Source organism: Kribbella sp. NPDC054772, from assembly GCF_053611945.1.
In genome coordinates this window covers 56449-104794 of sequence record NZ_JBSHBJ010000002.1, presented here as the reverse complement: position 1 = coordinate 104794, position 48346 = coordinate 56449, and the positions used below count along the sequence as shown (strand labels likewise).

Below are 48346 nucleotides of genomic sequence, written 5' to 3'. Positions count from 1 at the left end.
GGAGTCCCACCTCCCGCCCACCCGGCCGGCCAAATAGAACCCCCGGGCCCCCCCCCCCCCGCCCAACGACTCCAAGGGCGCGAACGACGTCGGCGTCGAGGTCGGCTGGGGCGTCTGGTTCACGCCCGCGAAGGGCTGGCTGCCGGACTGGGACAAGTCCAAGGGCGGGAAGAACTACATCCTGCAGCAGTTCAACGCGCGCGGGCTGATCGACGGGTACTACTGGGTCCGCCAGACCGAGCTGTACGACGCGAAGGGTTTCGCGGAGCACCTCGTCGACGTCGAGTCCAACGGCATGCAGGGTGTCCGGATCGGTAAGGGCGTCCAGTGCAAGGCGGCCAGCCCGAACATCAAGGCCTGCTACGCGCTCTCGTACACCGGCGTCTGGGTCGCGAAGAACGGCAAGAAGGTCGCGATGCAGGGCTTCGTGACGGCGTACCAGGACCAGTTCGACCGGACGACGGCGAGCGACGCGGGGCTCGAGACCCGGGTCTACAAACGCCGGGTGAACGAGCTCATCTACATGAACAACACCCTGGTCAAGAGCTTCTGAGCTGGGGTTCTTAGAAACTGTCGGCGCGGCGCCGTACGGTGGTGGGCATGAGACAGGTGTCGGATCTCCAGCGGATGGTCGCCCCGTTGAAGGTGGTGTCGGACTTCGATCCGGCCGGTGACCAGCCGGCCGCGATCGCGGACCTCGAGCGGCGGATCAACGCGGGCGAGCAGGACGTGGTCCTGCTCGGCGCGACGGGTACGGGTAAGACCGCGACGGTCGCGTGGCTGGCCGAGCGGGTGCAGCGCCCGATGCTGATCCTGCAGCCGAACAAGACGCTGGCCGCCCAGTTCGCCAACGAGCTGCGCCAGTTCTTCCCCGAGAACGCCGTCGAGTACTTCGTCTCGTACTACGACTACTACCAGCCCGAGGCGTATGTCCCGCAGACGGACACCTACATCGAGAAGGACTCCTCGATCAACGAGGAGGTCGAGCGGCTCCGGCACTCGGCCACCTGGTCCCTGCTGACCCGGCGCGACGTGGTCGTGGTCGCGACCGTCTCCTGCATCTACGGCCTGGGCTCCGCGGACGAGTACCTGAACCGCATGATCCACGTGAAGGTCGGCACGGAGATGGACCGCGACGGCCTGCTCCGCCAGCTCGTCGGGGTGCAGTACGCGCGCAACGACCTGGCCGGCACTCGCGGCACCTTCCGGGTCCGCGGCGACACGCTCGAGGTCTTCCCGGTGTACCAGGAGCTCGCCGTCCGGGTGGAGTTCTTCGGTGACGAGATCGAGCGGCTGATGACGCTGCACCCGCTGACCGGCGAGGTGCTGAGCGAGGAGGACGAGCTCTACATCGGCGCGGCGACGCACTACGTGACGGCGCCGGAGCGGATGGAGAAGGCGATCACCTCGATCGAGGCCGAGCTGGAGGAGCGGCTGGCCGAGCTCGAGCGCAACGGGCAGTTGCTGGAGGCGCAGCGGCTCCGGATGCGGACGACGTACGACATCGAGATGATGCGCCAGATCGGGACCTGTTCGGGGATCGAGAACTACTCGCGGCACACCGACGGGCGCGAGCCTGGGACGGCGCCGCACTGCCTGCTGGACTACTTCCCCGAGGACTTCGTGCTCGTCATCGACGAGTCGCACGTGACCGTCCCGCAGATCGGCGGGATGTACGAGGGCGACATGTCCCGGAAGCGGACCCTGGTGGAGCACGGGTTCCGGCTGCCGTCCGCGATGGACAACCGGCCGCTGCGCTGGGAGGAGTTCCTGGAGCGGATCGGTCAGACCGTCTACCTCTCCGCGACCCCGGGGCAGTACGAGCAGGACAAGTCCGACGGGTACGTCGAGCAGATCATCCGGCCGACCGGTCTGGTCGACCCCGAGGTGATCGTGAAGCCGACCAAGGGGCAGATCGACGACCTGATCCACGAGATCCGGCTCCGGGTCGAGCGTGACGAGCGGGTGCTGGTCACGACGCTGACCAAGAAGATGTCCGAGGACCTCACCGACTACCTGCTGGAGATGGGGATCCGGACCAGGTATCTGCACAGCGAGGTCGACACGCTGCGTCGGGTCGAGCTGCTGCGTGAGCTGCGGATGGGTGAGTACGACGTCCTGGTCGGTATCAACCTGCTCCGCGAGGGTCTGGACCTGCCCGAGGTGTCGCTGGTCGCGATCCTGGACGCTGACAAGGAAGGCTTCCTGCGCTCCGGCCGCTCGCTGATCCAGACCATCGGCCGTGCGGCACGAAACGTCTCCGGCCAGGTGTTCATGTACGCCGACAAGATCACCCCGTCGATGGAGCTGGCGATCGACGAGACGAACCGGCGGCGCGCGAAGCAGATCGCGTACAACGAGGAGCAGGGTGTCGATCCGCAGCCGCTGCGGAAGAAGATCGCCGACATCACCGACATGCTGGCTCGCGAGGACGCGGACACCGCGGAGCTGCTCGGCTCCGGCCGCACGCAGTCCCGCGGCAAGGCCCCGGTACCGGGTGGCGGCAAGGCGAAGGCGGGCGAGAAGGCGAAGGAGCTGGCCGGTGGCCTGCCGTCGTCCGATCTGGCCGATCTGATCCAGCAGCTGACGGACCAGATGCACAACGCCGCCGCCGAGCTCCAGTTCGAGGTCGCCGCCCGCTACCGCGACGAGATCTCCGAACTGAAGAAGGAGCTCCGCCAGATGACCAACGCCGGCGCGAAGTAGCTCGAGTAGTCCAGTAGCCGAGTACGCCGGGGGTGACCGTCAGTTCCGGCGTACGACGGTCTGGTGGGGTGACTCGTCCACGGACAGCGTGAAGATGTCCGGGCGGGCGTAGTGGCCGACCGAGTCGAAGTCGAAGTACCCGCGGTCGAGCTCGGCCAGGTCGAGTTCCGCGACGAGGATGCCTTCGCCGGCGCGCAGCGGGCCGGCGAGGATCTCGCCGAGCGGGGAGATGATCGTGCTGCCGCCGTTGATCAGGACGGCGCCGTCGTCGCCGGTCAGGTACTGGTTGGCGCTGATCACGAAGCAGCGGCCTTCGAGCGCGATGTGGCGCATCGTCGCCTGCCACTGGTCGCGGTCGTCGACCGTCGGCGCACACCAGAGCTGCACGCCCTTGGCATACATCGACTGCCGGAACAGCGGCATGTAGTTCTCCCAGCAGATCGCCGCGCCGAGCACTCCGAGGTCGGTCCGTACGGCGGGCATCGTCGAGCCGTCGCCTTGGCCCCAGAGATAACGCTCGGCCGCCGTCGGCATCAGCTTGCGGTGGTGCGCGACCAGTCCGGCGTCGGGCGAGATGAAGACGGCCGTGCAGTACAGCGTCCCGCCGTCGCGCTCGATCACGCCGACGACGAGGTGTACCGCGAGTTCGCTGGCGAGCTCGGCCAGCCGCGTGACTTCCGGTCCGTCCAACTCGACCGCGGCCTGCCGGTAGCGCCGGTACAGCTCGCGGCCCTCCGGCGACCGCGACCCGACCACGATGCCGAAGTCCTCGCCCTTGGGATAACCGCCCAGGAACGCCTCCGGCAGCACGATCAGGCGAGCGCCGGCCGCGTCCGCCTCACGGACGTACTGCTCCGCCTTCGCCAGCGTCGCGGGCGTGTCGAACAGGATCGATCCGGCTTGGACGGCGGCAACGACGACAGGTGATGTCATGGCGAGCAGCGTAGTTCTGTCGCCGCGGCGGTCTAGTGTGCGGTTCAGAGACTTCACGTGGGATTTCAGGGGAGGAAGCATGTTCGATCACGTGTCGCTGCAGTGCGACGATGTAGCCGCGAGCCGGCGCTTCTACGAGACCGTGCTGGCCCCGCTGGGGATCTCGGTGTCGCTGGATTTCGGCGACGTTCTCGGGCTCGCCGGGACGGACGGCGTACCGAAGTTCTGGCTCGGTGGGCACAACACCGGCGGGGCGCAGCGGGAGATCCACGTGGCGTTCACCGCGCCGAACCGGGGGACCGTCGACACCGTCCATCGGGCGGTCACGGAGCTCGGGGCCGAAGTACTGCACGAGCCGAAGGAGTGGCCGGAGTACCACCCGGGGTACTACGCGGTGTTCATGCGCGACCCGGACGGGAACAACGTCGAGGTCGTCTCGCACAGCTGACGGAGGACCGTGATGACGCGACTGGCCGGTGACAACATCCTCGACTACTGCCTGGGCAAGCCGGGCGCCTGGCAGGACGAGCCGTGGGAGGGGGACGTGGTCGCGAAGGTCGGGGACAAGATCTTCGCGTTCCTCGGTGACGGCGGCGTCGGGCTCAAGTGCGGGGCGAACCGGGAGGAGGCCGACGAGTTGGTGGAGACCTATCCCGACGACGTCAGCAAGATGGCCTACATCGGGCGGGCCGGCTGGAACACGGTGCGGTTCGGGGGAGCGGTGCCGGATGACGAGGTGCTGGAGTTGATCGACGCCTCGTACGACACCGTGGTCGCGAAGCTGCCGAAGCGGCAACGACCGGCCGTCCAGGATTGATCATTCGCCAATAGATCACGCGCTGCAACTATTCCCTGACCCAGTTGTGACGATGTCGACAGGCGGACACGGGCCTCAGGATTTGGAGTCTTGGACATTCAGCCGTCAGAATGGGTGCAGAGAAGGGGAGTATTCCTTTCGCGGCGGCATCGTCATCACGGTCCAGGTCATCCCGGACCCGGTGCCTCCGGCGTCACTCACGGTGACGCGGAAGAGACCTTCGGAGTAGATGGTTTTCGTCTGAGCTCCGGAGGATTTCTGTGCACGTTGCTGACTACGTTTGGTACATCACCGTCGGGGTGCTGCTCGCGCTGCTGGCGTTCGACGTCTTCGTCATCGGCCGCCGCCCGCACGAGCCGAGCACCAGGGAGTCCGCGACCGCGATCGCGTTCTACGTCGGTCTCGCGGTGGTCTTCGGCCTCGGTGTCTGGTGGTTCTCCGGTGGGCAGTACGCCGGGGAGTTCTTCGCCGGCTGGCTCACCGAGTACAGCCTGAGCGTCGACAACCTGTTCATCTTCCTGATCATCATGGCCAGGTTCGGGGTGCCGAGGAAGTATCAGCAGACCGCGCTGCTGGTCGGCATCATCCTGGCGCTGGTGTTCCGCGGCATCTTCATCGCCGTCGGCGCGGCCGCGATCAACCAGTTCTCCTGGGTCTTCTACATCTTCGGCGCGTTCTTGGTGTACACCGCGATCCACCTCGCCAAGCAGGGCGAGAACGATGACGACGACTTCAAGGAGAACGCCGTCATCCGGTTCGCGAAGAAGCGGCTGAACGCCACCGACGAGTACAACGGCGTCAAGCTCACGCTGAAGAAGAACGGCAAGCGCCTCGTCACCCCGATGGCGCTCGTGATCATCGCGCTCGGTACCACCGACCTGTTGTTCGCGCTCGACTCGATTCCGGCGATCTACGGCCTGACCCAGGAGCCGTTCCTGGTCTTCACCGCGAACGTGTTCGCGCTGATGGGTCTGCGGCAGCTGTACTTCCTGCTCGGCGACCTGCTGAAGCGCCTGGTGTACCTGTCGCTGGGGCTGTCGGTGGTGCTCGCGTTCATCGGCGTGAAGCTGGTCCTGCACGCGATGCACGTGAACGAGCTGCCGTTCATCAACGGCGGTCACCACATCGACTGGGCGCCGGAGATCCCGATCTGGTTCTCCCTCGGCTTCATCATCGTGACGCTCGGCATCACGACGGTGCTGAGCCTGCACAAGTCCCGCAAGCTCGCCGTCGAAGCCCCGGCTCAGCAGCCCGCGCCGGAGCAGGACACCCAGCAGGCGCAAGAGCTGCACCACAAGGAGTCCTGAGACAGGACGTCGTGGCCGGAGACCTGACACAGCAGGTCTCAGGCCACCGTTTCGTGTCTCAGGACACGACTTCGGGGTCAGAAGCGAGCGGCCCGGATCAGGGTGGCGCGGCGGTCGTCCGTCAGCGGGCCGTCCTCCAGGCGCTTGCCGGTTTCCGAGGCGTGCAGCATGCCGGCCGCGGAGACGAAGCCGACGTGGTGGATCGTCTTCTGCGGGCGTGCGAAGAAGTAGAGGTCACCGGGCTGGGCCTCGTCGATCGGGATGTTCGGGAGCGCGTCGGCCTGGTCGTGCGCATCGCGCGGCGTCCGCAGACCGAGCACCCGGCTGACCGCGTGGATCAACCCGGAGCAGTCCAGCCCGTACGCCGACGTACCGCCCCACAGGTATTCGAGGCCGAGGAACTGCTGGCCGAGGCGGAGGCGGTCTTCGGCGTCGGACGGCTCCGATCCGGAGCGCAGTACGGCGTTCGCGAGCCAGCCGGAGCCACCGTCGGGCGTTGCCACGCGGGTGTGTCCGTCAGCGTGCTCGTCGGAGGCCAGCACGGTCGCGAAGGACAGCTCGGCCAGCGGCTGGCCACCGGGCTCGGCGAGCAGCATCGCGGTCGGTACGGCGATCGCGACCGGGTCGGCCGCACTGGTCGGCAGCTCACCCAGGTGACTCGACGGGACCCAGCCCGGGTACCCGAGCTCGTCCTGGGACGACGGCTGCCAGGGCGCGACGATCTCGGACCAGCCGTCCCGTTCGGAACGCACCAGGACGGGCTCGGCGAACAGCAGCTGCGTGAGGGTCCGGCCATGCAGGCCGAGGCGGGTCTCGGTGTCCATCGACTTGGCCCAGGCGGCCACATCGGGCTGGTCGGCGGTGGCCGGGGCGTCGATGTCGCGCGGCGCGTCCGGCGAGGTCCAGACCGTGCTGACCGGGACGTTGGTGGCGGCTAACTTCATGCGGTCAAGCCTGTCACGCCCAGTCCCGGAGCAGAAGGCAGGTGGATCAGGGAGCCGTCGTACCGGATCCCGCCGGTCACCGGCGCCTCGCGGAGCCACCAGGCGGCGTCCAGGTCGTTGACCGCGGTCGTCGGGTACGCCGAGACGAGGGCCGCCGCCGCGCCGACGCCGACGTGGCTCTCCATCATGCAGCCGACGATCGCGCCCAGCCCGTGCTCACGGGCGAGCTCGAGCAGCGTGCGGGCCGGCGCCAGGCCGCCGCACTTCGCGAGCTTCACGTTCACCAGGTCGGCCGCGCCCTGCCGGATCACCGCCACCAGGTCGCGGACGCCGTACACGGACTCGTCGGCGAGGATCGGCGTCCAGACCCGGTCGGTGACCCACGCCATCCCCTCCAGATCGGCCGCCGCGACCGGCTGCTCGACCAGTTCGATCGCGCACCCGGCGTCCTCGAGCTCCCGGATGACCCGAACCGCGTCGCGGCGGGACCAGCCCTGGTTCGCATCGAGTCGCAGTCGCGGCTCCGGACCGATCGCCTCGCGCACCCGGCGTACCCGCTCGATGTCTCCACGAGCGTCGGTCCCGACCTTGATCTTCAGTACGTCGAACCCGTCCGCGACCCGCGCCCGACCGGCCTCGGCCAGCGCGGCGGCATCGCCGACCGACAACGTCACGTCCGTTTGCACCACGTCGACCGTCGACCCGAGGAACTCGTGCAAGGTCTGACCGCGGCGCCGGGCGGCGAGGTCGTGCAGCGCGACGTCGACCGCGTCCTTCGCGCCGAAGTTGCCGACCGCCGCGCCCTGCACCCGGCGCAGCGCCTCGGTCAGGTCGTCGGGACCGAGCCCATTCAGCGCGGTCGTGATCGGGCCCTCGATGCAGGCCTGCGAACCGGCCAGCGAGTCGCCGGTCACCTTCCAGACCTGCGGCGCCTCGCCCCAGCCGCTCAGCTCGCCGTCGCTCACCTCGACGAGGAGCGACTCGACGTGAGTGGCGGTCCGGAGCGCGGTGACGAAGGGGGTGTGCAGCGGTGCGGACACCAAATGGGTGGTGATCTTCACCGGACCGTCTCCAAGTCTTTGCGGTGGTTCCACGCCTCGAGAGCGATCGCCGCGATCAGCTTCTGCGCGGCGGCGTCCGGCAGGTCGGACGTCGTACAGACCACCAGCACGAACGGGTCGGCGTCGGTGGGGCGGACGATCCCGCCGTCATGCCGGATCCGGGTGTCCCAGCCGTTCTTGTGCTCGACGCGGGTGCCCGCGGGCAGCTGCGCCGGGATCTCGCCGTTCCACTGGTTGCCGGCCAGCAGGTCACGCAGGTAGTCGTCCTCCTGCTTGCCAACAGCAACGAGTACGCCGGCCAGGCCGGCCGGGCTCATCAGATTGCTGATCCCGGCGCGCTGCGCGGCCGAGTCGTCGATCCCGCGCTGGATCTTGGACTCCGGCGCCGTCGAGCCTGGGAGCGTCGAGGCGGCCAGCGCCGCGTGGGCCGCCGCGATGCCGACCTGCTCGAGGACGAGGTCGGTCGCGAGGTTGCTGGAGCGGGTGATCATCTCCGTGGCCAGCCATCCGAGCGGCGCCGACGAACCCATCCGCTCCCAGGTCGCCGGCGCCTCGTCCTCGTCCGGATCCACCCCGAACCGGCCGCCGGCCGCGGACTCGAAGTCGTTGTGCACGGTCACCGGCTGGTCGAGCGCCAGCTCACCGGCCTCGACCTTGCGCAGCATCGCCATCGCCACCGGCAGCTTCATCGTGCTCGCGGAGTAGTGCCCGCGTTCCGCCTCGTGCTCGAACACCGGTACGCCGTCCAAGCGGCCCAGCCAGACGCCGAATGTGCCGCTCCCGTCGACCTCCTGGAGCAGCTTCGCGATTCCCATGGCGCTCACCCAATCACAGGGCCGGACCTGGCAGACTTCCAAGGGTGTCCCGGGCCATCGGTGTTCTCCTCGGCTTCGCCGCCGACCGCCTTCTCGGCGATCCCCGGCGCTTCCACCCGGTGGCCGGCTTCGGCCGGACCGCCGCGCGCCTGGAGCAGCAGGTGTACGCCGATTCGCGCCCGGCCGGTGCCGCGTACACCGCGATCCTCGTCGGCACCACGACCGCGGCCGGGATCGCCGTCGAACGAGCCACCCGCAACCACCCGGTGCTGCACACGATCGCGACCGCCGCCGCGACCTGGACGGTGCTGGGCGCCCGCAGCCTGGAGCGCGAGGCCGAGACGATGGCCGGCTTGCTGGAGGAGAAGGACATCCCGGCCGCCCGCGACCGCCTCGGTCACCTGTGCGCGCGCGACGCGACCGATCTCGAAGCCGACGATCTGGCTCGTGCGACCGTCGAGTCCGTCGCGGAGAACACGTCGGACGCCTGCGTCGCGCCGCTGCTGTGGGGCGGCGTCTTCGGTATCCCGGGGCTGCTCGGGTACCGCGCGGCCAACACGCTCGATGCGATGGTCGGTTACCGGTCTCCGAAGTACGAGAACTTCGGGTGGGCGGCGGCGCGACTGGACGACGTACTCAATCTGTTGCCGGCTCGGGTCTGCGCGGTGCTCACCGGTCTGGTGGCGGGTCGGCCGAAGGAGGCCATCGGCGTCTGGCAGCGGGATGCCGGCCGGCATCCGAGTCCGAACGCGGGGCCGGTCGAGGCGGCGTTCGCCGGCGCACTCGGGCTGAAGCTCGGCGGGACGAACAGTTACGGGACCTATCAGGAGGACCGCGGCACGCTCGGTGACGGACCGGCGCCGACGGTGACCGACGTCCGGCGTACGGCGGCACTCGCGACCAAGGTCGGCGCGGCAGCGGCCGGAATGGCTGCGGTCGTAGCGGTCCTGGGAAAGGGGAAGCGATGGGGCTGAGTCACCGGCCGTTGCGGATCGCGCTGATCCGGCACGGCGAGTCCGAGGCGAACCTGGACAAACGGATCTACGAACGCGTTCCGGACCACGCGGTCCGGCTGACGCCGCGCGGGCACGAGCAGGCGGCCAAGGCGGGTAAGCACCTGCGGGAGGTGTTCGAGAACGAGCCGGTCCGGGTGTACGTCTCGCCGTACCTGCGGGCCCGGCAGACGCTGGACTCGCTCGGGCTGGACGACCTGATCCGGATGCCGTGCGAGGAGCCGCGGCTGCGCGAGCAGGACTGGGCGAACCTGCAGGACACCGAGGACATCAAGCAGCAGGAGCAGCTCCGGAACTCGTTCGGGCACTTCTTCTACCGGTTCACCCACGGCGAGTCGGGCGCGGACGTGTACGACCGGGTGTCGACGTTCCTGGAGACGATGCACCGCGACTTCGACTCCCCGAACGCGCCGCAGAACGTGCTGCTGGTGTCGCACGGGCTGACCATGCGGCTGTTCTGCATGCGGTGGTTCCACTGGTCGGTCGGGTTCGTCGAGTCGCTGCGCAACCCGGACAACGCGGAAACACGCGTCCTGCTGCGGCAACCCGATTTCCGGTACAAGCTGGACCGGCCGTTCGAACAGTGGACACCTTACGAACCGACGGAACGGGAGCGATCGGCATGGTTGTAGCGCAGACGCGGGACGCCGTACTGGATCTGCTGGCGAGCCTCACGCCGGCGCAGCTGGACAAGATCCGGGCGCCGTTCGACACCCCGGACCACAAGGAGTGGACCTACCTGCCGGGGGACCGGGCCGGCCTGCCGCTGTCCGAGCTGACGCCCGCGCAGCAGTTGCTGGCGAAGCGCCTGGTCGAGCTCGGATGCAGTGAGCGTGGCGCGGCGGACTCGTGGGCGGTGCTGGACGCGGAGGTGATCCTGCGCGGGATCCCGGCGCTGCCGGCGTCGGGGGACTGGGAGGGCTCGGTCCTCGGCGGCCGGTACTTCCTCCGGGTGCTCGGCGACCCGTCCGGCACCGAGCCGTGGGCCTGGCGGCTGAACGGGCACCACCTCGCGCTGCACGTGACGTTCGTCGACGGCGCGGTCGCGTTCACACCGCAGTTCATCGGGTCGAACCCGGCCGAGGCGCGGACCGGACCCGAGGCGGGCCGACGGTTCCTCGCGGCCGAGCAAGACCTGGGCTTCCAGCTCCTGCACGCCCTCGAACCGGGCCAGCTGGAGATCGCGCACGTCTCACCGGACGCCCCCGACGACATGCTGACTCGCCACGACCCGGTCGCCGACGCTTCGCTACTGCACCGCGGCCTCGGGTACGGCGACATGACCGAGGACCAGCGTCAGCTCCTCAGCCTGCTCATCGGCCAGTACGTCGGCCGCGCCGCCGGCCCGATCGGTCTGCAGACCTGGCAGGACATCACCGAACACGGCATCGAGCGCCTTACCTTCGCCTGGGCCGGTGAGACCCAGCCCGGCGTCGGCCACCGCCACTACTACTCGATCGCCGGCCCCAGTTTCCTCGCCGAGTACGACAACACCCAGGACAACGCCAACCACATCCACTCGGTCTGGCGCGACCTCCGCAACGACTGGGGCACCGACCTGCTCGCCGCCCACTACGCGCTTCATAAGGCTTGACTTATGTAAACAATCATTGACACACTGAAGAGGTGGAGATCTTCAGTGCGCTCGCGGACGGCACCCGGCGGCGGATCGTCGAGTTGCTGGCCCGGGGTGAGCGGACGGCCGGTGAGCTGGCGAACGAGTTCAGCAGCACCCGGCCGGCGGTCGCGCACCATCTGAAGGTGCTGCGGGAGGCAGGTCTGGTCCGGCGGCGCGTCGACGCGCAGCGCCGGGTCTACAGCCTCGACGCGCGCGGCTTCGGTGAGCTCGAGCAGTGGGTCGCCACGCAACGGCAGTTCTGGGACCGGCACCTCGACCGTCTGGACGCGCGGATCCGCGCCGACCTCGCGGCGGGCGACACACCTGATAGGAGACAGTCATGACAGATCTGGGCACCCTCACCGAGGGCGTCGTACGGCTGGAGCGCAGCTTTCCGGTGGATATCGAGACGCTGTGGTCGTACCTCACCTCGAAGGACGGCCTCCGCCGCTGGATCGCCGACGGGGAGTTGGGCCGGACGGCGCCCTGCTCGTCATGCACGACAACCAGGGCGACCCGATCAGCGGCAAGACGCTGGCCTGGGAACCGCCCCGGCTGGCCGAGTTCGAGTGGAACGGCGGGCCGACGCAGCCTGCGGACAGCATCGTCCGATTCGAGCTGACCCCGGAGCCGGACGGCACCCGGCTTGTTCTCACCCACGGCAGGCTGACGGATCAGGGGCACGGCCTGGACTTCGTCTCCGGCTGGCACTACCACCTCGACACACTGGCCGCCGTCGTTGTCGACGCCGAACCTGGCTCAGACCGCGCGACCTGGGAGGAACTCAAGAGCCGGTACGCCGCGTCGGTCGGCTAGAGTCGGCGACGTCATTCGACGGCATCAGCAGGAACCCGGTGTGAGTCCGGGGCGGTCCCGCCACTGTGACCCGTAAGGGGAGTCAGGAACTGCCGCCGTCGTACCTGGAGTCGGGGCGTGGATACCCCGGGAAGGAACGGTCGCGCATGCCTGCGAACCTGCTGTTGCTGTCCACCGCCGACACCGATCTGCTGGCGGCCGCGGAGGCCGGCGCGGGGTGGAAGGTGGCGAACCCGGCCCGCCTCGAGCTCGCCGAGCTCGGTGGGTTGCTGGCGACCTCCGATGTCGTGGTCGTGCGGCTGCTCGGTGGTCGGCGCGCCTGGGAAGAAGGGCTCGACGCGGTGCTCGCGGCGGGCAAGCCGACGGTCGTGGTCAGTGGTGAGGCCGCGCCGGACGCAGAGCTGATGTCGCTGTCGACGGTGCCGGCCGGTGCCGTCACCGAGGCGCTGGCGTATCTGCGCGAGGGCGGCGCGGACAACCTCCGGAACCTGGCCGGCTTCCTGCGCGACACGTTGCTGCTCACCGGCGACGAGTTCGAGCCGCCGCGCGCGCTCCCGGCGTACGGCGTGCGCGGGACGTACGTCGAGGACGACCGGCCGGTGGTCGGGATCGTGTACTACCGCGCTCACGAGATCTCCGGGAACACGGCCTTCGTCGACGCGCTGGCGTCCGCCGTGACGGAGGCAGGCGCGCAGCCGCTGCCGGTGTACTGCGGGACGTTGCGCGGCCTTGATCCGACGAGCGACGAGAACGCAGGCTTGTTCGACCTGCTGCGCAAGTGCGACGTGCTCGTCACGACGCTGCTCGCCGCCGGCGGTTCGGTCGCGGCGAACGCCAGCGCGGGTGGAGCCGAAGACGCCTGGGACGCCGGTGCGCTCGCCTCGCTCGACATCCCGTTGATCCAGGGCCTCGCGCTGACCTCGACGCGCGAGCAGTGGGTGGAGAGCGACGCGGCGATCAGCCCGCTGGACGCCGCGACGCAGGTCGCGATCCCGGAGTTCGACGGGCGGCTGATCACGATCCCGTTCTCGTTCAAGTCGTACGACGCCGACGGGCTGGCCCGGTACGCGCCGGACGCCGAGCGGTGCGCGCGGCTGGCCGGGATCGCGGTCGCGCACGCCCGGTTGCGGCACGTGCCGCCGGCCGAGAAGCGGATCGCGCTGGTGTTGTCGTCGTACCCGACGAAGCATGCGCGGATCGGGAACGCGGTCGGTCTGGACACCCCGGCGTCGGCGGTCGTGCTGCTCGGCCGGCTGCAGGAGGCCGGGTACGACGTCGGCGACCTCGACGTGAGCGCGCTGGAAGGTGATGGGCTGATCCATCAGCTGATCGCGGCCGGTGGTCACGACGTCGACTGGCTGACCGACGAGCAGTTGGCGTCCGCGGTCGCGAAGGTCCCGCTGTCGACGTACGCGCAGTGGTTCGGCCGGGTGCCGGAATCGTTGCAGACGGCAATGACCGAGGCGTGGGGCGAGGCGCCCGGCGAGTTGTACGTCGACAGCTCGGGTGACGAGCCCGCGATCGCGCTGGCGGCGCTGCGGTTCGGGAACGTGGTGCTGATGATCCAGCCGCCGCGCGGATTCGGTGAGAACCCGGTGGCGATCTACCACGATCCGGACATGGCGCCGTCGCACCACTACCTGGCGGCGTACCGCTGGCTGGAAGCACCCGTCGAAGAGGGCGGGTTCGGTGCGCAGGCCGTCGTACACCTGGGCAAGCACGGGACGCTGGAGTGGCTGCCGGGCAAGGGGATCGGGATGGCGGCCGACTGCGCGCCGGACGCCGTACTCGGGAACCTGCCGATGGTGTACCCGTTCATCGTCAACGACCCCGGCGAGGGGACGCAGGCGAAGCGGCGCGCGCATGCGACGGTCGTCGACCACCTGGTGCCGCCGATGGCACGGGCCGAGACGTACGGCGACATGGCGAAGCTCGAGTACCTGCTCGACGAGTACGCGACCGTGCAGGCGCTCGACCCGGACAAGGTGCCGACGCTGCGGGCCCAGATCTGGACGTTGATCCAGGCGGCCCAGTTGCACCACGACCTGCACACGGACGAGAAGCCCGAGGACGACGACTTCGACGAGTTCGTGCTGCACCTGGACGGGTACCTGTGCGAGATCAAGGACGTGCAGATCCGCGACGGGCTGCATGTGCTGGGCGGTGCGCCGGACGGTGAAGCGCGGGTGAACCTGGTGCTCGCCGTACTTCGCGCTCGGCAGCTGTGGGGCGGTTCGTACTCGATCCCGGGTCTGCGGGCCGCGCTCGGGGAGACCTTCGGGGTGGACGAGGCCGAGTTGCTCGCCAATCCCGGCGTGTCCGTTGACCTCACCGATCTGGCGACGCTGGCCGACCTGCCCGCGGTCACTGGCGCAGACGGTGTGGACATCTTGGAAGCCGTCGCGCGGAAGCTGGTCCTCGGCATGGAGACGCTGAGCTGGGACGCGTCCAAGGTCCCGGTCGTCGTCGCCGAGGTGCTCGGCCGGGAGTCCGCTCAGGTGACGGCGTCGCTGACGTTCGCGGCCGAGGAGGTCGTACCGCGGCTGGCGCGCACCGACGACGAACTGGCTAACGTACTGCGCGCCCTCGACGGGCGGTTCGTCGAAGCCGGACCGTCCGGGTCGCCGACCCGCGGTCTGGTGAACGTACTGCCGACCGGGCGCAACTTCTACGCGGTCGACCCGAAGGCGATCCCGAGCCGCAACGCGTGGGACGTCGGCGTCGCGCTCGCCGACTCGTTGCTGGCCCGGCACTTGTCCGAGACGGGGGAGTACCCGCGATCGGTGGGCCTGACCGTCTGGGGAACGTCGGCGATGCGGACCCAGGGCGACGACCTCGCCGAGGTGCTCTGGCTGCTCGGCTGCCGCCCGGTCTGGGACGAGGCGTCCCGGCGGGTGACGAGCTTCGAGGTGGTCGATCTCGTGGAGCTCGGTCGGCCGCGGATCGATGTCACGATCCGGATCTCCGGCTTCTTCCGGGACGCGTTCCCGCACGTCGTCGCGCTGCTCGACGAGGCGGTCCGCACGGTCGCCGCGCTCGACGAGCCGCCGACGGACAACTTCCTGAAGGCCCACGTCGACGCTGACGTTGCTGCGGGCAACGACGTACGCCAGTCGACGGCCCGGGTCTTCGGCTCCAAGCCGGGCTCGTACGGCGCCGGCTTGCTGCCGCTCGTGGACGCGCGCAACTGGCGCACCGACGCCGAGCTGGCCGAGGTTTACGCCGTCTGGGGCGGGTACGCGTACGGCAAGGACCTGGACGGCGCCGAGGCCCGCGGCTCGATGGAACGCGCGTACGCCCGGATCCAGGTCGCGGCGAAGAACGCCGACACCCGCGAGCACGACATCATGGACTCCGACGACTACTTCCAGTACCACGGCGGCATGATCGCGATGGTCCGGCACCTCACCGGCTCGAACCCGAAGGCGTACGTCGGCGACTCGGCCGTCCCCGCCCAGGTGAAGACCCGGACGCTGGACGAGGAGGCGAAGCGGGTCTTCCGGGCGCGGGTGGTGAACCCGCGCTGGATGGCGGCGATGCGGCGGCACGGGTACAAGGGTGCGTTCGAGATGGCCGCGACCGTCGACTACCTGTTCGGCTACGACGCGACCGCGGGCGTGGTCGACGACTGGATGTACGAGTCGCTGACCACCGAGTACGTCGCGAATCCCGAGATGGCCGAGTTCTTCCGCGCGTCGAACCCGTGGGCCCGGCACGGCATCGCCGAACGGCTGCTCGAGGCGGCGCAGCGCGGGCTCTGGGCGGAGCCGTCGGACGAGGCGCTCGCGACGCTACGGAACGCAGTACTTGAGACGGAAGGTGACATCGAGGACCGCGGCTGATTGGGTTGAGGCATGCTTCCTGAGCGACCACGGGTCCTGATCACCAACGACGACGGGTATCGCGCCCCGGGAATCCGGGCGCTGGCACCGACCATCGCCGAGCTCGGGTACGACGTGGTCGTGGTCGCACCGCTGCTCGACGAGAGTGGCGTCGGATCGGCCCGCGCGGGCATGGTCGGCCGCCCGATCCGGACCGCGTCCGACGAGGAGAACGGCGTCACCTACATCGGGATCGAGGGAACGCCCGCGGGTGCGGTGACGCTGGCGGCCCTCGGCGCGTTCGGTCCGGCGCCCGACCTGGTCCTGTCCGGGATCAACCGCGGGCTCAACGTCAGCGTGTCGATCTTCCACTCCGGCACCGTCGCGGCGGCCGTGACCGCGTCCGGTTACGGTACGTCGGGGGTCGCCGTCAGCCTCGACTCGGAGGACCCGCAGCACTGGCCGACCGCGGCGACGATCGCGGGTGAGGCGCTCGGGTGGATCGCGGCCGAGCCCGCCGGCACGGTCGTGACGATCAACGTGCCGGACCGCCCGCTGGACCAGCTGGCAGGAGTACGCCACGCGTCGCTGGCGCCGCTGTCACACTCGCGGCTGACCGGCTCGACGGCTCCGACCGGGGAGCCGGTGATCCTGCTGGGGCCGAATCACCCGAATCCGGACCCGGACTCCGACGTGGCCCTCCTCGCCGCCGGCTTCGTCACCGTCACCCCGATCGTCGGCATCCGCGAGGTCGCGGACGACACCGCCGCCAACGCCCTCGCCAAACGCCTGAACCGCTGACGCCTGACTGCCTGACACCGGGTGCCGCTGGCGGGTTGCTGCGCCGCTGACGTGCTGTAACCCGTCAGTGGTCACACAACCCGCCACCCGGCGGCGTGGTGAGTGCCACGTGACCGGGATGGGTTCCGGAGGGAGTTGGTGTGCCATGATCGGGCCGACGGTTGTGGAGGAACACCGGTGCGAATCCGGGGCGGTCCCGCCACTGTGACCAGAGCTGTGCGAAAGCTGTGACAGGCGCAGACTCTGGGAGCCAGGACATCCACGGTCGTCCGCCGGCCTACGGAATTCCGCAGCGCCGGCGTACCAGTGCCGTAGCGGGCGTGGACACCCGCTCGACGAAAGGGATTCCGCCGATGCGGGCCGTGCGTTCACCGGGTCAGTCGACCAGCTTTCCGTTCACCGCGATCGTCGGGATGGACGATCTCCAGCTCGCGCTGATCCTGGCCGCGATCTCGCCGGCGATCGGCGGCGTCCTGATCCGCGGCGAGAAGGGGACGGCGAAGTCGACGGCCGTCCGCGCGCTCACCGAGATCCTCCCGCCCGTCGAGGTGGTCCCCGGCTGCCGCTTCTCCTGCGATCCGGCGCGCCCCGACCCGACCTGCCCCGACGGCCCGCACCACGCGGAAGACGGTGCCGACCTCAGCGACGGATCGCATCACGCGGAAGCGGACCGTGCCGCGCACGGTGACGGACTGCGTCACGGGGAAGCGGACGGTACCGCGCTCAGCGACGGACCGCTTGGGGGAGCGGCGGACCGCGGTGATGCGGGTGGGACCGGCGGGCGGCCGGGGCTGCGGGCTGCGCAGTTGGTCGAGTTGCCGGTGGGCGCGACCGAGGACCGGGTGCTCGGGTCGTTGCACCTGGAGAAGGCGCTCGCGGAAGGCGTCACGGCGTACGAGCCGGGCTTGTTGGCGGCCGCGCATCGGGGGTTGCTGTACGTCGACGAGGTCAACCTGCTGCACGATCACTTGGTCGACGTACTGCTCGACGCGGCCGCGATGGGGCGGGCGACGGTCGAGCGGGACGGCGTCTCGGTCACGCACCCGGCGCGGTTCGTGCTGGTCGGCACCATGAACCCGGAGGAAGGCGAGCTCCGGCCGCAGTTGCTCGACCGGTTCGGCCTGACCGTGGACGTGGTGGCGAGCCGCGATCCCGCCGTCCGCGTCGAGGTGATGCGCGCGCGGCTGACCTACGAGGCGGATCCGGAGACCTTCGTCGCCCGGTACGACGGCGCGCAGCGGGAGCTCGCCGAGCGCATCGTGAAGGCGCGCGACCTGCTGGCCGAGGTGCTCCTGACCGACTCCGCACTGCGGCAGATCGCGGAGATCTGCGCTTCGTTCGACGTGGACGGGATGCGTGCGGACCTCGTGACGGCTCGTGCCGCCGTCGCTCATGCAGCGTGGTCCGGGCGCACGGTCGTCGAGGTCGAGGACGTCCGGGCGGCCGCGAAGCTGGCGCTCCCGCATCGCCGTCGGCGGAACCCGTTCGACGCACCGGGGTTGGACGAGCAGCAACTCGAAGACGCGATCAACAACAGCACGCCCCCGGAAGACCCCGACGACGACCCGCCGGGCGGCCCGGGCGGCCCGGGCGGCGCCGACGACCCGGCCAACGCCGACGCGGCGCCGGGCGACTCGAACGACTCGGCGAGCGCCGCGGACCCGACAAACGGCGACCTGGCGAACGACGCCTCGGATGATGCCGCGGATCCGGCCCGCGACGGCCTGGACGACGGCGCGCCCGGCGACCCGAAGCGCTCGGCTGCGAAAGGTGAGCCGGGTGACGGTGAAAGCGGTCAGCCCGGCCCGACGCCGGTCGGTGAGATCGCCGGAAGCTCCGAGCCCTACAAGGCCCGCCTCCTGAGCGTGCAAGCAGCTGGGATGGGTGTCGCCGGCCGCCGCTCCCGCGCCATCACCGAGGTGGGCCGGGTCGTCGGCGACCGCGCGCGAGTCGGCCGCGAGCCGGGCCGACCGCATCTCCTCGGCACCATCTGGAGCGCCGCCCCACACCAGCACGCCCGCGGTCGCAGCGGCACAGGCCTCGTGGTGCGTCCCGCCGACGTCCGCCTCGCCGTACGCGAAGGTCGTGAGGGCAACCTCGTCCTGTTCTGCGTCGACGCGTCCGGCTCGATGGGCACGAAGAAGCGCATGGGCGAGGTGAAGACCGCGATCGTCTCGCTGCTCCTCGACGCGTATCAGCGCCGCGACACCGTCGGCCTCGTCACGTTCGCCGGCCCGGCCGCCACGGTCGCTCTCCCGCCGACGGGCAGCGTCGAAACCGCCGTACGACGCCTCGAATCCCTCCCGACCGGCGGCCGCACCCCGCTCGCCGAAGGTCTCTTGCAAGCAGCCGAGGTACTGCGGATCGCCGCGATCCGCGACCCGCGGCGGCGCCCGCTCCTGGTGCTCGTCACCGACGGCCGCGCCACGTACGGCGAGAACGCCTTCGCCCGCGCTCGTCAGGCGGCCGGCTGGCTGGCCCAGCAGGGCATCGCGACCGTTGTCGTGGACTGCGAACCGCACCGCGGCGTCCGGCTCGGTCTTGCCGCCGAACTGGCGGTCGACCTCGGCGCGGAGTACCTCGACCTCGGAGATGTTGCCGCCGGCAACCTCGTCCGCGCGGTCACGGACCGGAAGGCGGCCTGAGATGCCGAAGGGGCAGCCGGCCGCCGTACCGGACGACGGACTGACCACCCGCCAGCGCCGCAACCGGCCGCTGCTGATGGTGCACACCGGCGAGATGAAGGGGAAGTCGACCGCCGCGTTCGGGATGGCGCTGCGGGCCTGGAACCAGGGCTGGAACCTCGGGGTCTTCCAGTTCGTGAAGAGCGCGAAGTGGAAGGTCGGCGAGGAGAGCGCGTTCAAGGCGCTCGGCGAACTGCACGCGGCGACCGGACAGGGCGGTCCGGTCGAGTGGCACAAGATGGGTGAGGGCTGGAGTTGGTCCCGCAAGGCCGGCACCGAGGCGGACCACGCCGCCGACGCGCTCGAGGGCTGGCGCGAGATCCAGCGCCGGCTCGCCGCCGAGACCCACGACCTGTACGTACTCGACGAGTTCACCTACCCGATGAAGTGGGGCTGGATCGACGTCGACGAGGTGGTCTCGACGCTCGTCGATCGTCCCGGTCACCAGTACGTCGTGATCACCGGACGCGACGCGCATCCGAAGCTTCTCGATGCGGCGGACCTGGCCACCGAGATGACCAAGCTGAAACACCCGATGGACACCGGCCAGAAGGGCCAGAAGGGCATCGAGTGGTGATTCCGCGGGTGGTGATCGCGGCGCCGGCGTCCGGAGCCGGGAAGACGACCGTCGCGGTCGGGCTGATGGCCGCGCTGCGGAACGCCGGACACGTGGTCGCGGGCTTCAAGGTCGGACCCGACTACATCGACCCCGGGTTCCACGCGGTCGCCACCGGACGCCCGGGACGCAACCTCGACCCGATGCTGTCCGGCGAGGAACGCATCGGCCCGCTCTTCGCGCACGGTGCGGCCGGCGCGGACCTGGCCGTCATCGAGGGCGTGATGGGCCTGTACGACGGTGCGCTCGGGACCGAGGGTTTCTCGTCGACCGCGCATGTCGCGAAGCTGTTGCAGGCGCCCGTGGTGCTGGTGGTCGACGCGTCGGCGGCCGGGCGCAGCGTCGGGGCGGTCGTCCAGGGTTTCGTTGCCTTCGACACCGAAGTGCGGATCGCCGGGGTGATCCTGAACAAGGTCGGCTCGGACCGGCACGAGACCGAAGTACGCGCCGGTGTCGCGCCGACCGGCGTCCCCGTCCTCGGCGTCCTCCGCCGCGACACACGGCTGACCGTCCCGAGCCGGCACCTGGGCCTGGTCCCCGCCGACGAACAACGCGCCCAAGCCGAAGCAGCAGTCGAAGCCGCCGCCGAACTCGTCCACCAAGGCGTCGACCTCCAGGCCGTCGTCGCCACCGCCAAGGCTGCCCCCAGCCACCAAGCCACCCCCTGGAACCCAAGCGAAGAGCTCGAACAACCGCCCTCGCCGACCGCGCGACCTGTGGTTGCGGTTGCTGGGGGACCGGTCTTCTCCTTCAGGTATGCGGAGACGACGGAGTTGCTGACCGCGGCGGGGGCGGAGGTTGTCACGTTCGACCCGTTGACCGACACGTTGCCCGAGGCAACGGCGGCGCTCTGTCTCGGCGGCGGCTTCCCTGAGCTGCACGCGGAGGCCCTGTCCGCGAACAAGGAGCTGCGCCACCAGGTCGCCACCGAGGTCGCCGCCGGTCTGCCGGTGATCGCCGAATGCGCCGGCCTGCTTTACCTCTGCCGCGAACTCGACGGCCACCCGATGACCGGCGTTCTCCCGGCAACCGGCCGGATGACGCCGCGCCTCACCCTCGGGTACCGAACAGCTGTCGCCGCGACCACCACGACCTTCTTCGACGAGGGCCGCCGCGTCCACGGGCACGAGTTCCACCGCACCACGGTTGACCTCGACGCCGACGTACAGCCGGCCTGGTATCTCCCGACCGGCGTCGAAGGCATCACGCTCCCGAACCTGCACGCGTCGTACCTGCACCTGCACTGGACGGCCACCCCCGACGTCCCGGCCCGCCTGGTCGCCGCCGCCCGCGGGCGGGTCCGATGAGCCTGGTGCTCGGCGTCGGCCTCCGCTCCGGTACGCCGTACTCCGAGCTCGCCGACCTGGTGGCCAAGGCCGTCAACGGTGACGTGCGGTTGGTCGTGACGATCGCCGGTCGCGAGACCGAGCCGGCACTGCGACAGCTTGTCGACGAGCTCGGAGCAGAGCTGCGCACGTTCACGACCGACGAGCTGGCCGACCAGCCGGCGCCAACGCCGAGCGAGCAGGTCGAGCAGCTCGCGGGCGTCCCCAGTGTCGCCGAGGCAGCCGTCCTCGCCAGTGGCGCGCAGCTTCTGATCCTGAAACAACGCAGTACCAACGCGACCGTCGCCGTCGGTCGCTTGCCCGCGCCCGGGTACGCAGCGGACGAGCGGGCCGTGGTGCATCGCGTGATCGCCGAGCGCCGCGACGTCCGCCGGGGATTCCTCGACGTCCCGATCGACGACGATCTGCTGACGCGGGTGCTCGAAGCCGCGCACCGGGCGCCGAGTGTGGGACTCAGCCAGCCGTGGGACTTCCTGCTGATCCGCGATCTCGCCACCCGCCGCAAGGTGCACGATCTCGCCATCGAGCAGCGCGACGCGTTCGCCGCGTCGCTGCCGGAGGACCGTCGGTCGGCGTTCGACGGGCTGAAGATCGAGGCGATCCTGGACACGCCGCTGAACATCGCGGTGACCTGCGACCCCGGTCGCGGCGGCCGGCACGTTCTCGGTCGGCACGCGGATCCGCGAACGACCTGGTTCTCCGCAGCGATCGCGATCCAGAACCTCTGGCTCGCCGCCCGCGCCGAGGGACTGGGCGTCGGCTGGGTCTCCTTCTTCGAACCCGCCGAGGTCGCCGCGGTGCTCGACCTGCCCGCGCACATCGAACTGGTCGGCTACCTCTGCGTCGGGTACGTCGACGAGTTCGCAGCGGCACCCGAGTTGGTGCGGTCCGGCTGGGCCAGGCGCCGACCTCTGACCTGGGCGATGCATCACGAGGAATGGGGACGCCGTACGACGTCGATCGTCGACGACGCGTTGCGGGCGGGCGCGAACGCAGTACCGGCCTCCGGTCAGAAGGTCCGCGTTGTCGTCGGCGGCGACGCGACCGACCTGGGACAGCCCGACGCGCTGGTCGTCGACCTCGGCGCCGACCGCCCGCGAGCCGACTTCGGAGTGCTGTGGCGACCTGCCCGTACGCCGGCCGAGGCGGTCGAGTTGGGCGTCGAGATCGCCCGCGACCTGGCGCTGCAAGGAGTCGGCGAACTCGTCGTACAACTCGCCGATTCTTCAGCTACTGCTCAGGCTCTTGCCGAAGGCTTGGAGACCGGTGCGTCGGCCTGTGGTCTGACACACTCGCCCGCATGACCTCCCAAGCGCCCACCTACGTGCCCGCGTTCTCGATGAAGCAGCGGGTGACGTTGATGGCGAACAAGTACGAGCTGATCGCCACCAACCCGGACGGGAGCGACGGGCCGCTGCTCGCGTTCGCGCAGCAGAAGCGGATGGCGTTCAAGGAGCAGGTGACGTTCTACACCGACGACACCAAGACCCAGCCGGTGTTCTCCTTCAAGGCCCGCAAGACCCTCGACCTCGGCTCCGGGTACGACGTGTTCGACGCCGACGGGCAGGCGATCGGCTGGTTCAAGAAGGAGTTCGGCAAGAGCCTGCTCCGGTCCACCTGGTTGCTTTCCAGCGGGCACGTGCACGGGACCGGTACCGAGCGGAACGCCACGATCGCGATCGTCCGCCGGATCTGGGAGTTCGTCCCGATCGTCGGGGAGATCCCGCTGCCGTTCATCTTCCACTTCGACTTCACCGAGGAAGAGTCGGGCACCGCGGTGCTCTCGGTGGAGCGGAAGATCTCAGTCCGGGACCGGTACCGGATCACCGTCCAGGACCAGCGCCTGGACTTCCGGGTCGCCGCCGCGATGACGGTCGCCCTGGACGCGTTGCAGTCACGCTGAGTCCCCGGCGTACGACCACGGTCGTACGCCGGTCTCACTCTTTCGGGTGAACCTGCCCTGACTACCCTTGGTTCCGGTTGCCGCCGGTGCGAGGCTGTACACATGGGCGTAGCACAGCGCAGTCGACGGTGGTTGGTTCCGTTCGCGGCAGTCGCAGTGGTCGCGGGGGTGGGGACTCTGGGGCCGATGGTCGCGGACGCCTCGCCCAAGCTTCCGAGCATCACCGCACAAGATCTGCTGGCCAAGGTGCAGACGGCGAAGGTCGACGGCCTCAGCGGCACGGTCACCTCGACCGCGGACCTCGGCCTGCCCGAGATCCCCGGCGCGCCGGCCGGTAGCGAGCAGATCACCCAGCTGCTCAGCGGTCAGCACACCGCGCGCGTCGCGTACGCCGCTCCGAACATGGCCCGCGTCTCGATCCTGGACAACCAGTCCGAGCGGGTCTGGACGACCGACGGCAAGACCGCCTGGGCGTACGACTCGGCCAAGCGCGAGGCCACCAAGCTGACCGTCCCGGCGCACTCGAACACGCCGGAGAAGGCGAAGCCCGGCAACTACGACCCGCAGGCGGTCGCCAAGCAGTTCCTCGCCGCGATCGACCCGACCACGACGGTCCAGGTCAGCGGCACCGAGAAGGTCGCCGGCCGGGACGCCTACAAGATGAGCCTGGTGCCGAAGACCGACAAGACGACCGTCGGCTCGGTGACGCTCGCGATCGACTCCAAGACCTGGGTCCCGCTCGACGTGACGGTGCTGCCGCGCGGCGGCAACAGCCCGGCGCTCGAGGTGGGCTTCAGCTCGGTCTCGTTCAGCACACCGGCGGCGAGCACGTTCACGTTCACCCCGCCGGCGGGCGTGAAGGTCACCGATCAGAAGGTCCCGTCGAAGGGCGAGGCCCCGGGCAAGCTGACGCCGAAGCAGACCACGCCGGCCACGCCGAAGCCGGGGACGGCCCAGGCCAAGCCGACCGTGATCGGCACCGGCTGGGAGAGCGTCGCGATGATCAAGGGCGCCCAGACCGCCGCCCTGACCGGTAACGGCCCGCTGGCCCAGCTGCTCGCGAAGGCGCCGACGGTCCAGGGCTCGTGGGGCACGGGCAAGGTGCTGACCAGCAAGATGGTGAGCGCGCTGATCACCACCGACGGCCGGGTCTTCGTCGGACTGGTCACCCCGGACACCCTGCAGGCCGCCGCGGCGAAGGCCCCGCGCTGAACAGCACGATGACGAGCGCGCCGGTCGTCACCCACGGCCTGACTAAACGGTTCCACGGCGGGCAGGTGGCGGTCGACGCGGTCGACCTGGAAGTGCCGGCCGGCAGCGTGTACGGCTTCCTCGGCCCGAACGGGTCGGGGAAGACCACCACGATCCGGATGCTGCTCGGGCTGATCGCGCCGACCTCCGGTGCGGTCGAGTTGCTCGGCGAGCCGATGCCGAAGGCGCACCTGCGGGTGCTGCCGCGGGTCGGGGCACTCGTCGAGGGGCCGGCGTTCTACCCGTTCTGGACCGGCCAGGCGAATTTGCTCCGCTTCGACGCCGCCGACCGTACCGCCGACCCGAAGACCCGGAAGGCGCGCGCGGGGGAGGCCCTCGAACGGGTCGGCCTGTCGAACGCGGCCGGTAAGAAGGTCCGGGCGTACTCGCTCGGGATGCGCCAGCGGCTCGCGATCGCGGTCGCGCTGATGCAGCGCCGGGAGCTCCTCGTGCTGGACGAGCCGACCAACGGTCTGGACCCGCAAGGCACCCGCGAGGTCCGGCACCTGATCCGCGAGCTCGCCAACGACGGGACGACGGTCTTCACCTCGACCCACCTGCTCGCCGAGGTCGAGCAAGTCTGCACTCACGCCGCGGTGATGAGCCGCGGCAAGCTCCTGCGCCAGTCCACCGTCGCGGACCTGCGCGCCGAGCTCCGCCCCAAACTGATCGTCCGTACGCCGGACCTCGCGACGGCGGCCGAGACGCTGCAGGGTCTCGGCGTCACCGATCTGAAGACGACCCCCGAGACCGTCGAGGGCGATCCGGGCGAACTGCCGATCGAGAAGTTCGCCGCCGCGCTGGTGGCGGCGGACGTCCGCATCCACGGCTTCGGCCTGGAACGCCCCAGCCTCGAGGACGCCTTCGTCGCCCTCACCGGGGAGGGCTTCGATGTCGCCGAGTGAACTCCCACCCGAGCCGGTCACCGCTGAGCCCGCACGCGCCACCGCGGCGCAACCGGCTGAGCCCGCGCGCCCCACCGCTTCCCAGCACGCCGAGGTCGTCGCCGGGAGGCCGAGTGCTGGGCGGCATACGTTGGCGTTGTTCCTCTCTGAGTTGCGGCTGGTTTTCGGGCGGGCTCGGACGCAGGTGGGGCTCGGGGTGCTTGCCGCCGTACCGCTGCTGATCGGGATCGCGATCAAGATCGCCGGCAATGACGGCGGCACCGAGGGGTTCATCGGGCAGATCGCCGGCAACGGGCTGTTCCTGATTGTCGCCGCCCTCGGCCTGTCGCTGCCGTTCTTCCTGCCGACCGCGGTGACCGTGATCTCGGGGGAGTCGCTGGCCGGCGAGGCCAGTCTCGGCACCCTGCGCAACCTGCTCACCGCCCCCGCCGGCCGCTCGCGCCTGCTCGCCGCGAAGATGGTCGCGCTCGCGGTCTTCTGCCTGGCCGCGACGATGACGATCTGGCTGTCCGGCCTGATCTTCGGGTTCATCCTGTTCCCGGTCGGCGACGTCCTGCTGCTCTCCGGTTCGACCGTCTCGCTCGGTGACGGCCTGCTGCGCGCCCTCGGGATCGCCGTCGTGATCTCGCTGTCGCTGCTCGGGCTCGCCGCGATCGGGCTGTTCGTCTCCTCGCTGACCTCGACGCCGCTCGCCGCGATGGCCGCGACCTTCGGGACGTTCATCGTCCTGGGCATCATGACCGCGATCCCGCAGCTGCACGCGATCCACCCGTGGCTGCTGATGTACCGCTGGCAGTCCTTCGCCGACCTGCTCCGAGATCCGCCGTACTGGCACGAGATCGGGCGCAACCTGCTGCTCCAGGCGGGGTACCTCGTCGTCTTCTACACCGCTGCCTGGGCGAGGATCACGAGCCGCGACATAACGTAGGCGGCATGGAAGCCGACCTCGTTGCCGTCCTGCGCTGCCCGGTCTGTGCCGACGGGCTGGTGCTGGACGACCGTACGGCGCGGTGCGCGCGCGGCCACGCCTTCGACCTCGCCAAGCAGGGCTACCTGAACCTGTTGCCCGCGGCCTCGAACGGGATCGACGGCGACTCGGCCGCGATGGTCGGCGCCCGCACGGTGTTCCTCGGCACCGGCCACTACGCCCCGATCCGGGACGCCCTGATCCTCAACGCCGAGCTGGGCGAGGACGATCTGGTCGTCGAGGTCGGCGCCGGCACCGGCTACTACCTGGCCGGTGTTCTCGGTCTGTCCCCGCAGCGCCGGGGCATCGCCCTCGACGTCTCGAAGTACGCGGCCCGTCGGGCGGCGAAGGTGGATCCGCGGATCGCGTCGGTCGTCTGCGACGCCTGGCGTGAGCTCCCGCTGGTCGACGGGTCCGCGCAGCTGATGCTGAACGTGTTCGCCCCGCGGAACGCCGCCGAGATGGCGCGGGTCCTCGCGCCCACCGGCCGCCTGCTCGTGGTCACCCCGAACCAGCGGCACCTGACCGAGCTGGTCGGCGTACTCGGGATGGTCAGTGTCGACGAGGACAAGGAACGGCGGCTACACGAGTCGCTGGCGGGGGAGTTCGAACGGGTCGGTAGCGAGGTGATCGAGGAGACGATGGCGCTCGATCGGACCGCGGTGGAGCAGTTGGTGCTGATGACGCCGAGCGCCCGGCACCTGAACTATCGCGAGTTGCTGCAACAGATCGCCGTACTGCCGGAGCTCGCGATCGTCACGTTGTCCGTGACGCTGTCGACGTGGAAGCGGACCTCCAGCACTCATCAATCGGCCTGACAGCCGGCAGCCCACGCTCTGCGACGCTCGCCGGCGGCGATTGTGTAGTGCTGGAGGTCCGCTCCGTCAGGCGGCGTTGCCGATCAGTTCGCGGGCCACGACGGTGCCGTGGTTCTCCGCCACCACGTGCGCCTCGGACTCCGAGACCTTGGACGCGTCGATCAGCTCCTCCATCCCCGGGGTGACCGGGGCGAGGGTGAGCTCGGCCGCCGCGGTCCGGATGTTCATGCCGAAGACGTCACCGAAGATCCGCTCCAGGTACGGCGTCGCGTGGTCCCAGCCGTGCTTCGGCGTACCGGGGCCGTAGCCGCCGCCGCGGGCGATCGCGAAGATCGCCGGCCGGCCGACGAGCGGACGTGAACCGAAGGCGAGGTCCTTGTCGATCACCAGCACGTCGATCCAGGTCTTCACGTTCTGCGCGATGCCGTAGTTGTACATCGGTACGGCGAGCAGGACGGCGTCGGCGTCGACGATCTCGGCTTTCAGCTCGTCCGCGAGCGCCTGGGCCTCTGCGAGCGGCATCCGGTCGGAGCCGGCGGCCGGCTCCTGGCCGAGCTGGGCGGCGACGAGCGTCGGCCACAGGGTCGCGGACAGCGGGTGCTGCCCGAGGTCACGCCGTACCACGACACCGTCCGGGTGCTCCGCCTTCCAGGCGGCCTCCGCGCTGTCCGCCAGGGCACGCGACACCGAACCGTCCAGCCGGACGCTGGCGTCGACGCGTAGCAGGGTGCTCATACGTTCTGTCTCCATCGAGTTGAGGGGAATGCTCGGGTTGAGATGCTCCCAAGATAATCTGTGAAGCAGAACATATACAAGTCAGATCGTATTCCGGGTGGCGTACACCACGTACGATGGGGACATGTCCAGTACTTCGCCTGAGGTCGCGGCCCGGAGTCCGCGCGGAGTCGAGCCCGCCGAGGCCAGCGGTGCGCCCGTTGAGGCCGATCTCGGCTGGGCGCTGGGCGTCGTCTTCCGGCGGTACGCGAAGGCGTCCGCGGCCGCGCTCGAGGGCCTGCCCGGCGGTCCGCGGGGTTACCAGGTGCTCGCGACGACCTCGGCCGAGGGCCCGAAGCGGCAGCTCGACCTGGCCGCGCAGCTGGGCGTCGACCGGACCGTGATGACCTACCTGCTGGACGACCTGGAGAAGGCCGGTCTGGTGCAGCGCCGGCCCGACCCGGCCGACCGGCGGGCGCGGCTGATCGCCCCGACGGAACAGGGTGGGGAAGCGCTCTGTGATCTGGAGCGCCGGCTGCGCGCGACCGAGGACGAGATGCTCGGCATCCTGGACGAGTCCGAGCGGGCGAGCTTCCGGATGCTGCTGCAGCGGCTCGCGATGAAGGCGAACGCGGTCGACCCGCTGCACAACGCCTGCACCCTCGCCGAGGCCGAGGACCCAGCGCGCACCTAATGCAGCGGTACGAAGCCTGATTCGTACGCGCGGATCACTGCCTGCGTCCGGTCCCGGGCGTTCAGCTTGGCGAGCACGTTCGCGACGTGCGTCTTGACCGTCTGCAGACCGAGGATCAGCTCGCCGGCGATCTCCGCGTTGGACAGCCCGCGGGCCATCAGCCGCAGCACCTCCTGCTCGCGGTCGGTCAGCTGGTACTCGTCCAGGCCGGTCGGCGTCCGCGACCCCGCGTGCGCGAGCGCCAGTGACCGGATCGCCTCCGGGAACAGCAGCGACTCGCTGCGCGCGACCGTCCGGATCGCCGCGATGATGTCGTCCGGCGGGGTCCGCTTGAGCAGGAACCCGGACGCGCCGGCCCGGAGCGCGTCGTACACGTAGTCGTCGTTCTCGAACGTGGTGACGACCAGGACGCGCGGCGCCGGGTCGAGGCTGTCGAGCAGCAGCCGGGTCGCCTGGATGCCGTCCACGGCGGGCATCCGGACGTCCATCAGCACGACGTCGGCGCCGGTCCGGCGGACCACGGGGAGCACCTCCGCGCCGTCCCCCGCCTCGCCGACGACCGTCAGATCGGGCTCGGCGTTGATGATGGCGCGCAGTCCGCTGCGGATCAGCGGCTCGTCGTCGACCACGACCACCGACAGGTTCATGTCATCCCTTCGTCGTCATGCTCACAGGCAACCGCACCGCCAGTCGCCAGCCCGGTTCGTCCCGCCAGCTCACCGGGCCGGCATCGACCGTGCCCCGCAGTACGGCGACTCTTTCACGGATCCCGGCCAGTCCACGGCCGCCGCCCGAGTGGTCGGACCGGCCGCTGACCGGATTGGTGACGGCGAGCCGCAGACCGGAGGTGTCCAGCCGGATCGACAGGTCGACAGCGAGCTCGTCGGCCGGGCGACCGGCGTGCCGGATCGCGTTGGTCAGACCTTCCTGGACGATCCGGTACGCCTCCCGGGAGACCGCCGCGGGCAGCTGGTCCAGGTCGCCAGACCGCTCGACCTCGATGGTGATCCCGCCGGCCTGGGTCGCCTCGACCAGTCGGTCCAGGCCGCCGAGCGTTGCCTGCGGCGTGGTCCGCGTCCCCGGGCGGCGGTCGTCCCGCAGTAGTCCGAGAACGTGGTCGAGATCGGCGAGCGCGGCGCGCGCCGAGGTCTCCATCGCAGCCAGCGCGTTCTCGGCGAACTCCGGGTCGCTGGCCAGTACCCGCCGGGCGGCCGCGGCCTGGATGGTGACCAGGCTGAGCGCGTGCCCGACGCTGTCGTGCAGCTCGCGGGCGAGACGGTTGCGTTCGGCAAGCGTCGCGGTCTGCTGCTCGAGCAGCTCGATACGCTCCGCCGCGGTCGGGCCGAGGACCTGCGGCGCAAGGTACGCGAGCAGTGCGCCGACGACGGCGGACAGCAGGAACAGTCCGGCGAGTCCGGCGATCGCCGCCGCGGGCATCCAGAGGTCGGTCCAGTCGCCGCGGACGTCGTACGACCAGCCTGGGACGATGTCGCGGGAGCCGGGGGAGCGGAACGGCGCCGCCAGCCAGACCGCGCCGAGGCCGACCACGATCGTGCTGATAATCCCGACCACGCCGCCGGCCAGCAGGTGCAGGCAGAACCACAGCGCGGTCCGCCGCCGCTGTGCCCAGGTCCGCGCCGGGCCGAGCGGCCGTTCCTCGAACCGCACCGCGAGCAGCGACTCGACCGCGATGCCCTCCACCTCGCGGACCGCCGGCAGCAGCCCGAGCGCGATCGGCGGCAGCAGCCCGATCACCACCCAGATGATGCCGGTGGCAACCTTCGGCAGCCCGAGATCGGAGACCACGGCGCCGAGTGCGCTGTCCACCAGGATGAACGCCAGTACCAGCGCGGCGCCGAGCAGCAGGTACACCCAGCGCAGGTACGTCGACGGACGCCACAGGCTGCCGATCGCCCGCCAGAGCTGTCGCGCCACGTCTCTCACAGTGACATCGTGTCAAAGCGGGGGCGGCGCCACCTCCCTCCGTGGAGGGATCGGCCGCCGGGCGTGTGCTGTCTCACCAAGAAGTTGAGGGTTTACGTAAATTTGACGGTGTCCGGCCCGGTTCGGCCCTCGCGGGCGTCGCGATCTGCTGCTCTGGCAGGTACGGTCTGTGGTCGGGGCGGGTGCCCGGTCGGTTACGGACGGGCATGGGGAAAGCTCCAGACGGGTGGCGAGCAGGACTGCGAGGACCCGGCGCGGCGGACGACGTTAAGTCCCCGTGAAGACCCCGCGGGCGAATTGACCACCCTTCAATATTTGATGTTTGATCAAATATCGGGACGAGAGAGGTCGATATGAGGTTGAGGCGTTCCGTCATCGCGCTGGTGACGGTCCTGGGGCTCGCCCTGGTCAGTGCGTGCAATTCCGGCGACGACAAAGGCAAGGACGCGGACAACGGCCTGCAGAAGGTCAACTACCTGACGTCCTTCAACACCTTCGGCCGCGAGGCGTACGCGTACGTCGCGCTGGAGAAGGGGTACTTCAAGGACGCCGGGTTCGACGTCAAGATCAGCCCCGGCTCCGGCACCGTCGACGTGATGAAGCTGGTGGCCGGCGGTCAGGCCGACTACGGCATCGGCGACTTCACCGCGGTCGCGATCACCCTCGCCAAGCAGAAGCTTCCGGTGACCACGGTCGGCATGATCCACCAGGCGTCACTGGCCGGTCTGATGTCGCTCGAGGGGTACGGCGTGAACACGCCGAAGGACCTGGTCGGCAAGAGCGTCGGCGACCAGCCGGGCTCGACCAACACGGTGATGTTCGGCGTCTACGCGGAGAAGGTCGGCATCCCGCCGAAGTCGGTCACCTTCATCCCGTCGCCGCCGCCCGCGCTGCCGCAGCTGCTGGCCAGCAAGAAGGTCCCGGTGATCGGCCAGTTCGTGGTCGGCCAGCCGCTGATCGAGAAGGCCGACCCGCAGCACCGCAAGGCGGTCTTCCTGTCTTACGGCAAGGAGCTGCCGGACCTGTACGGCAACGCGATCATCACCCGCAGCGACCTGGCCAAGGACCACCCGGACCAGGTGAAGAAGTTCACCGCCGCGCTGCTCAAGGGCCTGCAGGACACCGTGAACGACCCGGCCGGGTCGGCGGCGATCCTGAAGAAGTACGTCCCGAGCACCGATCTCGAGGTCGCCACCAAGGAACTCCAGATCATGAAGGACTACACCAAGCCGGCCACCTTCAAGGGGTCGCTCGGTGAGGTCGACGTCGAGCGGGTGAAGAAGATCATCGCGCTGCTGGAGAAGTCCAAGGCGGTCCCGGCCGGTTCCCTCACCCCGCAGGACGTCGTCACCACCAGCCTGGCCCCGACGAACTAGGAGAACCGGCAACAGATGATTCGCCTGGACGGCGTGGGACAGGTCTTCGACGGACGCGAGGGCCAGGTGACCGCCCTCGAGAAGATCGACCTGCACGTTCGCGGCGGCGAGTTCGTCACGCTGATCGGCCGGTCCGGCTGTGGCAAGTCCACGCTGCTCCGGCTGATCGCGGGACTGTTGCCCCCGACGTACGGCGCGGTTCAGGTGGCGGGCGAGCCCGTCACCGGGCCGCGCCGGGACGTCTCGTTCATGTTCCAGCGCCCGGCGTTGCTGCCGTGGCGTTCGGTGGTGTCGAACGTGCTGCTGCCGGTCGAGATCGACAAGGGCGCCGGCGATCGCAGCAAGGCGGCGTACCGGAACCGGGCGCATGAGTTGCTCGAACTGGTCGGGCTGCAGGGGTTCGAGCGGCGGTTGCCGCACGAGCTGTCCGGCGGCATGCAGCAGCGGGTGTCGCTGTGCCGGTCGCTGATCCGCGACCCGCAGGTGATGCTGATGGACGAGCCGTTCTCGGCGCTCGACGCGCTCACCCGGACCGAGCTGTCCGAGGAACTGCAGCGGATCAAGATGGAACTGTCCACCACGATCGTGTTCGTCACGCACTCGATCGAGGAGGCCGTGGTCCTCGCCGACCGGGTGGTGGTGCTGACGCCGCGGCCCGGCCGGATGCGCGAGGTCGTCGACATCGACATCCCGCGGCCGCGCAGCCTCGGCCAGGACTCCCATGTCACCGAGGTCGCCACGATCAGCGCGCGGTTGCACGCGCTGCTCGCCGAGAAGGAAGCCCGCCCGGTGGACGAGGTGCCGTCGCGATGAAACGCAGATCCTGGCTGGCCACTTCGACCGGAGCGGCCATCCTGTTACCGGCCATCGGCCTGGTGGTCGCGGTCGGGCTGTGGTGGGGCGCCACCGTGGTGTTCTCGATCGAGCCCTACCTGGTGCCGAGCCCGGGTGACGTGGCGGTCAAGTTCCTCGACCAGCCGGGCGTCCTGCTGTCCGAGACCTGGACGTCGCTGCTGGAGACGATCGAGGGCTTCCTGCTCGCGATCGTGATCGGCGTCCCGATCGCGCTGGTGATCGTCCGCTCGGTGATCCTCGAGCGGCTGGTGTACCCGTTGCTGCTGATGGTGAACTCGATCCCCAAGGTCGCGGTCGCGCCGTTGCTGGTGGTGTGGATGGGTTTCGGGCAGTGGCCGAAGGTCGTGATGGTGCTGCTGATGTGCTTCTTCCCGATCGTCATCTCGACCGCGCAGGGGATGAAGTCGACCCCGACCGAGCTGGTCGAGCTGATGCGCTCGCTGAACGCCAGCCGGGCGCAGGAGTTCTTCAAGCTCCGGCTGCGGTACGCGATGCCGCAGATCTTCACCGGCTTCAAGGTCGCGATCTCGCTGGCCGTGATCGGTTCGGTGATCGCCGAATTCGTTGGCGCCACCAAGGGACTCGGCTACGTGATCCAGCAGTCCGGCGCGAGCGCCGACACCACGCTGGCGTTCGCCGCGATCACCCTGCTCAGCATCATGAGCATCGTCCTGTTCTACGGCTTGGCCCTGCTGGAGCACCTGCTCCTCCCGTGGGCTAGGGAGACCCGATGACCGCGCAAGCCTCCGATGCGGACCGGCGCGTGCTGGTACGGCCCGAATGGCTGGAGGCGACCGTTTCGGCGGTGTTCTCCGCGGTCGGGTTCGACTCCGAGGACGCGGCCGTGATCTCCGCTGCGCTCGTCGAGGCGGACCTGCGCGGTGTCAGCTCGCACGGCGTGATGCTGGTCCCGATGTACGTCGAACGCCTGAAGGCCGGCGGCGTCACCCGCGAGCGGGAGCTCGACATCCTGTACGACGCGGGCGCCGCGATGGTGGTCGATGCGCGCGGCGGGATGGGGCAGCTGTCCAGCCCGCAGGCGATGGGGCACGCGATCGAGCGGTCCGGCCGGTACGGGATCGGCATCGTCTCGGTCCGCAACGCCCACCATTTCGGGGCCGCGAGCCGCTGGGCGATGCAGGCCGCCGAGGCAGGGTGTATCGGTATCGCAATGTCGAACACCACGCCGCTGATGCCGGCCCCGGGCGGCGCCGAGCGGATCGTCGGCAACAACCCGCTGGCGATCGCCGTACCGACCTCCGCGGGCGTGGAGATCGTGCTGGACATGGCGTTGTCGGCCGTTGCGCTGGGCAAGATCCGGCTCGCGGCGTCGGCAGGGCGGACGATCCCGGAGACCTGGGCGACCGACTCCTCCGGTACGCCGACCACGGACCCGGACGAGGCGGTCCTCGGCATGCTGCTCCCGGCCGCCGGGCACAAGGGTTTCGGGCTGGCGCTGATGATCGACGTACTCACCGGGGTGCTGAGCGGTGGCGGCTGGGGTGACGAGGTCCGCCCGCTGTATCGCGAGCCCGACCGGCCGAACGACTGCGCGCACCTGTTCCTGGCGATCGACCCGGAGCTGATGGGCGGCGTGGAGGACTTCCGGCGGCGGTCCTCGGGACTGGCCGCGCGGGTCCGCGGGAGCGCCACCGCTCCCGGGGTGAACCGGCTCTATCTTCCGGGGGAGATCGAGGCCGAGCGCGCGGCGCAGCAGCGGCGGCGCGGCGTACTGATCGAGCGATCGGGACTGGACGGACTGCTGGCGGCCGCCCGCGCGGTCGGTGCCGTCGTCCCGGCAGGAGGGGTGTTGAGCTGATGCCGAAGACACAGGTGACCACCGAGGCGCTGCGGAGCCCGAACGGGGTGTTCTCGCAGGCCACCACGATCGAGGCGACCGGCCGGTTGGTGTTCGTCTCCGGGATGACCGCGCGTCGCCCCGACGGGAGTATCGCCGGGGTCGGGGACGTCCGGGAGCAGACCCGGCAGGTGTGCGAGAACGTGAAGTCGGCGGCCGAGGCGGCCGGTGGCACGCTCGACGACGTGTGCCGGGTCGACGTGTACGTGCGCAACATGGAGGACTTCGCCAAGATCCACGAGATCCGGGCGCAGTACTTCACGGAACCCTTGCCGGCTTCGACGATGGTCGAGGTCAGCAAGCTCGCGCATCCTGACTACCTGATCGAGATCTCCGCGATCGCCGTGATCGCATGACCGAGCGAAGCGAGGTCATCACCAAGCGCAGCCCGCTCGGTGCCTCGTCCGCGCCCGGAGCGAAGCGAGGACGTGGACGAGTGAGGGGTGATTCTGTGCGTGGCGTCGAGTGGACCTGAGATGCGGTACGTGATGGTGGAGCACGCCGGCCGGGACGTGCCCGGCGTGCTCGAGGGCGACACGGTTACGTTGCTTCAAGCAACAGATTTGACGGAAGTGATCACTGGTGGCGCGACGCCCACCGGTGTGGAAATCCCTTTCAGCGAAGAGATCCTGCGGGCGCCGTTGCGGCGGTTCCGGCGGGACATCCTCTGCACGGGGTGGAACTACTGGGACCACTTCGAGGAGAGCAAGGGCAAACGTGAGGGTCAGGACGTGGACCGTCCCGAGCACCCGACGTTCTTCACCAAGGGCCCGGACGTGGTGATCGGTCCGTACGACGACATCGCCTGGGATCCCGCGATCTCCGCCAAGTGGGACTACGAGGCCGAGGTCGCGTTGGTGATCGGCCGGACCGGCAAGAACATTCCGGTCGACGAGGCGCTCGACCACGTCTGGGGCTACATGCTGGCCAATGACGTGTCCCAGCGGGACCTGCAGCGTGCGCACGGCGGGCAATGGCTGAAAGGCAAGAGCATCGACGACACCATGCCGCTCGGCCCGTGGATCGTCAGCGCCGACGAGGTCGGCGACCCGCAGGACATTCGCCTGCAGTGCTTGGTCAACGACGAGGTCCGTCAGGACGCGTCGACCCGGCAGATGGCGTACGACGTGGCGACGCTGATCAGTGAGCTCTCATTCGGTATGACGCTGCGCCCTGGCGACCTGCTCCTCACCGGTACGCCGGCCGGCATCGGCAACGCCCGCGAACCGCAGGTCTTCCTGCAGGAGGGCGACGTGGTCGTCACCCGGTCCGACAAGCTCGGCGAGCTGCGGAACAAGGTGACCCGAGCGTGAGTGGGCCACTGGAACTGTTGCCAGGTGGTGGCAAGGGCGGACGCCGTACGCTCGCTGAGCACGCGGCGGCCGAGCTGCACCAGCTGATCCTGTCCGGCGAACTCCCGAGCGGTACGCCGTTGCGCCTCGTCGAGCTCGCCAGTCGGCTCGAGATGAGCCAGATGCCGGTCCGCGAAGGACTCCGGCGTCTCGAGGCGCTCGGGCTGGTCGAGATCATCCCGCACCGCGGCGCCTGGGTACGTGACCTGTCCGTATCGGATTTGCGCGACACGCACGAGACCCGGCTGGCGTTGGAGAGTCTCGCCGTACGGGCGGCTGCGTCCCGGTTCACGGACGAGGACTTGGCGAAGGCGGCGGTGGCACTGGCCGAGCACCTGCGGTTGTCGCGGGCTGAGGACTCCGCGGGCGCTCGCGAGGCGCATGCGGACTTTCACTTCGCGATCTACCGGGCCAGCGGTTCGCAGTGGTTGCCGCGAGCCATCGAGCCGGTGTGGCAGAACAGCGAGCGGTACCGGTTCGGCAGCCGGCCGACCGCATTCCTGATCGAGCGGAGCCGGCAGGAGCACCAGGCGATCCTGGACGCGTGTGTGGCCCGCGACCCGGACGCTGCTGAGCAGGCGCTGCGCAGTCACCTGGCCGGTGCGTTCCAGCGGATCACCGAGACCATGACGTCGAAGCAGAAGGAGACGCCATGAAGGCCAGCTTCGATGCGACCGGTGAGGTCGTCGTCGTCACCGGCGGTGCCCGCGGTATCGGCGCCGCGCTGGCCGCGGGAGTGAACGCTGCCGGCGGTACGGCGGTCGTCCTGGACGTCACCGCACCAGCGGACGGGATCGAGTACGTCGAGGTGGACGTCGCGGACAAAGCCGCGGTCGAGGTCGCTGTCAAAGACGTGCTGCAGTGGTACGGGCGGATCGACGGCCTGGTGGCCGGTGCGGCCGTGCAGCCGCGTTCGAGCGTGCTGGAGATGGACGCGGGCGAGTGGAGCCGGACGCTGCAGGTGAACCTCGACGGCGTGGTCTGGGTGTGTCAGGCCGTCGTACCGCACATGGTGGCGCAGCGGTCCGGGTCGGTCGTGGTGTTCACCTCCGGGATGGCGTCGACCGGATACGCGGGCGCTGCGGCGTACGCGGCGAGCAAGGCGGCGCTGGTGGCGTTCGCCAAGTCGCTGGCGGGGGAGGTGGCCGGTGACCGCGTGCGGGTGAACGTGGTCGCGCCTGGCGTGATCGACACCGAACAGTTCCGAGGTGCGAACGTCGGTGCGGACCGGGAGCACTGGCAGGACACCATTGGTATCGGTGACGCCGACGACGTGGTCGGTCCGCTGCTCTTCCTGCTGTCCGATGCGGCCGCGATGACCGGGTCGGTGCTGACTCGAGAACGTGCCTTTGCCAAACTCACGAGCTTCGTGGAGTAGACGAGTGACTGAACAGCTGCCTGTTGCCGTGGTGGGTGCCGGACCGATCGGTCTGACCACCGCGCTCGGTCTGGCGCACTACGGCATCCCGTACGTGCTGCTGGAGGAGGACGCGGTCCTGTCGTCCGACACCAAGGCCGGTACGACGCTGAGCCGGACGCTGGAGATCTGGAACCGGTACGGCGCGGTCGACGGCATCCTCGGGGCCGCACTGCGGATCGACGAGATCGGTGACATCGACCGGGCCACCAACACGCCCCGTGCCTCGGTGCAGCTGGCCGAGCTGGTCAACGACACGCAGTTCCCGTTCGTCATCAATCTGCCGCAGCAGAAGATGGAGCCGCTGCTCGCCGCGGCCCTTCCGGAGCCGGTCCGGACGCAACACCGGCTGAGGTCGTTCGAGGTCCGCGACGACCGCGTCGTCCTGCAGCTGGAGACGCCGGACGGTCCGCAGGAGCTGGAGGCGTCGTACCTGCTGGCCTGTGACGGTGGGCGTTCGAGGATCCGGGACGCGCTCGGCGTGAAGGTGGTGGGGGAGACCCTGCCCGAGCGGTACATGCTGATCGACGTCGTGGTGGACCTGGACGTGAACAACGCAAGGGACTACCCGTACCTCGCGTACTTCGCGGACAAGTCCGAGTGGATGGTGCTGATCCGGCAGCCGGACAACTGGCGGTTCCTGTTCCCGTTGGCGCCCGGTGCCGACACGCCCGACGACGAGGACCTGCTGGTCAAGGTGAAGCAGTTCATCGGTGAGGTGGACCGGATCGAGCTGCTCGGCACGGTCATCTACAACGTGCACCACCGGGTCGCCGAGCAGTGGACCAAGGACCGCAAGGTGTTCCTGATGGGTGACGCCGCGCACCTGATCACGCCGATGTGGGCGCTCGGTCTGAACACCGGTGCGCTGGACGCGTCCAACCTGCCGTGGCGGCTGGCCTGGGTACTGCGTGGCTGGGCAGAGCCGGCGTTGCTGGACGGGTACGAGCAGGAGCAGCGGCCGGTCGCGATCGAGGGCTCGGGCGAGATGGCCGAGGCTGCGCGTAAGTACATGTCCTTCCAGCAGGGGGCCGTTACCGCTGGCACGAGTGACTGGGCGACGGCGTACACACGCACCTTGCTCAGCGTGCGGCTGGACGTGGACGGGTCCGGGGACTGGTCGATGGTGGCCACCGCGGCTGAGCCGCCGGCCGTGCGTGCCGGTGACCGGGCGCCCGACCTCGTGTTGCAGGCGCCCACCGGTCGTACGACGATCCACGAGCTGGCCCGGGATGCGTTCGTCGCTCTGTACTTCACCGACGTCCGGCGGCGTCCGGAGATCCCGGTGAACGAGTCACCCGCGCTGAAGCACTACGCGGTGTCCAGATGGGACGCTCCGCACGACTCCGGTCTGCGCGATCGTGCGTTGTTCGACCCGGGAAGCGTCGCTACCAAGCGGTACGGCGTACCGCCGGAGAGCGTCGTACTGATCCGTCCGGACGGACATGTCGCCGCCGTCGCGCCGATGGGTACCGGAGTGGCCGAGGAGCTGTACACCCGGATCACCGGTCGGGAGGCGCCGTGAGTGGGTTCGACGAGCCGCTGCGCGAGATCCTGCTGCAGACGGACGACCTGGAGTGGGTGGAGAAGTCGCTGGACGGGCTGTCCCACAAGATGCTGTGGCGGGACCCCGAGACCGAGGCGTCGATCGCGTTGGTGCGTTTCGAGAAGGGCGCGGGCATCCCGTCCGAGCACAAGCACGCCTCGAACCAGTTCATGTTCTGCCTGTCCGGCCGGTACGTGTACCTGCCGACCGGGACGACGCTGACCAAGGGCAGCTTCTACTGGAACCCCAAGGGCGTCGTCCACGGTCCGACGCGCGCCGAGGAGACCTCCGTCCTGCTGGAGGTGTACGACGGGCCGCACTACCCGGAGCGGCCGGACTTCTACGACAACGACGAGGACGCCCGCTGACATGGCCGGATGGGACGTCCACACGCACCTGATCCCGCCGACCGTGCTGTCGGCGGCGCACCGGGGCGAGTTCGGGCTCACCATCGACAACGGTTCCCTGGTTGTCGACGGTGAGCGGCTGCCGCTCGGCCGGCTCGCCGACCCGGCCGCACTGCTGCACTGGATCGCCGAACAGGACCTCGACGGCGCCGTGGTGTCCGTTCCCCCTGCGCTCTTCCGGTACGACGCCGGCGTCGAATGGGCCGAGCTGGTGAACCAGGGCCTCCGTGAGCTCGCCACACCCCAGCTACGGGTGCTGGCGCATCTGCCGTTGCTCGACCCGGCCGCACCTGGTGTTGCTGCCGGACTGGCCGGCGAGGGCGTCTTCAGCGGTTTCGCGCTCGGTACGCCGAGCTATGCGGGGCTCGATCCGGTCTGGCAGGTGCTGGATGCCGTCGAGGCGTTCACGCTGATTCACCCGGGTGCCAGTGACGACAAGCGGCTTGATTCGTTCTACTTGTCGAACCTGTTGGGAAATCCGTACGAGACCGGAGTGGCGGCGGCTTCGCTCGTCTTCGCGGACGTGCCGGGGCGGTTTCCGGGCATCCGGTTCTGCCTGTGCCATGGGGGTGGTGTGACGGCGGCGGTCGCCGGCCGGTGGCAGCGTGGCATCGACCAGGCCCGGCCCGGGATCGAGCCGGTGTCCTTGCCGGTGGCCGACGCGCTGCGCCGGTTCTACGTGGACGACCTGGTGCACGACGACGCCGTACTGGAACTGCTGACGAAGACGTTCGGGCCCGAGCGGGTGCTGGCCGGGAGTGACTGGCCGTTCCCGATGGGCAGCGACGGGGTGTCCGCCGCGCGGTCCGCGGCGGCCGAGGTCCTGACCCGGCCGCTCGCGACGGAGGTTGTCGCGTGGTGAGACGTGTGTTTTGTCTGGTCGATGTCGTGATCAGATATCAAATCTTGTTGAACGTAGTACACGTGGTGAACGGGGATGAGGCATGAGTACGCGGGGGACTGTGTTGCGCAGTCATGGACCAGGGGAGCAGCTGAAGGCCGAAGAGGTCGAGCTGGCTGCCGGTCCAGGTGAGACGTTGGTGGAGATGCGGCTGGCCGCGGTGACTACGCTCGACCGGACGACACTGGCCGGCAAACAGCCAGCGGTGCCGTTTGTTCCTGGCTCCGAGGGAACTGGCGTCGTGGTGAGCTCGGACGTCATCGAGCCCGGTACGGCGGTTGTGGTCCGTGGCGAGGGTGTTGGCGCGACCAAGCCCGGCGTATGGGGCCAGTACGCCGTTGTGCCGAATTCCGCCGTACATCGGCTGCCTGAGTCCATGGAGCCCGCAGCGGCGCTGGCACTGCTGACGCCCGCGTTGACCGCGCACACCGCAGTACGTCGGGTTGCTGAGGTGCTGGCCGGCGAGACTGTGGTGGTCACTGGTGTCACTGGCCTGATCGGGCGGATGTGTGCGGTGATCGCACGGTCGGCCGGTGCGGCTCGAGTGATCGGTCTGGTCTCGGAGGTCGACTCCATCGACAGCACGGCCGGACTGGTCGACCAGATCGTCCGCGTGGACGGGCTGGGCCAGGTCGGCCGGGAGTTGCAGTGGTGCGACGCCGCCATCGACACGATGGGTGGTCCGGTGGCCGGTGGCGTGCTCGGGCACATCGCTCCGGGCGGGCGGATCGCCGTACTGGGCTACAAGTCCGGTGAGTTCACCACGATCGACCTGCACCAGCTGATCGGTCGGGATCTGCGGGTGCTGCCGGTGAACCTGCAGCGGACCGCGCTGGCACCTGATGCGGTGGGTCAGGCCTTGGCGGACATCGCATCGGAGTCCTGGCGAGCGGACTACGAAGTGGTCCCGGCGGACCGCGCCGGCGACGTGGTGGAACGGCAGACCGGGCGGGTTCTGCTGGACCTGACGGCCCTGCGCTGACCCTGCGCGCTTCCGGTTTCGTGGCCTAGACCACAGCCGTTTCTTGGGCTCTGGGCTGAGCAATCCGTCGCCGAAGGCCTCCAGATACCCGGTCGGCGGCTACGGTACCTCCAGAGTTGTACGCAGCGTGGAGGAGAGAGGCAGCCTGCTACTGATGATCCGACGACTCGAGCTCACGCCTGGGGGGCCGACCGGCCGTCGTACGCTCGCCGAGGAAGCCGCCGCCGAGCTGCACGAGCTGATCCTGTCCGGCGAGCTCCCCAGTGGTACGGCGCTCCGGCTCGAGGAGCTCGCCCAACGGCTGGACATGAGCCAGATGCCGATCCGGGAAGGGCTGCGCCGGATGGCCGCGCTCGGACTGGTCGAGATCGTCCCGCACAAGGGCGCCTGGGTCCGCGAGCTGTCGATGGAGGACCTGCGCGACACCCACGCGACGCGATTGGCGCTGGAGTCGCTGGCGGTGCGTGCCGCCGCGACACGGTTCTCCGACTCGGACGCGTCGACGGCCCGGTCCGCGCTGGCCGAGCACGTCCGGTTGTCGAAGGCCGGTGACAACATCGCGTCCCGGCAGGCGCACACCGAGTTCCACTTCGCGATCTACCGGGCCGGCGGTTCGCGCTGGCTGCCGCGGGCGATCGAGCCGGTGTGGCAGAACAGCGAGCGCTACCGGTTCGGCTCCCGGCGGACCAAGTCCCGGATCGAGCAGACCCGCCGGGAGCACCAGGCGATCCTCGACGCGTGCATGGCGCACGACGAGGAGGGCGCGGAGGCGGCGCTCCGCGAACACCTCGAAGGCGCCATGCAGCGCATCACCGAGACGATGGAGCGTCGCTCGAAGCAGTGAGCTCTTCGAACCGGTCCTGGTGCCAGCCCGACGCGTCGTACACGGCACGGAGCAGCAGACCGTCGCTGGTCGACCGGTGTACGCCGAGCAGGTCTTCGAGCGGCTTGCTGCCCAGACCGTCGTAGTACTCGTCCAGAGCCTGCCGTCTGCGCTGTTCCGACGCTCCGCTCATCTCCACGAGCGGCGTGCCGTCTTCGCAGCCGGTGATGTTTCCAGAGCCGATCTGCTGGCCCGGAGCGATCTGCCGGACCAACTGCTCACCAGCGCGCACGTCCTGAGCTCTGACGCGTGCGCCCAACGCACGGCAGTCAACACGGCGGAGTGCTCGCTGGACTCCTTGTGAGATGGCGATGTGGTCCGGGTGACCGGTCAGGCCGTCACTGCCGACCGTGAGGATCAGCTCGGGCTTGGTCGCCAGCGCAGCGGCCTCGATCGCTGCAGCGATGTCCTCCGGCGGTGCGGCCGCCAGAGTGCGTGGTCCGTCTTTGCCACCGTCGTCGATCCACTGGTCCCCAGCACCGAGCCAGTCCCACTCGTCGATCCCTAGTAGTGCGCAGGAAGCGGTCACGTGGTCGGCAGCTCCGTGCATCCCCGCGGTGGCGACACGGAGTACGACTCGCCAACTCTGGTCGCTGAGCACGGAGGTGGCGGCGCCGGTGGCGAACACTTCGTCGTCGGGGTGCGCGTGGACGACAAGCGCCGTACGCATCAGTCGGCGAGATGCGCAGGGAACCCGCCGGTGGCGATCGGGCTCCAGCGCTCCGGGGTGATACGGATCAGGCACTTGCCCTGCTTCACCATCGCCTCGCGGTACTCGTCCCAGTCCGGGTGCTCACCGGAGATGGCGCGGAAGTAGTCGACCAGCGGCTCCACCGCGTCCGGCAGCTCGATCACCTCGCCACTGCCGTCCACCTGGACCCAGGCGCCGTTCCACTCGTCCGACAGGACGACCACGCTGGCCTTGCCGCTCCGCTTCACGTTCGTGCTCTTGGCCCGCTCCGGGTACGACGAGATGACGATCCGGCCCTCGGTGTCCACACCACCCGACACCGGCGACGCCTGCACCGTCCCGTCCGCGCGGGTCGTCATCAGCAGCATGTGATGACGCGGCCGCACGAACTCCAGCAACCCGTCCAGCTCGACCTTGGTGTTCGTGGCAATAGTCCTCGGCATGCCTCTCACCTTATGCGGCTGATCAGGTCCGCCGGCGTGAGCAGGTGCTCCAACTCGTCGTCGGAGAGCTGATTCACGAGGTGCTTGTACCGCTGCGCCTGCGGAGTCGTGGGGAGCGCACCGTCCAGCAGATCGGGAAGGACGAGTTCGTAGCCGGCCCGGGCGCGTGGTGTGTAGCGGTGCCTGGTCCGCGCGACGGCCGAGGAGACGCGAATCGCGTGCTCGTTCCCCGGCGGTACGTCGGGGCGGTCGGTCTCCCGGGCCGCGAACCGGAAGCCGTTCGCCCGGTCGCAGCTCGGGCAGCCGACGTCGCCGGAGCCGAGCGTCGCGTGGCAGTCGGGACACGTCAGCTGGTTGAGCGCGCCGTCGACGACCCGCCAGTCGAACTCGGACGGGTCCTGGAGCACGATCTCGGCGAGGTCGCGTGCTTCCGGCGTGCCTCGGCGTACCTCGGAGGTCGTGCAGAAACTGTCCCAGGCGGCGTCGATACTGGCCTCGATCTGTTGGAGTGCGGTGCGGAACCGAGGGTGTTCGACGCGGCGCATACTCCGGACTTTAGCCAGGCGGTGGGGCTGTGGACGACCGGATTGACATGTTCGAACAGGTGTTCGAACATGGGGTTATGACGGGGAGCAAGGCACCAGGAAGTCGAGTCACCGCGCTCGACCAGGCCCGCCTGCTCCTCGCCCAGGCCAAGGCCCAGAAGGCCGCCACCGACCCCGACTTCGCCGAGTCCTTGTCCACCGAGCGTCCGCCTGACGCTCCCGATCAGCCCGCCCGGCTTGCTACTGTCACGAGCTTCGATCCCGACTCCCACTCACCGCACCCCGACCAGGATCACGCGGGTGTGCGGCTTGCGTCGGTGGACGGGGCGACTCGGCTGCCCTCGGTGGCGAAGGTGCAGCAGGCGTTGGACACGGCGGGGGTGGATCGCGAGCTGCCGACGCACCCGGCGGTGAGTGAGCTGCTGGCCGGTGCGAGCCTGCGCGGCGGATCGGCGTACTCGGTCCGGGGGAGCGCGGCGCTCGTGATGGCGCTGATGGCCGGTCCGTCGGCGGAGGGAGCGTGGTGTGGGGTTGTCGGCGTCCCGTCCTTCGGCGCCGAGGCGGCGCGGGGGCTCGGCGTCGACCTCGACCGCCTCGTCCTGGTCCCGGATCCCGGGCACGACTGGCTCAGCGTCGTCGCCGCGCTGGTCGACGCGCTGACCGTCGTGGTCGTCCGCCCGCCCGGTGACGTGACTCCGGGGGAGGCGTCCCGGCTCGCCGCCCGGCTCCGGACCCGCGGCGCGATGCTGATCGCGTACGGTTCGTGGCCCGGCAGCGAAGCCAGGTTCGAGATCGAGAGCAGCACCTGGACAGGGCTCGGTGACGGCGAAGGCCTGCTCACCGCCCGCAAGGCGACGGTCGCGGTGACCGGCCGCCGCGCCGCCGTCCGTGCCAGGCAACACCTCTGGCTGCCCGCGCCCGACGGCACCATCCGCTCCGCCGAACCGGTCGAGGGCGCCCGTGAAGAAGCCCCCGGCCGTTCGGAAACGTGGTCGGAGCAGATCGGCGCGGTGGGCTGATGAGCGGCCGTGGACCGATCCGGACGATGGTGATCTGGGTGCCGGACTGGCCGGTGGCGGCGGCCGCGGTGGCGACCGGACGGTCACCGGACGAGCCGATCGTCGTCCTGGAGAAGGGCAAGGTGCTCGCCACCTCCGCCGCCGCGCGGAGCGAAGGGGTGCGGCGCGGGCAGCGGGCCCGGGACGCGCAGTCGCGGTGCCCGGAGCTCGTGGTGCTGAAGTACGACCCGGTGATCGACGCGCGCGCATTCGACCCGGTGATCTCCTGCCTGGAAGCGATCACGCCGGGCGTGCAGGTGATCCGGCCGGGGATGTGCGCATTGAAGGCCCGCGGGCCGGCCCGGTTCTACGGCAGTGAAGAGGCAGCCGCGGAGAAGCTGCTCGACCGGCTGGAGACGTACGACGTGCACGGCAGCCGGATCGGGATCGCTGACGGCCCGTTCGCCGCGGAGCAAGCGGCGCGGGTGAGCGCCGCGCAGACCCGTGTGCACGTGGTGCCGCCCGGCGGCTCACCGGAGTTCCTCGCGCCGCTGTCGGTCGACCTGCTGGAGCAGCCGACGCTCACCGATCTGCTGCGCCGGCTCGGGCTGCGGTCGCTCGGGGCGTTCGCCCAGCTGTCCGGGACCGAGGTGCTCACCCGGTTCGGCCCCGACGGCGCCTTCGCGCATCGCCTGGCGAAGGGGTCTGACGATCGCCCGGTGACCGGCCGGGAGATCCCGCCGGAGCTCACTCGGTCGCTCGACTTCGAGCCGGCCGTCGACCGGGTCGACCAGGTCGCGTTCGCGGTCCGCGCGATCGCCGACGAACTGATCGCCCGGCTGACCGAGCTCGGCCTGGTGTGTACGACGCTGCGGGTCGAGGTCGGCACCGAGTCCGGGCGGATCCACGAGCGCGAATGGCTGCACCCACGCTGGTTCACCGCGGCCGACGTGGTCGACCGGGTGCGCTGGCAACTCCAAGGCAGCGGTACGGCGACCAGCGAGCTGACGTCACCGGTCGTCCGGATCCGGCTGATCCCGGACCAGGCGGACCCGGTCGGTGCGCATGTCGACGGACTGTGGGGCGGCGGGCCGGACGAGCGGATCCACCGCGCGTTGTCGCGGGTGCAGAGCATGCTCGGCCACGGTGCCGTCGTCTCGGTGGTGATCGGTGGCGGGCGCGGGTTCGCCGAGCGGCAGACGCTGATCCCATGGGGCGATCCACCGACGCCGGCCCGATCACCGGACCAGCCGTGGCCGGGCGCGATCACCGCCGCGGACCCGAAGCGCTGGCCGACGCTCGCGCCGACCATGGTCTTCCCGGAGCCGATCCCCGCGAAGGTGTTCGCCGCGGACGGCACCCAGGTGTCGGTCAGTGCCCGTGGCGAGCTGTCCGGTGTCCCGACAGCGTTCTCCCTGCTGCCGCCCGCCGCCCGCGGCGTACAGGTTGCTGACAGCAACAAGATTCACCCGATCACCGCCTGGGCCGGTCCGTGGCTCACGGCCGAGCGCTGGTGGGACCCCGACAGTGAGTCCCGGCAGGCCCGCTTCCAGTTCCAGACCGCCGACACCCGCGCCTGGCTCTTCACCCTCCACCGAGCCGCCTGGCAAGCCCAGGCCACCTACGACTGACTGACTACTCGAAATCGATCCGCATCACGCTTCGGCGGAGCGTCGGGTGGGTGATCTGGCGGAAGCCGGCCTCCTCGAAGGCCTGGTGCGGACCGACGTGCAGTTCGCCCCAGGTGATGGTCTTCCCCGGCTGCGTGAACATCGGATACGCCTCCAGCGCCCGGGCGCCGCGAGCGCGAGCGTGCGGGACGGTCGCGCGGGCCAGGTGATAGCTGAGGCCGCGGCCGCGGTATCCCTTGCGGACGACCAGGCAGGTGACCGCCCAGACACTCTCGTCGTCCTTGTCCTCGCTGCGGTCCGTCCACGGCACCCGCGAGCTCCGCAGCTTCGGGTACGCCGTTCGCGGCTCGACCGCGGCCCATCCGGCCGGCTCGCCGTCGACGTACGCGACCAGACCGCTCGTCGACGGTGCGTCCGGCGTACGGCATGCGGTCTCGTCCTGGAGCCTCGTCATCCGTTCGTCCAGCGTCGAGTCCCGCCAGATCCATCCGCGGATCTTGAACCGCTGACACTGACACTGCCCCGCGTCCGCCGTACCGAGGACCGTTTGCAGGTCCTCCCACGGCACCTCGTTCGCCGGTACGACGGTTACTTGTGACGCCTCGATCACCTGCATGGGCAGCACGGTAATTCAGGTTCCGGACGACTGACTTCCGGATAGGTTGATTCGCATGCATCGGAGCCGCGTGTCCACGTTCCTGATCGACGTCAAGACCGAAGAGGTGGACGACGCGGCGGCGTTCTGGTCGAAGGCCCTCGGCGTCCGTACGTCGTCACCGGACGGCGAGCCGCAGTTCATCAGCCTGCACGACGCCGTCCCCGGATACGTGACCGCGATCCAGTCCGTCGACGACGAGCCGCGGTACCACCTGGACATCGAGACCGATGATGTTCCGGCCGAGGTCACCCGCCTGGCCGGCCTCGGTGCTGTCGAGATCGCCAGCTGGCAGGGTTGCCACACATTGCGCGCGCCGGGCGGGCACCTGTTCTGCGTGATCCCGGTGCACAGCGACCCGGCGTACTTCGAGGAGCACGCGACGGTCTGGGAGGCGTGACACAACGACCGCGTGAGTGCCGGAGTTCCGGGCTAGGCCGGGAGCAGAAAAGGGCTGTCGGCCGGTCGGCCCGCGGCTAGGCTCCGAGACATGACGGAACTCGTGGCGACGTTTCAGCAGCAGGCAGTGGCAGAGGCCTACCAGCACCGGCCGCCGTACCCGGACGAGGTGTTCGACCGGCTCCTCGCGCTGATCGCCGACGCACCGCGCCGGGTGCTCGACATCGGGGCCGGCGAAGGCGCGATCGCGCGGCCGCTGGCGCCGCGCGTCGAGCACGTGGACGCGATCGACTTCTCGCAGCCGATGGTCGACGCCGGCCGGCGCCGTCCGGGCGGTGACCACCCGAACATCAGTTGGCAGGTCAACCCGATCGAGACCGCGGACCTCGCCGGGCCGTACGCGCTGGTGACGGCCGGCGCGAGCATCCACTGGATGCCGTGGAAGCAGACGTTCGCGCGGATCGTCCCGCAGTTGACGCCGAACGCGCAGCTCGTCGTCATCGAGCACGGCGCCGTCGACGAGCCGTGGCTTGACCGGCTCATCCCCGTGATCGAGAGACACTCGCGGAAGAAGGGCCACGACCCGAAGTTCAACGTCGCCGACGCGATCCGCGAACGTGGTCTGCTCGACCTCACCGGTACGGCGCGGACCGCGCGCGTCACGTACCAGCAGACGGTCACCGATTACATCGAGAAGCTGCACTCCACGTCGAGTCTGGCCCGCGGCCTGATGCCCGCCGACGAGGCCGCCGCCTTCGACGCGGGGGTGACCGAGGCGCTCAGCCCGTACGCGCACGACGGCGTACTGGAGCTGACGATCGAGGCCGAGCTCACTTGGGGCCGGCCGAAGATCCCAAGCTAGCCGCCTGGGACCGCAGGTAGCGCTGCTCGGGGACGCTCTGAGTCAGCCGGG

General features: G+C 69.7%; 51 protein-coding genes and 2 riboswitches (1 of these 53 cut by a window edge). Of the genes, 39 read left to right on the top strand and 12 right to left on the bottom strand.

What is annotated here, in order from left to right; all coding sequences use genetic code 11:
* The first annotated feature begins 295 nt into the window (after positions 1-295).
* Entirely contained in the window at positions 296-553 is a 258-nt protein-coding gene (locus ACWGID_RS03390) for a hypothetical protein (RefSeq protein ID WP_452193990.1), read from the top strand.
* A gap of 47 nt (positions 554-600) precedes the next feature.
* Entirely contained in the window at positions 601-2706 is a 2106-nt protein-coding gene (uvrB, locus tag ACWGID_RS03385) for an excinuclease ABC subunit UvrB (RefSeq protein ID WP_452193989.1), read from the top strand.
* Positions 2707-2745: 39 nt separating this feature from the next.
* On the opposite strand, the gene ACWGID_RS03380 is transcribed toward uvrB, so the two are convergent.
* Complete coding sequence (locus tag ACWGID_RS03380) at positions 2746-3639, bottom strand: carbon-nitrogen hydrolase family protein (RefSeq protein WP_452193988.1); 894 nt, start codon at positions 3637-3639, stop codon at positions 2746-2748.
* A 79-nt stretch (positions 3640-3718) separates the two neighbouring features.
* Here ACWGID_RS03380 and ACWGID_RS03375 point away from each other — a divergent pair, with 79 nt between their 5' ends.
* The 3 genes from ACWGID_RS03375 (at position 3719) to ACWGID_RS03365 (ending at position 5763) form a co-directional block, all read left to right on the top strand.
* Positions 3719-4087, top strand: a complete 369-nt coding sequence (locus tag ACWGID_RS03375) for a VOC family protein (RefSeq protein WP_452193987.1) — start codon at positions 3719-3721, stop codon at positions 4085-4087.
* 12 nt (positions 4088-4099) lie between these two features.
* Positions 4100-4456: an MmcQ/YjbR family DNA-binding protein gene (locus tag ACWGID_RS03370; RefSeq protein ID WP_452193986.1), complete on the top strand. Its 357-nt coding sequence runs from the start codon at positions 4100-4102 to the stop codon at positions 4454-4456.
* 260 nt (positions 4457-4716) lie between these two features.
* The gene (locus ACWGID_RS03365; RefSeq protein WP_452193985.1) at positions 4717-5763 is read left to right on the top strand and encodes a TerC family protein; all 1047 of its coding nucleotides are present in this window, start codon (positions 4717-4719) and stop codon (positions 5761-5763) included.
* A gap of 77 nt (positions 5764-5840) precedes the next feature.
* Here ACWGID_RS03365 and ACWGID_RS03360 read toward each other — a convergent pair whose 3' ends face one another.
* Genes ACWGID_RS03360 through ACWGID_RS03350 form a run of 3 tightly spaced genes read right to left on the bottom strand, consistent with a single transcriptional unit; the run spans position 5841 to position 8583 of the window.
* On the bottom strand, positions 5841-6707 hold the full coding sequence (locus ACWGID_RS03360) for a C40 family peptidase (RefSeq protein ID WP_452193984.1): 867 nt from the start codon (positions 6705-6707) through the stop codon (positions 5841-5843).
* Complete coding sequence (locus ACWGID_RS03355) at positions 6704-7768, bottom strand: mandelate racemase/muconate lactonizing enzyme family protein (RefSeq protein ID WP_452193982.1); 1065 nt, start codon at positions 7766-7768, stop codon at positions 6704-6706. Before ACWGID_RS03355 ends, ACWGID_RS03360 begins: the two co-directional genes overlap by 4 nt.
* On the bottom strand, positions 7765-8583 hold the full coding sequence (locus ACWGID_RS03350) for a serine hydrolase (protein ID WP_452193981.1): 819 nt from the start codon (positions 8581-8583) through the stop codon (positions 7765-7767). The genes ACWGID_RS03355 and ACWGID_RS03350 overlap by 4 nt, the downstream gene beginning before the upstream one ends.
* A gap of 44 nt (positions 8584-8627) precedes the next feature.
* On the opposite strand from ACWGID_RS03350, the gene ACWGID_RS03345 reads away from it, so the two are divergent.
* From ACWGID_RS03345 to ACWGID_RS03270, 16 genes are all read left to right on the top strand, one after another.
* A complete protein-coding gene (locus ACWGID_RS03345) occupies positions 8628-9557 on the top strand; it encodes a cobalamin biosynthesis protein (RefSeq protein ID WP_452193979.1) in 930 nt (309 codons plus the stop codon).
* Positions 9548-10228 carry a phosphoglycerate mutase family protein gene (locus tag ACWGID_RS03340; protein ID WP_452193977.1) on the top strand — a complete coding sequence of 227 codons (681 nt, stop codon included), beginning with the start codon at positions 9548-9550 and terminating at the stop codon, positions 10226-10228. Before ACWGID_RS03345 ends, ACWGID_RS03340 begins: the two co-directional genes overlap by 10 nt.
* Positions 10219-11190 carry a DUF3500 domain-containing protein gene (locus ACWGID_RS03335; protein ID WP_452193975.1) on the top strand — a complete coding sequence of 324 codons (972 nt, stop codon included), beginning with the start codon at positions 10219-10221 and terminating at the stop codon, positions 11188-11190. The genes ACWGID_RS03340 and ACWGID_RS03335 overlap by 10 nt, the downstream gene beginning before the upstream one ends.
* Before the next feature lie 32 nt (positions 11191-11222).
* Positions 11223-11558 (top strand): metalloregulator ArsR/SmtB family transcription factor, encoded by a 336-nt coding sequence (locus tag ACWGID_RS03330; protein WP_452193974.1) that lies wholly within the window; start codon positions 11223-11225, stop codon positions 11556-11558.
* 70 nt (positions 11559-11628) lie between these two features.
* Positions 11629-12030 (top strand): SRPBCC domain-containing protein, encoded by a 402-nt coding sequence (locus ACWGID_RS03325; protein ID WP_452193972.1) that lies wholly within the window; start codon positions 11629-11631, stop codon positions 12028-12030.
* Positions 12017-12141, top strand: a riboswitch (cobalamin riboswitch). (Overlaps the previous gene by 14 nt.)
* Before the next feature lie 35 nt (positions 12142-12176).
* A complete protein-coding gene (cobN, locus tag ACWGID_RS03320; protein ID WP_452193970.1) occupies positions 12177-15872 on the top strand; it encodes a cobaltochelatase subunit CobN in 3696 nt (1231 codons plus the stop codon).
* Between the two features lie 12 nt (positions 15873-15884).
* Positions 15885-16652 (top strand): 5'/3'-nucleotidase SurE, encoded by a 768-nt coding sequence (gene surE / locus ACWGID_RS03315; RefSeq protein ID WP_452193968.1) that lies wholly within the window; start codon positions 15885-15887, stop codon positions 16650-16652.
* A 144-nt stretch (positions 16653-16796) separates the two neighbouring features.
* Positions 16797-16933, top strand: a riboswitch (cobalamin riboswitch).
* 72 nt (positions 16934-17005) lie between these two features.
* The gene (locus ACWGID_RS03310) at positions 17006-19297 is read left to right on the top strand and encodes a magnesium chelatase subunit D family protein (RefSeq protein WP_452193966.1); all 2292 of its coding nucleotides are present in this window, start codon (positions 17006-17008) and stop codon (positions 19295-19297) included.
* A 1-nt stretch (position 19298) separates the two neighbouring features.
* Positions 19299-19913 carry a cob(I)yrinic acid a,c-diamide adenosyltransferase gene (gene cobO / locus ACWGID_RS03305; protein ID WP_452193964.1) on the top strand — a complete coding sequence of 205 codons (615 nt, stop codon included), beginning with the start codon at positions 19299-19301 and terminating at the stop codon, positions 19911-19913.
* The gene (locus ACWGID_RS03300) at positions 19907-21259 is read left to right on the top strand and encodes a cobyrinate a,c-diamide synthase (RefSeq protein WP_452193962.1); all 1353 of its coding nucleotides are present in this window, start codon (positions 19907-19909) and stop codon (positions 21257-21259) included. Before cobO ends, ACWGID_RS03300 begins: the two co-directional genes overlap by 7 nt.
* Complete coding sequence (bluB, locus tag ACWGID_RS03295; protein ID WP_452193960.1) at positions 21256-22602, top strand: 5,6-dimethylbenzimidazole synthase; 1347 nt, start codon at positions 21256-21258, stop codon at positions 22600-22602. Before ACWGID_RS03300 ends, bluB begins: the two co-directional genes overlap by 4 nt.
* Positions 22599-23201 carry a hypothetical protein gene (locus tag ACWGID_RS03290; RefSeq protein WP_452193958.1) on the top strand — a complete coding sequence of 201 codons (603 nt, stop codon included), beginning with the start codon at positions 22599-22601 and terminating at the stop codon, positions 23199-23201. Before bluB ends, ACWGID_RS03290 begins: the two co-directional genes overlap by 4 nt.
* Before the next feature lie 102 nt (positions 23202-23303).
* Complete coding sequence (locus ACWGID_RS03285; RefSeq protein WP_452193956.1) at positions 23304-24413, top strand: LolA family protein; 1110 nt, start codon at positions 23304-23306, stop codon at positions 24411-24413.
* Positions 24414-24421: 8 nt separating this feature from the next.
* Positions 24422-25357 (top strand): ATP-binding cassette domain-containing protein, encoded by a 936-nt coding sequence (locus ACWGID_RS03280; protein ID WP_452193954.1) that lies wholly within the window; start codon positions 24422-24424, stop codon positions 25355-25357.
* Positions 25344-26285: an ABC transporter permease gene (locus ACWGID_RS03275; RefSeq protein WP_452193952.1), complete on the top strand. Its 942-nt coding sequence runs from the start codon at positions 25344-25346 to the stop codon at positions 26283-26285. Before ACWGID_RS03280 ends, ACWGID_RS03275 begins: the two co-directional genes overlap by 14 nt.
* Before the next feature lie 5 nt (positions 26286-26290).
* On the top strand, positions 26291-27142 hold the full coding sequence (locus ACWGID_RS03270; RefSeq protein WP_452193950.1) for a putative RNA methyltransferase: 852 nt from the start codon (positions 26291-26293) through the stop codon (positions 27140-27142).
* Between the two features lie 66 nt (positions 27143-27208).
* On the opposite strand, the gene ACWGID_RS03265 is transcribed toward ACWGID_RS03270, so the two are convergent.
* Positions 27209-27877 (bottom strand): FMN-dependent NADH-azoreductase, encoded by a 669-nt coding sequence (locus ACWGID_RS03265; RefSeq protein ID WP_452193948.1) that lies wholly within the window; start codon positions 27875-27877, stop codon positions 27209-27211.
* A 124-nt stretch (positions 27878-28001) separates the two neighbouring features.
* On the opposite strand from ACWGID_RS03265, the gene ACWGID_RS03260 reads away from it, so the two are divergent.
* Positions 28002-28550 (top strand): MarR family winged helix-turn-helix transcriptional regulator, encoded by a 549-nt coding sequence (locus ACWGID_RS03260; protein WP_452193946.1) that lies wholly within the window; start codon positions 28002-28004, stop codon positions 28548-28550.
* Here the strand turns inward: ACWGID_RS03260 and ACWGID_RS03255 are convergent.
* Positions 28547-29197, bottom strand: a complete 651-nt coding sequence (locus ACWGID_RS03255) for a response regulator (RefSeq protein ID WP_452193944.1) — start codon at positions 29195-29197, stop codon at positions 28547-28549. The genes ACWGID_RS03260 and ACWGID_RS03255 overlap by 4 nt on opposite strands.
* Before the next feature lies 1 nt (position 29198).
* Positions 29199-30494: a sensor histidine kinase gene (locus tag ACWGID_RS03250; RefSeq protein WP_452193942.1), complete on the bottom strand. Its 1296-nt coding sequence runs from the start codon at positions 30492-30494 to the stop codon at positions 29199-29201.
* A gap of 353 nt (positions 30495-30847) precedes the next feature.
* On the opposite strand from ACWGID_RS03250, the gene ACWGID_RS03245 reads away from it, so the two are divergent.
* The 13 genes from ACWGID_RS03245 to ACWGID_RS03185 all read left to right on the top strand — a co-directional run bounded on the left by ACWGID_RS03245 (position 30848) and on the right by ACWGID_RS03185 (position 42032).
* Positions 30848-31870: an ABC transporter substrate-binding protein gene (locus ACWGID_RS03245; protein WP_452193940.1), complete on the top strand. Its 1023-nt coding sequence runs from the start codon at positions 30848-30850 to the stop codon at positions 31868-31870.
* Between the two features lie 15 nt (positions 31871-31885).
* Entirely contained in the window at positions 31886-32683 is a 798-nt protein-coding gene (locus tag ACWGID_RS03240) for an ABC transporter ATP-binding protein (RefSeq protein WP_452193939.1), read from the top strand.
* Entirely contained in the window at positions 32680-33459 is a 780-nt protein-coding gene (locus tag ACWGID_RS03235; RefSeq protein ID WP_452193937.1) for an ABC transporter permease, read from the top strand. Before ACWGID_RS03240 ends, ACWGID_RS03235 begins: the two co-directional genes overlap by 4 nt.
* Entirely contained in the window at positions 33456-34544 is a 1089-nt protein-coding gene (locus ACWGID_RS03230; protein ID WP_452193935.1) for an Ldh family oxidoreductase, read from the top strand. Before ACWGID_RS03235 ends, ACWGID_RS03230 begins: the two co-directional genes overlap by 4 nt.
* Positions 34544-34939 carry a RidA family protein gene (locus ACWGID_RS03225; protein ID WP_452193933.1) on the top strand — a complete coding sequence of 132 codons (396 nt, stop codon included), beginning with the start codon at positions 34544-34546 and terminating at the stop codon, positions 34937-34939. Before ACWGID_RS03230 ends, ACWGID_RS03225 begins: the two co-directional genes overlap by 1 nt.
* 120 nt (positions 34940-35059) lie before the next feature.
* Entirely contained in the window at positions 35060-35896 is an 837-nt protein-coding gene (locus ACWGID_RS03220; RefSeq protein ID WP_452193931.1) for a fumarylacetoacetate hydrolase family protein, read from the top strand.
* The gene (locus ACWGID_RS03215; RefSeq protein WP_452193929.1) at positions 35893-36591 is read left to right on the top strand and encodes a GntR family transcriptional regulator; all 699 of its coding nucleotides are present in this window, start codon (positions 35893-35895) and stop codon (positions 36589-36591) included. The genes ACWGID_RS03220 and ACWGID_RS03215 overlap by 4 nt, the downstream gene beginning before the upstream one ends.
* Positions 36588-37313: an SDR family NAD(P)-dependent oxidoreductase gene (locus ACWGID_RS03210; protein WP_452193927.1), complete on the top strand. Its 726-nt coding sequence runs from the start codon at positions 36588-36590 to the stop codon at positions 37311-37313. Before ACWGID_RS03215 ends, ACWGID_RS03210 begins: the two co-directional genes overlap by 4 nt.
* 4 nt (positions 37314-37317) lie before the next feature.
* A complete protein-coding gene (locus ACWGID_RS03205) occupies positions 37318-38877 on the top strand; it encodes an FAD-dependent monooxygenase (protein WP_452193925.1) in 1560 nt (519 codons plus the stop codon).
* Positions 38874-39266, top strand: a complete 393-nt coding sequence (locus tag ACWGID_RS03200) for a cupin domain-containing protein (RefSeq protein WP_452193923.1) — start codon at positions 38874-38876, stop codon at positions 39264-39266. Before ACWGID_RS03205 ends, ACWGID_RS03200 begins: the two co-directional genes overlap by 4 nt.
* 1 nt (position 39267) lies before the next feature.
* Positions 39268-40167 (top strand): amidohydrolase family protein, encoded by a 900-nt coding sequence (locus tag ACWGID_RS03195; protein WP_452193921.1) that lies wholly within the window; start codon positions 39268-39270, stop codon positions 40165-40167.
* An 82-nt stretch (positions 40168-40249) separates the two neighbouring features.
* A complete protein-coding gene (locus ACWGID_RS03190; protein WP_452193920.1) occupies positions 40250-41188 on the top strand; it encodes an alcohol dehydrogenase catalytic domain-containing protein in 939 nt (312 codons plus the stop codon).
* Positions 41189-41342: 154 nt separating this feature from the next.
* Positions 41343-42032: a GntR family transcriptional regulator gene (locus tag ACWGID_RS03185; protein WP_452193918.1), complete on the top strand. Its 690-nt coding sequence runs from the start codon at positions 41343-41345 to the stop codon at positions 42030-42032.
* On the opposite strand, the gene ACWGID_RS03180 is transcribed toward ACWGID_RS03185, so the two are convergent.
* Genes ACWGID_RS03180 through ACWGID_RS03170 form a run of 3 tightly spaced genes read right to left on the bottom strand, consistent with a single transcriptional unit; the run spans position 41998 to position 43750 of the window.
* Positions 41998-42741, bottom strand: a complete 744-nt coding sequence (locus ACWGID_RS03180) for a PIG-L family deacetylase (RefSeq protein WP_452193916.1) — start codon at positions 42739-42741, stop codon at positions 41998-42000. The genes ACWGID_RS03185 and ACWGID_RS03180 overlap by 35 nt on opposite strands.
* Positions 42741-43205: a PPOX class F420-dependent oxidoreductase gene (locus tag ACWGID_RS03175; RefSeq protein ID WP_452193914.1), complete on the bottom strand. Its 465-nt coding sequence runs from the start codon at positions 43203-43205 to the stop codon at positions 42741-42743. Before ACWGID_RS03175 ends, ACWGID_RS03180 begins: the two co-directional genes overlap by 1 nt.
* Positions 43206-43210: 5 nt before the next feature.
* Positions 43211-43750 (bottom strand): hypothetical protein, encoded by a 540-nt coding sequence (locus tag ACWGID_RS03170; protein ID WP_452193912.1) that lies wholly within the window; start codon positions 43748-43750, stop codon positions 43211-43213.
* A 77-nt stretch (positions 43751-43827) separates the two neighbouring features.
* On the opposite strand from ACWGID_RS03170, the gene ACWGID_RS03165 reads away from it, so the two are divergent.
* The gene (locus ACWGID_RS03165) at positions 43828-44769 is read left to right on the top strand and encodes a hypothetical protein (protein WP_452193910.1); all 942 of its coding nucleotides are present in this window, start codon (positions 43828-43830) and stop codon (positions 44767-44769) included.
* Complete coding sequence (locus ACWGID_RS03160) at positions 44769-46379, top strand: DNA polymerase Y family protein (protein ID WP_452193908.1); 1611 nt, start codon at positions 44769-44771, stop codon at positions 46377-46379. The genes ACWGID_RS03165 and ACWGID_RS03160 overlap by 1 nt, the downstream gene beginning before the upstream one ends.
* A 4-nt stretch (positions 46380-46383) precedes the next feature.
* On the opposite strand, the gene ACWGID_RS03155 is transcribed toward ACWGID_RS03160, so the two are convergent.
* Positions 46384-46995, bottom strand: a complete 612-nt coding sequence (locus ACWGID_RS03155; RefSeq protein ID WP_452193906.1) for an N-acetyltransferase family protein — start codon at positions 46993-46995, stop codon at positions 46384-46386.
* A gap of 55 nt (positions 46996-47050) precedes the next feature.
* Between ACWGID_RS03155 and ACWGID_RS03150 the strand changes: the two genes are divergently transcribed.
* Both ACWGID_RS03150 and ACWGID_RS03145 read left to right on the top strand, forming a co-directional pair.
* A complete protein-coding gene (locus tag ACWGID_RS03150) occupies positions 47051-47434 on the top strand; it encodes a VOC family protein (RefSeq protein ID WP_452193905.1) in 384 nt (127 codons plus the stop codon).
* A gap of 90 nt (positions 47435-47524) precedes the next feature.
* Entirely contained in the window at positions 47525-48295 is a 771-nt protein-coding gene (locus tag ACWGID_RS03145; RefSeq protein WP_452193903.1) for a class I SAM-dependent methyltransferase, read from the top strand.
* Here ACWGID_RS03145 and ACWGID_RS03140 read toward each other — a convergent pair.
* Positions 48264-48346 carry the final stretch of an RNA polymerase sigma factor gene (locus ACWGID_RS03140; protein ID WP_452193901.1) on the bottom strand. Its footprint extends 1120 nt past the window's final position, so 83 of the gene's 1203 nt are visible here — the last part of the coding sequence; its start codon lies beyond the right edge, outside the window; its stop codon occupies positions 48264-48266. The genes ACWGID_RS03145 and ACWGID_RS03140 overlap by 32 nt on opposite strands.

Bases quoted from the DNA above. Each gene is read 5' to 3' on its own strand.
- ACWGID_RS03335 (WP_452193975.1), top strand. From the start codon at position 10,219: ATGGTTGTAGCGCAGACGCGGGACGCCGTACTGGATCTGCTGGCGAGC.
- ACWGID_RS03165 (WP_452193910.1), top strand. From the start codon at position 43,828: ATGACGGGGAGCAAGGCACCAGGAAGTCGAGTCACCGCGCTCGACCAG.
- ACWGID_RS03260 (WP_452193946.1), top strand. From the start codon at position 28,002: ATGTCCAGTACTTCGCCTGAGGTCGCGGCCCGGAGTCCGCGCGGAGTC.
- ACWGID_RS03225 (WP_452193933.1), top strand. From the start codon at position 34,544: ATGCCGAAGACACAGGTGACCACCGAGGCGCTGCGGAGCCCGAACGGG.
- ACWGID_RS03150 (WP_452193905.1), top strand. From the start codon at position 47,051: ATGCATCGGAGCCGCGTGTCCACGTTCCTGATCGACGTCAAGACCGAA.
- ACWGID_RS03390 (WP_452193990.1), top strand. From the start codon at position 296: ATGCAGGGTGTCCGGATCGGTAAGGGCGTCCAGTGCAAGGCGGCCAGC.
- ACWGID_RS03170 (WP_452193912.1), bottom strand. From the start codon at position 43,750: ATGCGCCGCGTCGAACACCCTCGGTTCCGCACCGCACTCCAACAGATC.
- surE (WP_452193968.1), top strand. From the start codon at position 15,885: ATGCTTCCTGAGCGACCACGGGTCCTGATCACCAACGACGACGGGTAT.
- ACWGID_RS03370 (WP_452193986.1), top strand. From the start codon at position 4,100: ATGACGCGACTGGCCGGTGACAACATCCTCGACTACTGCCTGGGCAAG.
- ACWGID_RS03270 (WP_452193950.1), top strand. From the start codon at position 26,291: ATGGAAGCCGACCTCGTTGCCGTCCTGCGCTGCCCGGTCTGTGCCGAC.
- ACWGID_RS03195 (WP_452193921.1), top strand. From the start codon at position 39,268: ATGGCCGGATGGGACGTCCACACGCACCTGATCCCGCCGACCGTGCTG.
- ACWGID_RS03155 (WP_452193906.1), bottom strand. From the start codon at position 46,995: ATGCAGGTGATCGAGGCGTCACAAGTAACCGTCGTACCGGCGAACGAG.
- ACWGID_RS03175 (WP_452193914.1), bottom strand. From the start codon at position 43,205: ATGCCGAGGACTATTGCCACGAACACCAAGGTCGAGCTGGACGGGTTG.
- ACWGID_RS03160 (WP_452193908.1), top strand. From the start codon at position 44,769: ATGAGCGGCCGTGGACCGATCCGGACGATGGTGATCTGGGTGCCGGAC.
- ACWGID_RS03235 (WP_452193937.1), top strand. From the start codon at position 32,680: ATGAAACGCAGATCCTGGCTGGCCACTTCGACCGGAGCGGCCATCCTG.
- bluB (WP_452193960.1), top strand. From the start codon at position 21,256: ATGAGCCTGGTGCTCGGCGTCGGCCTCCGCTCCGGTACGCCGTACTCC.
- ACWGID_RS03185 (WP_452193918.1), top strand. From the start codon at position 41,343: ATGATCCGACGACTCGAGCTCACGCCTGGGGGGCCGACCGGCCGTCGT.
- ACWGID_RS03340 (WP_452193977.1), top strand. From the start codon at position 9,548: ATGGGGCTGAGTCACCGGCCGTTGCGGATCGCGCTGATCCGGCACGGC.
- ACWGID_RS03210 (WP_452193927.1), top strand. From the start codon at position 36,588: ATGAAGGCCAGCTTCGATGCGACCGGTGAGGTCGTCGTCGTCACCGGC.
- ACWGID_RS03245 (WP_452193940.1), top strand. From the start codon at position 30,848: ATGAGGTTGAGGCGTTCCGTCATCGCGCTGGTGACGGTCCTGGGGCTC.
- ACWGID_RS03360 (WP_452193984.1), bottom strand. From the start codon at position 6,707: ATGAAGTTAGCCGCCACCAACGTCCCGGTCAGCACGGTCTGGACCTCG.
- ACWGID_RS03290 (WP_452193958.1), top strand. From the start codon at position 22,599: ATGACCTCCCAAGCGCCCACCTACGTGCCCGCGTTCTCGATGAAGCAG.
- ACWGID_RS03310 (WP_452193966.1), top strand. From the start codon at position 17,006: ATGCGGGCCGTGCGTTCACCGGGTCAGTCGACCAGCTTTCCGTTCACC.
- cobO (WP_452193964.1), top strand. From the start codon at position 19,299: ATGCCGAAGGGGCAGCCGGCCGCCGTACCGGACGACGGACTGACCACC.
- ACWGID_RS03380 (WP_452193988.1), bottom strand. From the start codon at position 3,639: ATGACATCACCTGTCGTCGTTGCCGCCGTCCAAGCCGGATCGATCCTG.
- ACWGID_RS03285 (WP_452193956.1), top strand. From the start codon at position 23,304: ATGGGCGTAGCACAGCGCAGTCGACGGTGGTTGGTTCCGTTCGCGGCA.
- ACWGID_RS03220 (WP_452193931.1), top strand. From the start codon at position 35,060: ATGCGGTACGTGATGGTGGAGCACGCCGGCCGGGACGTGCCCGGCGTG.
- ACWGID_RS03180 (WP_452193916.1), bottom strand. From the start codon at position 42,741: ATGCGTACGGCGCTTGTCGTCCACGCGCACCCCGACGACGAAGTGTTC.
- ACWGID_RS03230 (WP_452193935.1), top strand. From the start codon at position 33,456: ATGACCGCGCAAGCCTCCGATGCGGACCGGCGCGTGCTGGTACGGCCC.
- ACWGID_RS03275 (WP_452193952.1), top strand. From the start codon at position 25,344: ATGTCGCCGAGTGAACTCCCACCCGAGCCGGTCACCGCTGAGCCCGCA.
- uvrB (WP_452193989.1), top strand. From the start codon at position 601: ATGAGACAGGTGTCGGATCTCCAGCGGATGGTCGCCCCGTTGAAGGTG.
- ACWGID_RS03265 (WP_452193948.1), bottom strand. From the start codon at position 27,877: ATGAGCACCCTGCTACGCGTCGACGCCAGCGTCCGGCTGGACGGTTCG.
- ACWGID_RS03350 (WP_452193981.1), bottom strand. From the start codon at position 8,583: ATGGGAATCGCGAAGCTGCTCCAGGAGGTCGACGGGAGCGGCACATTC.
- ACWGID_RS03145 (WP_452193903.1), top strand. From the start codon at position 47,525: ATGACGGAACTCGTGGCGACGTTTCAGCAGCAGGCAGTGGCAGAGGCC.
- ACWGID_RS03255 (WP_452193944.1), bottom strand. From the start codon at position 29,197: ATGAACCTGTCGGTGGTCGTGGTCGACGACGAGCCGCTGATCCGCAGC.
- ACWGID_RS03280 (WP_452193954.1), top strand. From the start codon at position 24,422: ATGACGAGCGCGCCGGTCGTCACCCACGGCCTGACTAAACGGTTCCAC.
- ACWGID_RS03375 (WP_452193987.1), top strand. From the start codon at position 3,719: ATGTTCGATCACGTGTCGCTGCAGTGCGACGATGTAGCCGCGAGCCGG.
- ACWGID_RS03190 (WP_452193920.1), top strand. From the start codon at position 40,250: ATGAGTACGCGGGGGACTGTGTTGCGCAGTCATGGACCAGGGGAGCAG.
- ACWGID_RS03240 (WP_452193939.1), top strand. From the start codon at position 31,886: ATGATTCGCCTGGACGGCGTGGGACAGGTCTTCGACGGACGCGAGGGC.
- cobN (WP_452193970.1), top strand. From the start codon at position 12,177: ATGCCTGCGAACCTGCTGTTGCTGTCCACCGCCGACACCGATCTGCTG.